Annotated in this window: 55 protein-coding genes, 2 tRNA genes and 2 pseudogenes (1 of these 59 running past the window's edge); 25 read left to right on the top strand and 34 right to left on the bottom strand. The window is 67.5% G+C overall.

Features of this window, described 5'->3' with window-relative positions:
* Positions 1–968, bottom strand: the 5' portion of a protein-coding gene (locus V3W46_RS19495) for an amidohydrolase family protein (protein ID WP_331784806.1). 262 nt of this gene lie to the left of the window's left edge; the window shows 968 of its 1,230 coding nt (coding positions 1–968); the start codon lies at positions 966–968; its stop codon lies off the left edge, out of view.
* Positions 969–1,162: 194 nt separating this feature from the next.
* Here V3W46_RS19495 and V3W46_RS19490 point away from each other — a divergent pair, with 194 nt between their 5' ends.
* Positions 1,163–1,921, top strand: a complete 759-nt coding sequence (locus V3W46_RS19490; RefSeq protein WP_331784805.1) for a glutamine amidotransferase — start codon at positions 1,163–1,165, stop codon at positions 1,919–1,921.
* Positions 1,918–2,658: a creatininase family protein gene (locus V3W46_RS19485; RefSeq protein WP_331784804.1), complete on the top strand. Its 741-nt coding sequence runs from the start codon at positions 1,918–1,920 to the stop codon at positions 2,656–2,658. Before V3W46_RS19490 ends, V3W46_RS19485 begins: the two co-directional genes overlap by 4 nt.
* 110 nt (positions 2,659–2,768) lie before the next feature.
* Here the strand turns inward: V3W46_RS19485 and V3W46_RS19480 are convergent, their stop codons facing one another.
* The 6 genes from V3W46_RS19480 to V3W46_RS19455 all read right to left on the bottom strand — a co-directional run bounded on the left by V3W46_RS19480 (position 2,769) and on the right by V3W46_RS19455 (position 9,922).
* Positions 2,769–4,142 (bottom strand): amidohydrolase, encoded by a 1,374-nt coding sequence (locus tag V3W46_RS19480; RefSeq protein ID WP_331784803.1) that lies wholly within the window; start codon positions 4,140–4,142, stop codon positions 2,769–2,771.
* Between the two features lie 114 nt (positions 4,143–4,256).
* Positions 4,257–5,432 (bottom strand): adenosine deaminase family protein, encoded by a 1,176-nt coding sequence (locus V3W46_RS19475; RefSeq protein WP_331784802.1) that lies wholly within the window; start codon positions 5,430–5,432, stop codon positions 4,257–4,259.
* The gene (deoD, locus tag V3W46_RS19470) at positions 5,429–6,127 is read right to left on the bottom strand and encodes a purine-nucleoside phosphorylase (RefSeq protein ID WP_331784801.1); all 699 of its coding nucleotides are present in this window, start codon (positions 6,125–6,127) and stop codon (positions 5,429–5,431) included. The genes V3W46_RS19475 and deoD overlap by 4 nt, the downstream gene beginning before the upstream one ends.
* Positions 6,128–6,238: 111 nt before the next feature.
* Positions 6,239–7,909, bottom strand: a complete 1,671-nt coding sequence (locus V3W46_RS19465; protein WP_331784800.1) for an ABC transporter permease — start codon at positions 7,907–7,909, stop codon at positions 6,239–6,241.
* 2 nt (positions 7,910–7,911) lie between these two features.
* Entirely contained in the window at positions 7,912–8,733 is an 822-nt protein-coding gene (locus V3W46_RS19460; protein ID WP_331784799.1) for an ABC transporter ATP-binding protein, read from the bottom strand.
* 127 nt (positions 8,734–8,860) lie between these two features.
* The gene (locus V3W46_RS19455) at positions 8,861–9,922 is read right to left on the bottom strand and encodes an ABC transporter substrate-binding protein (RefSeq protein WP_331784798.1); all 1,062 of its coding nucleotides are present in this window, start codon (positions 9,920–9,922) and stop codon (positions 8,861–8,863) included.
* Positions 9,923–10,121: 199 nt separating this feature from the next.
* Here V3W46_RS19455 and V3W46_RS19450 point away from each other — a divergent pair, with 199 nt between their 5' ends.
* Complete coding sequence (locus V3W46_RS19450) at positions 10,122–11,153, top strand: LacI family DNA-binding transcriptional regulator (protein WP_331784797.1); 1,032 nt, start codon at positions 10,122–10,124, stop codon at positions 11,151–11,153.
* Here V3W46_RS19450 and V3W46_RS19445 read toward each other — a convergent pair.
* The 4 genes from V3W46_RS19445 to V3W46_RS19430 form a co-directional block, all read right to left on the bottom strand.
* Positions 11,150–12,190, bottom strand: a complete 1,041-nt coding sequence (locus tag V3W46_RS19445; protein WP_331784796.1) for an alpha/beta hydrolase — start codon at positions 12,188–12,190, stop codon at positions 11,150–11,152. The genes V3W46_RS19450 and V3W46_RS19445 overlap by 4 nt on opposite strands.
* Positions 12,191–12,303: 113 nt before the next feature.
* On the bottom strand, positions 12,304–12,966 hold the full coding sequence (locus V3W46_RS19440) for a TMEM175 family protein (protein ID WP_331784795.1): 663 nt from the start codon (positions 12,964–12,966) through the stop codon (positions 12,304–12,306).
* Positions 12,967–13,009: 43 nt separating this feature from the next.
* Positions 13,010–13,708, bottom strand: a complete 699-nt coding sequence (locus V3W46_RS19435; RefSeq protein WP_331784794.1) for a haloacid dehalogenase type II — start codon at positions 13,706–13,708, stop codon at positions 13,010–13,012.
* 67 nt (positions 13,709–13,775) lie between these two features.
* The gene (locus V3W46_RS19430; RefSeq protein ID WP_331784793.1) at positions 13,776–14,672 is read right to left on the bottom strand and encodes an alpha/beta fold hydrolase; all 897 of its coding nucleotides are present in this window, start codon (positions 14,670–14,672) and stop codon (positions 13,776–13,778) included.
* 229 nt (positions 14,673–14,901) lie between these two features.
* Here V3W46_RS19430 and V3W46_RS19425 point away from each other — a divergent pair, with 229 nt between their 5' ends.
* Positions 14,902–15,402, top strand: coding sequence for a winged helix-turn-helix transcriptional regulator (locus tag V3W46_RS19425; RefSeq protein WP_331784792.1), 501 nt, complete (start codon positions 14,902–14,904; stop codon positions 15,400–15,402).
* 38 nt (positions 15,403–15,440) lie between these two features.
* On the opposite strand, the gene V3W46_RS19420 is transcribed toward V3W46_RS19425, so the two are convergent.
* Positions 15,441–16,364 (bottom strand): ketopantoate reductase family protein, encoded by a 924-nt coding sequence (locus tag V3W46_RS19420; RefSeq protein ID WP_331784791.1) that lies wholly within the window; start codon positions 16,362–16,364, stop codon positions 15,441–15,443.
* Between the two features lie 84 nt (positions 16,365–16,448).
* Between V3W46_RS19420 and V3W46_RS19415 the strand changes: the two genes are divergently transcribed.
* On the top strand, positions 16,449–16,994 hold the full coding sequence (locus tag V3W46_RS19415; protein ID WP_331784790.1) for a TetR/AcrR family transcriptional regulator: 546 nt from the start codon (positions 16,449–16,451) through the stop codon (positions 16,992–16,994).
* A gap of 54 nt (positions 16,995–17,048) precedes the next feature.
* Here the strand turns inward: V3W46_RS19415 and V3W46_RS19410 are convergent, their stop codons facing one another.
* Positions 17,049–17,726, bottom strand: a complete 678-nt coding sequence (locus V3W46_RS19410; RefSeq protein ID WP_331784789.1) for an endonuclease/exonuclease/phosphatase family protein — start codon at positions 17,724–17,726, stop codon at positions 17,049–17,051.
* 212 nt (positions 17,727–17,938) lie between these two features.
* On the bottom strand, positions 17,939–18,409 hold the full coding sequence (locus V3W46_RS19405; RefSeq protein ID WP_331784788.1) for a DUF3237 domain-containing protein: 471 nt from the start codon (positions 18,407–18,409) through the stop codon (positions 17,939–17,941).
* A gap of 179 nt (positions 18,410–18,588) precedes the next feature.
* On the opposite strand from V3W46_RS19405, the gene V3W46_RS19400 reads away from it, so the two are divergent.
* The 8 genes from V3W46_RS19400 to V3W46_RS19365 all read left to right on the top strand — a co-directional run bounded on the left by V3W46_RS19400 (position 18,589) and on the right by V3W46_RS19365 (position 28,251).
* The gene (locus V3W46_RS19400; RefSeq protein ID WP_331784787.1) at positions 18,589–20,352 is read left to right on the top strand and encodes a CocE/NonD family hydrolase; all 1,764 of its coding nucleotides are present in this window, start codon (positions 18,589–18,591) and stop codon (positions 20,350–20,352) included.
* Positions 20,353–20,362: 10 nt separating this feature from the next.
* Positions 20,363–21,922 carry an ABC transporter substrate-binding protein gene (locus V3W46_RS19395; protein WP_331784786.1) on the top strand — a complete coding sequence of 520 codons (1,560 nt, stop codon included), beginning with the start codon at positions 20,363–20,365 and terminating at the stop codon, positions 21,920–21,922.
* An 85-nt stretch (positions 21,923–22,007) separates the two neighbouring features.
* Positions 22,008–22,946, top strand: a complete 939-nt coding sequence (locus V3W46_RS19390; protein ID WP_331784785.1) for an ABC transporter permease — start codon at positions 22,008–22,010, stop codon at positions 22,944–22,946.
* Positions 22,946–24,679 (top strand): dipeptide/oligopeptide/nickel ABC transporter permease/ATP-binding protein, encoded by a 1,734-nt coding sequence (locus V3W46_RS19385; RefSeq protein ID WP_331784784.1) that lies wholly within the window; start codon positions 22,946–22,948, stop codon positions 24,677–24,679. Before V3W46_RS19390 ends, V3W46_RS19385 begins: the two co-directional genes overlap by 1 nt.
* Positions 24,676–25,536: an ATP-binding cassette domain-containing protein gene (locus tag V3W46_RS19380; protein ID WP_331784783.1), complete on the top strand. Its 861-nt coding sequence runs from the start codon at positions 24,676–24,678 to the stop codon at positions 25,534–25,536. The genes V3W46_RS19385 and V3W46_RS19380 overlap by 4 nt, the downstream gene beginning before the upstream one ends.
* A gap of 41 nt (positions 25,537–25,577) precedes the next feature.
* The gene (locus V3W46_RS19375; RefSeq protein WP_331784782.1) at positions 25,578–26,492 is read left to right on the top strand and encodes a LysR family transcriptional regulator; all 915 of its coding nucleotides are present in this window, start codon (positions 25,578–25,580) and stop codon (positions 26,490–26,492) included.
* Positions 26,493–26,571: 79 nt separating this feature from the next.
* Positions 26,572–27,078: a GNAT family N-acetyltransferase gene (locus V3W46_RS19370; protein ID WP_331784781.1), complete on the top strand. Its 507-nt coding sequence runs from the start codon at positions 26,572–26,574 to the stop codon at positions 27,076–27,078.
* 597 nt (positions 27,079–27,675) lie between these two features.
* Positions 27,676–28,251, top strand: coding sequence for a hypothetical protein (locus tag V3W46_RS19365; RefSeq protein WP_331784780.1), 576 nt, complete (start codon positions 27,676–27,678; stop codon positions 28,249–28,251).
* Between the two features lie 148 nt (positions 28,252–28,399).
* On the opposite strand, the gene V3W46_RS19360 is transcribed toward V3W46_RS19365, so the two are convergent.
* A tRNA-Glu gene (locus V3W46_RS19360) sits at positions 28,400–28,472 on the bottom strand.
* Positions 28,473–28,568: 96 nt separating this feature from the next.
* Between V3W46_RS19360 and V3W46_RS19355 the strand changes: the two genes are divergently transcribed.
* Positions 28,569–29,066: a hypothetical protein gene (locus V3W46_RS19355; protein WP_331784779.1), complete on the top strand. Its 498-nt coding sequence runs from the start codon at positions 28,569–28,571 to the stop codon at positions 29,064–29,066.
* A 265-nt stretch (positions 29,067–29,331) separates the two neighbouring features.
* Here the strand turns inward: V3W46_RS19355 and V3W46_RS19350 are convergent, their stop codons facing one another.
* A complete protein-coding gene (locus V3W46_RS19350; protein WP_331784778.1) occupies positions 29,332–29,832 on the bottom strand; it encodes a VOC family protein in 501 nt (166 codons plus the stop codon).
* A gap of 86 nt (positions 29,833–29,918) precedes the next feature.
* Positions 29,919–30,530 carry an NADPH-dependent F420 reductase gene (locus tag V3W46_RS19345; protein ID WP_331784777.1) on the bottom strand — a complete coding sequence of 204 codons (612 nt, stop codon included), beginning with the start codon at positions 30,528–30,530 and terminating at the stop codon, positions 29,919–29,921.
* 171 nt (positions 30,531–30,701) lie between these two features.
* On the opposite strand from V3W46_RS19345, the gene V3W46_RS19340 reads away from it, so the two are divergent.
* Positions 30,702–31,301, top strand: a complete 600-nt coding sequence (locus V3W46_RS19340) for a TetR/AcrR family transcriptional regulator (protein WP_331784776.1) — start codon at positions 30,702–30,704, stop codon at positions 31,299–31,301.
* Positions 31,302–31,379: 78 nt separating this feature from the next.
* Here V3W46_RS19340 and V3W46_RS19335 read toward each other — a convergent pair.
* Positions 31,380–32,267, bottom strand: a pseudogene (locus V3W46_RS19335) (DMT family transporter); the annotation flags it as partial.
* Between the two features lie 39 nt (positions 32,268–32,306).
* Between V3W46_RS19335 and V3W46_RS19330 the strand changes: the two are divergent.
* On the top strand, positions 32,307–32,849 hold the full coding sequence (locus tag V3W46_RS19330; protein ID WP_331784775.1) for a MarR family winged helix-turn-helix transcriptional regulator: 543 nt from the start codon (positions 32,307–32,309) through the stop codon (positions 32,847–32,849).
* Positions 32,850–32,980: 131 nt separating this feature from the next.
* Here V3W46_RS19330 and V3W46_RS19325 read toward each other — a convergent pair whose 3' ends face one another.
* Positions 32,981–34,372, bottom strand: a complete 1,392-nt coding sequence (locus V3W46_RS19325) for an MFS transporter (protein ID WP_331784774.1) — start codon at positions 34,370–34,372, stop codon at positions 32,981–32,983.
* Between the two features lie 150 nt (positions 34,373–34,522).
* On the bottom strand, positions 34,523–35,809 hold the full coding sequence (locus tag V3W46_RS19320) for a diacylglycerol kinase family protein (protein WP_331784773.1): 1,287 nt from the start codon (positions 35,807–35,809) through the stop codon (positions 34,523–34,525).
* An 86-nt stretch (positions 35,810–35,895) separates the two neighbouring features.
* Here V3W46_RS19320 and V3W46_RS19315 point away from each other — a divergent pair, with 86 nt between their 5' ends.
* From V3W46_RS19315 to V3W46_RS19300, 4 genes are all read left to right on the top strand, one after another.
* The gene (locus V3W46_RS19315; RefSeq protein WP_331784772.1) at positions 35,896–36,546 is read left to right on the top strand and encodes an MBL fold metallo-hydrolase; all 651 of its coding nucleotides are present in this window, start codon (positions 35,896–35,898) and stop codon (positions 36,544–36,546) included.
* Positions 36,543–36,875, top strand: coding sequence for a hypothetical protein (locus V3W46_RS19310; protein ID WP_331784771.1), 333 nt, complete (start codon positions 36,543–36,545; stop codon positions 36,873–36,875). Before V3W46_RS19315 ends, V3W46_RS19310 begins: the two co-directional genes overlap by 4 nt.
* 161 nt (positions 36,876–37,036) lie before the next feature.
* A complete protein-coding gene (locus V3W46_RS19305) occupies positions 37,037–37,798 on the top strand; it encodes an META domain-containing protein (protein WP_331784770.1) in 762 nt (253 codons plus the stop codon).
* Between the two features lie 142 nt (positions 37,799–37,940).
* Entirely contained in the window at positions 37,941–38,618 is a 678-nt protein-coding gene (locus tag V3W46_RS19300; protein ID WP_331784769.1) for a lytic transglycosylase domain-containing protein, read from the top strand.
* 118 nt (positions 38,619–38,736) lie between these two features.
* On the opposite strand, the gene V3W46_RS19295 is transcribed toward V3W46_RS19300, so the two are convergent.
* The 4 genes from V3W46_RS19295 to V3W46_RS19280 form a co-directional block, all read right to left on the bottom strand.
* Positions 38,737–39,765 (bottom strand): methionine synthase, encoded by a 1,029-nt coding sequence (locus V3W46_RS19295; protein ID WP_331784768.1) that lies wholly within the window; start codon positions 39,763–39,765, stop codon positions 38,737–38,739.
* Positions 39,762–40,838 carry a putative oxygenase MesX gene (locus V3W46_RS19290; RefSeq protein ID WP_331784767.1) on the bottom strand — a complete coding sequence of 359 codons (1,077 nt, stop codon included), beginning with the start codon at positions 40,836–40,838 and terminating at the stop codon, positions 39,762–39,764. The genes V3W46_RS19295 and V3W46_RS19290 overlap by 4 nt, the downstream gene beginning before the upstream one ends.
* Before the next feature lie 715 nt (positions 40,839–41,553).
* Positions 41,554–41,625, bottom strand: a tRNA-Gln gene (locus tag V3W46_RS19285).
* A gap of 141 nt (positions 41,626–41,766) precedes the next feature.
* Entirely contained in the window at positions 41,767–42,189 is a 423-nt protein-coding gene (locus V3W46_RS19280; RefSeq protein ID WP_331784766.1) for a VOC family protein, read from the bottom strand.
* Positions 42,190–42,387: 198 nt separating this feature from the next.
* Between V3W46_RS19280 and V3W46_RS19275 the strand changes: the two genes are divergently transcribed.
* Complete coding sequence (locus tag V3W46_RS19275; RefSeq protein WP_331784765.1) at positions 42,388–43,341, top strand: NADP-dependent oxidoreductase; 954 nt, start codon at positions 42,388–42,390, stop codon at positions 43,339–43,341.
* Between the two features lie 24 nt (positions 43,342–43,365).
* Here the strand turns inward: V3W46_RS19275 and V3W46_RS19270 are convergent, their stop codons facing one another.
* The 3 genes from V3W46_RS19270 to V3W46_RS19260 all read right to left on the bottom strand — a co-directional run bounded on the left by V3W46_RS19270 (position 43,366) and on the right by V3W46_RS19260 (position 46,820).
* Entirely contained in the window at positions 43,366–44,436 is a 1,071-nt protein-coding gene (locus V3W46_RS19270; protein WP_331784822.1) for an NAD(P)/FAD-dependent oxidoreductase, read from the bottom strand.
* Positions 44,437–44,498: 62 nt separating this feature from the next.
* Positions 44,499–46,067: a glutamate--tRNA ligase gene (gltX, locus tag V3W46_RS19265; protein ID WP_331784764.1), complete on the bottom strand. Its 1,569-nt coding sequence runs from the start codon at positions 46,065–46,067 to the stop codon at positions 44,499–44,501.
* A gap of 93 nt (positions 46,068–46,160) precedes the next feature.
* Positions 46,161–46,820: a TetR/AcrR family transcriptional regulator gene (locus tag V3W46_RS19260; protein WP_331784763.1), complete on the bottom strand. Its 660-nt coding sequence runs from the start codon at positions 46,818–46,820 to the stop codon at positions 46,161–46,163.
* A 107-nt stretch (positions 46,821–46,927) separates the two neighbouring features.
* Between V3W46_RS19260 and V3W46_RS19255 the strand changes: the two genes are divergently transcribed.
* On the top strand, positions 46,928–47,311 hold the full coding sequence (locus V3W46_RS19255; RefSeq protein WP_331784762.1) for a VOC family protein: 384 nt from the start codon (positions 46,928–46,930) through the stop codon (positions 47,309–47,311).
* A gap of 48 nt (positions 47,312–47,359) precedes the next feature.
* On the opposite strand, the pseudogene V3W46_RS19250 reads toward V3W46_RS19255, so the two are convergent.
* The 4 genes and pseudogenes from V3W46_RS19250 to V3W46_RS19235 all read right to left on the bottom strand — a co-directional run bounded on the left by V3W46_RS19250 (position 47,360) and on the right by V3W46_RS19235 (position 52,237).
* Positions 47,360–48,119 (bottom strand): annotated as a pseudogene (locus V3W46_RS19250) (fumarylacetoacetate hydrolase family protein).
* 202 nt (positions 48,120–48,321) lie between these two features.
* On the bottom strand, positions 48,322–49,434 hold the full coding sequence (locus V3W46_RS19245; protein WP_331784761.1) for a branched-chain amino acid aminotransferase: 1,113 nt from the start codon (positions 49,432–49,434) through the stop codon (positions 48,322–48,324).
* Positions 49,435–49,467: 33 nt separating this feature from the next.
* The gene (locus V3W46_RS19240) at positions 49,468–50,574 is read right to left on the bottom strand and encodes a 3-isopropylmalate dehydrogenase (RefSeq protein ID WP_331784760.1); all 1,107 of its coding nucleotides are present in this window, start codon (positions 50,572–50,574) and stop codon (positions 49,468–49,470) included.
* Between the two features lie 76 nt (positions 50,575–50,650).
* Entirely contained in the window at positions 50,651–52,237 is a 1,587-nt protein-coding gene (locus V3W46_RS19235; protein ID WP_331784759.1) for an MFS transporter, read from the bottom strand.
* Between the two features lie 109 nt (positions 52,238–52,346).
* Between V3W46_RS19235 and V3W46_RS19230 the strand changes: the two genes are divergently transcribed.
* Together V3W46_RS19230 and V3W46_RS19225 are read left to right on the top strand one after the other, a co-directional pair.
* Positions 52,347–52,907 (top strand): TetR/AcrR family transcriptional regulator, encoded by a 561-nt coding sequence (locus V3W46_RS19230; RefSeq protein ID WP_331784758.1) that lies wholly within the window; start codon positions 52,347–52,349, stop codon positions 52,905–52,907.
* Between the two features lie 39 nt (positions 52,908–52,946).
* Positions 52,947–53,543 carry a hypothetical protein gene (locus V3W46_RS19225; protein ID WP_331784757.1) on the top strand — a complete coding sequence of 199 codons (597 nt, stop codon included), beginning with the start codon at positions 52,947–52,949 and terminating at the stop codon, positions 53,541–53,543.
* A 115-nt stretch (positions 53,544–53,658) separates the two neighbouring features.
* Here V3W46_RS19225 and serA read toward each other — a convergent pair whose 3' ends face one another.
* The gene (gene serA / locus V3W46_RS19220) at positions 53,659–55,248 is read right to left on the bottom strand and encodes a phosphoglycerate dehydrogenase (protein WP_331784756.1); all 1,590 of its coding nucleotides are present in this window, start codon (positions 55,246–55,248) and stop codon (positions 53,659–53,661) included.
* Positions 55,249–55,336: 88 nt separating this feature from the next.
* Here serA and V3W46_RS19215 point away from each other — a divergent pair, with 88 nt between their 5' ends.
* Positions 55,337–55,735, top strand: a complete 399-nt coding sequence (locus tag V3W46_RS19215; RefSeq protein WP_331784755.1) for a DoxX family protein — start codon at positions 55,337–55,339, stop codon at positions 55,733–55,735.
* 78 nt (positions 55,736–55,813) lie between these two features.
* On the opposite strand, the gene V3W46_RS19210 is transcribed toward V3W46_RS19215, so the two are convergent.
* Both V3W46_RS19210 and V3W46_RS19205 read right to left on the bottom strand, forming a co-directional pair.
* Entirely contained in the window at positions 55,814–56,164 is a 351-nt protein-coding gene (locus V3W46_RS19210; RefSeq protein ID WP_331784754.1) for a hypothetical protein, read from the bottom strand.
* 5 nt (positions 56,165–56,169) lie between these two features.
* Positions 56,170–56,684 (bottom strand): hypothetical protein (locus V3W46_RS19205; RefSeq protein ID WP_331784753.1); only part of this gene is annotated, 515 nt, incomplete at its 5' end.

The following is a 56,684-nucleotide window of genomic DNA, read 5'->3' as shown; positions in this document are numbered from 1 at the left end:
AACTTCACGTGGTGGCCGTTGGCGTCGGTGCCGAGAACGAAGTCGACCCCGGCATCCGCCGCGACGCGCATCAGACGGTTGCGGTTCGCCACGAGCTCCTGCGCCTTCTCCGACTGGGCCGGAGAGACCCCGTTCTGACCGGCGGCGATGCGCTCGTTGATCAGCAGTGTTGGCGCAACGGTCAGGCCCTTCGCCGCGATCGCGGTGGCCTGGTGGGCGCTCATCAGTGTGCCGTGCTCGATGGAATCGATTCCCTCCTCGAGGGCGACCTGGATTCCCGCCTCGGTGTGCGCGTGCGCCGCGACCAGCATGCCGAAGGCGTGCGCTTCATCGACGATGGCAGCGATCTCGGCGCGGGTATAGTTGCGCCAGGCACTCTTGTCGCCCACCGACAGCACTCCCCCGCTCACCGGGATCTTGATGCCGTCGGTGCCCGAGCGCGCCCAGTGCCGCACGAGAGCGCGACAGGCGTCGGGGCCGTCGGCGACGGGTTTGCGAAGTGCGACGGCGGGCGGAATGAATAGGTCGCTGTGCCCGGCGGTCATGTTCACGACACCGTAGGCGAGCATCCGTGGGCCCGTCACGACCGCTGCGTCGATGGCTCGGCGCAGCGAGAACTGAATGTCGTCGGCGGCAAGGTCGCGCACTGTCGTCACCCCACCCTGCATCGCCTCGACCGCGTGGGCGAGGCCGTGCAGTGTCTGCTCCTCGGGCCGGGTGGTGAGGGGCCAGGTCAGAAAGTCGGCGGGTGTTGCGGCGGCGTTGCCGACGAGATGCACATGGGTGTCGATCAGGCCGGGAATGATGCTGTAGTCACCGGTTTCGCCGGGCATCCGGATGCCCGTGCCGGCGTCACCCGTGCGCACCGCGTCGATCTCGCCGTCGATGCCGTCGTCGTGCCAGTCGAGGGTGCTGAGGGCGCGGTAGTCGACGCCGTTCCACAGGGTTGCCGTGAGCGAGTGTTTCATGCGTCGAAGCTATCCCGCAAGACGCTTTGCATCGTTACACCTGTGTTTCGGATGCGATAAATCTGGGCTACATCGGGGCCGAATGCGCAGTCGCGTCGACGCGGCGTGCAAAACGTTTAGTACAGTTCTGAAGCCGGTACCTGCGTCGACAGCGACACGCTGCACGCTCGCCCGCCGGCAGGAAGGCTGGAGTCATGGCACGTGTGTTGCTTCTCGGCGAATCGTGGTTCGTCTACTCCGTTCACCAGAAGGGCTTCGACGCCTTCTACACCTCCGAGTTCACGCTGGGAGGTGCTGAATTCGTCGCGGCACTTCGCGCGGCCGGGCACGAGGTGACGCACGTTCCGGCGCACGAGATCACTCTTCGTGTGCCTTCGACGAGCGAGGAGCTCGCAGCCATCGCCGATGTCATCGTCATCTCTGACGTCGGCGCCAACACCTTCCAGGTACCGCCGGGCACGTTCGTGCACTCGACTCCCGAGCCCGACCGCAGCGAGGCCGTGCGCGGCTTCGTCGAGAACGGCGGCGGGCTGCTGATGGTGGGCGGCTACCTCACGTTCTCGGGCATCGACGCGAAGGCCCGCTGGGGTCGGTCGCCGCTCGCACCCGCGCTGGCGGTTACGGTGCTCGACCGGGATGACCGGGTGGAGCTGTCGGCCGGCGCCCACCCTCAGGCGACCGGCGTACACGAGATCACCGACGGTCTCGGCGGCGAGTGGCCCGCCCTTCTGGGGCTCAACGAGGTCGAGGCGAAGCCGTCGGCGAGCGTGCTCGCCGAGTGCGCCGGGCATCCGCTGCTCGTCATCGACTCGTACGGCGCGGGGCGAACCGGTGCGTTCACCTCAGACATCGCCCCGCACTGGGCTCCGCCCCCGTTCATGCAGTGGCAGGGGTTCGGCGTTCTCTTCGACCGCACGGTGCGGTGGCTGGCGGGCGAGGCGGTCGCCGGATGATCGAGGCCGCGTTCTCACCGTGGCCGGATGTCGCGGCGCACTTCGCCGCGGGCAACGGCCTTGCCATACTGCCGTTCGGCGCCCTCGAGCAGCACGGGCCGCACCTGCCCCTCAGCACCGACACGGCGACCGCCGCCGAGGTGGCGCGCCGGCTGGCGGAACGGCTGGATGCGCTTCTACTACCACCGGTGAACTATGGCGCGACCTGGAACAACGCGGGCTACCCGGGAACGGTCTCGCTGGCGCCCGAGACGGTCACTTCGATCGTTCTCGACATCGGCCGCGCCCTCGCGTCGGGCGGGGCGCGCGGACTCGTGATCGTCAACGGCGACTGGGGCAACCGGGTTCCGTTGTATGCGGCGGCTCGACGGCTGGCGGCAGACGGCGTGATCGCAACGATCGCGCTCGACTACCCCGGAATGGACGCCGCGGCTGCAGCAGTGCGCGAGAGTCGCGAGGCGGCGCCGGGCCTCCTACACGCCGAGGAGATCGAGACCTCGCTCATGCTCGCGATCGACCCGGGCTCCGTGCATCCGGAGCGGTACACGGCGGAGTACCCGACGTTTCCGTCAGACTTCGGCACGCGCCCCATGCAGTTGCACCATTTCTCGGCCTCGGGCGTCTTCGGCGACCCCGCCAGCGCGACCGCTGAGAAGGGCGAGACCATTCTGGCGGCCACCGTCGAGGGCTCGCTCGCCGTGCTCGCCGACTTCGTCGCCGCGCTGCCGACCCACTGACTGCCGACCCGCCGGCAGCCGACCTGCCAGCTGACTGCCACCCCGCCGACGCCGGCTCCGTCGCCGACCGCCGACCCACCCGCCACCGGCGCGCCGCGACCACCGGTCGATCAGGCGTCGTAGTCCTGGATGCTCGTTCCGTGACTCCGGTCGGTGAGGCGAGCCAGTCGCGGCGCCAGCTCGGCGATCACCGCCGGCACGTCGATCGTCAGAATCTTCTTGTGCCGCATCAGCACCCGCCCGTCGACGATGGTCGTGTCGACGTCGCTCGAGCGCGCCGAGTGCACGATGGTGTTCGCGTAGTCGTGCACGGGCTGCGAACGGGGGTCGCTCAGGTCGACGAGAATCAGGTCGGCCTTGCGGCCGGGCGCGATGCTGCCGATCGTGTCGCCGAGCTGAACCGCAGCGGCGCTCTTCGTGGTCGCGTGACCCAGAACCTGCCGGCTCGTCATGTACGTCTGGTCGTTCTCGCGCGCCTTCTGGGTGAGGTTCATGAACGTCATCGCCTCCCACACGTCGAGCGTGTTGTTGGAGGCGGCGCCGTCGGTGGCGAGCCCCACGGGTATGCCGAACGAGTCGATGAGGCGAACGGGCGTGGTGTCGAATCCGTTCTTCAGGTATCCCCGCGGCGCACTGCCGAACCCGATGCGCCCCGAGCCTGCGGCGAGAAGCGGCAGGTCTTCGGCGACGATGCCGATACCGTGTGCGATGAGCAGCCGGGTCTCGAGCATCCCGGCCCGCCTCAGCGTCTCGATCGGCGTGTGCCCGAACCGCTCACGGCTGTGTTTCATCTGGTGCCGGTCTTCGCTGGCGTGGATGTGCACGAGCAGGTCGTGCTCGAGGGCGGCAGCGCTGGTCGCGGCGAGATCGGCGTCGTTCACCGTGTAGGTGGCGTGCGGGGCCAGCGCCGTGGTGATGCGGCCTCCGGATGCCTCGCGGTACTCGAGGGCGAAGCCGAGCGACTGGGCGAGCCCCGCCGCGCCGTCTGACGAGAAGTACGTTGCGCCGAGAACCGCCCTCAGCCCGCTGCCGTCGACGACCTTGGCGATCGACGGCATGCTGAAGTAGTGATCGGCGAACGTCGTCACGCCGCTGCGGATCATCTCCGCCGTGGCCAGCCACGCGGCGATCTCGACGTCTTCGTCGGTGAGGTTCACCTCCATCGGCCAGATGAACTCGTTGAACCACCGCGATTCGGGCACGTCTTCTGCGGCGCCGCGGAACATCACCATGGGCGAGTGCGTGTGGCAGTTGATGAACCCGGGCATGGCCACCATGCCGGCGGCGTCGATGAGCGCACCGGCCGCCTCGCCCCCGGCCCGGATGGCCGCCTCGACGGCTGCGCGGGCATCCGGGCTGTCGGCGTCGTCGACCACCGTGAACACGCCGCCCGCGATGACGAGGGTCTTGCCGCTCACGAACTCGACCTCGCCGGCTGCGGTGTGCAGCAGAACGGTGGCGCCCGTGATCACGAGGTCACTCATCGACGTCGCCGTTCGCCCCGGAACGCACCGCCCACGAAGCCCGCACCGCCTGTGCCGCTCGCAGCGCCGACGCCACCGCCTGACCCGGATGCCTGCCGGTGCCGCACGCGCTGATCACGCCCCGAACGCCGCAATCGACTCGTCGAGCCGCACCCGCAACGCGTCACGGTCGGCGCGCGACAGGAAGGTCGCTTCGACGCCCGCCCGCTCGGCCTCTGTGAATTCGGGCACACCCCAGCCGAACTGGCTCTCGATGCGGCGAAACTCCTGGCTTATCGACGTCTTCGACATGCCCCGATTGTCGGGGTTGATCGTCACCGTGAAACCGAGCGAGCGCAGCAGGTCGATGGGGTGGTTGTCGATGCCGAGCACGACCCCGCCCTTCGAGTTCGAGGTCACGCACTGCTCGAGCGGAATGCGCCTGTCGACGACCCACTGCGCGGTCTTACCCAGCTCGAGTTCAGCACGGCCCGACTCGCGGGCGGCGGCCACCTCTTTCACGGCCGTGCGCACGTTCAGCGGGCGTCCGTTCAGCGTCACGTCTTCGATGACACGGGTGCCGTGCCCCAGGCGCAGGGCGTGCGCGAGATGTACCGTCTCCCACACGCTGTGCTCGCCGTCGGCCTCGCCGGTGTGGAGCGTGAACGGAACGCCCTCGCGCTGCAGCAGCTCTGTCGCATCCAGGTGATGCCTGACGGGAAAACCGTCTTCGGGCCCCGCGATGTCGAAGCCGGCGACGCTGTCACCCCACCGGCCGTATGTCGCAACCGTCAGGCGGGCGATCTCGAAGCTCAGGGTGGAGCTGCGCATGCCGCAGAGCAGCTGCCGGGCCCGGATGTGTCCGCCCGCCGCGGCGACGTCGGCCTCACCCTGCTGCAGCCCGGTCGCCACCGCCTCGACGGCCACCACGAGCGGCAGTCCGCCCAGAATGTGCTTCTCGGGTGCCCAGCGTGTCTCGCCGTAGATGACGCCGTCGGCGGCTGCCTCACGCACCCACTCTCGAGCAACCCGGGCGATGCTCTCTTCTGTCTGCATCACGCGCGTCGTGAGGCCGAACTTCTCATCCCAGTGGTTGATCTTCGGCTCGGTGATCTCGCCCGTGAACCACGAGGCCAGCTTCTCGGGGTCGTCGTAGGGCAGTTCGACGTCGTGTTCGGCGGCCAGTTCGATCAGGGTCTCGGGGCGCAGCGAACCGTCGAGGTGGTCGTGCAGCGTGACCTTGGGAAACGCCGCGTAGGGCTCGTTCGGCTGTGACCAGCGCGGGTAGCCGTCGAAGGCGGGAAGGTTCACTGGAAGGCCGCCAATCCGAACGAGACCATGTCGGCGAACGTCGTCTCGCGCTCGGCGGCCGACATCTCCTCGCCCGGCAGGTCGCTGATCGTGCCGATCATCAGCGCGGCGAACTTCTCCTTCAGGGCCACGGCGTACAGCCCTGCGGCCTCCATGTCGACGCCGAGTGTGCCGTACTCCTTCAAGGCGGGCACCACCGTGGTGTCGGGGTTGTAGAAGCTGTCGGTGGTGAACAGCGGGCCGACGTGGATGACCTTTCCGCTCGTCTCGCCATACTCGACGGCCTTGCGCAGCAGAGCGAAGTCGGGTGCGTGGCTGAAGGTCACACTCGGCACCCACCCCGACGTCATCGCGGAGTTCGTGTGCGCACTCGATGCCGCGATCACGTCACCGAGCGCGAGGTGCGGGGCCATCGCGCCGATGGTGCCCACCCGGATGATGCGCTGCACCCCGTAGTGCCGCGCCAGCTCGGTCGCGTAGATGGCGAGCGAGGGCATGCCCATGCCAGAGGCCAGCACGGAGACCGGCTTGCCGTTGAAGGTGCCGGTGTAGCCGAGGATGCCACGCACCTCGGTCACCAGCTTCGGGTTGTCGAAGAAGGTCTCGGCGATGAGTTTGGCCCGGCGCGGATCTCCGGGCATGAGCACGTCGGGTGCGAAGTCGCCGTTCTCGGCGGAGATGTGAGGTGTGGCCATGAGGCGGGTGTTCCTTTCGAGAGGGCGAGCGGCGGAGGGTACGAAACACGGGCGTTCGGCCGAGCGGGCTCTGCCGGGCATCCGGAACAGACGCCGGCGAGGGCGCGCGGGTCAGCTGGTGTACGAGGGGGCGTAGCGCGAGAGCACAGCTCGTTCTGCCCAGCTCACCAGGCTGTAGAAGATGAGCGAGACCGCCGTGAGAATGGCGGCCGCCGCCCACAGCCCGGTGTAGTCGGCGTGGGCCCGGGAGTTGACGATGATGTGGCCGAGACCGTCTCCGGTGGCGAGCCACTCGGCGAGCGTGGAGGCCAGCACCGCGGTGGGGGCGGCGATGCGGGCGGAGGCGAAGATGGAGGGCAGGGTGTACGGCAGCTGCAGCCGGAACAGCGTGCTCATGCGCGACGAGTCGTAGCTGCGCATCAACGTGAAGGCGTCGGAGGGCACGCGCTTGAGGCCGCCCTGCGTGTTCGCGAGGGTGGGAAAGAAGGTGACGATGGCCGCGATCGCGACGACGCCCCAGAGCCCGCGGCCGAGCGCCAGAATGAGCACAGGGGTCAAGACGATGATCGGCACCGAACGCAGCGCGACGGCCAGGGGTGTGAAGACGCGCTCAGACACGGGATAGAGCACGAAGACGACGGCCACCACCACACCGATGATCAGGCCGGCGAAGTATCCGACGCCCGAGTGCACCAGAGTGACCCCCAGCGCCTCGATGATGGCACTGCGTTTGGCCTCGGCCGTCGGCGAGGTGAACAGGTAGGCGAACACGTCGGTCGGCGATTTGCCGACGAACGGCGACAGGTGAAAGACGTAGAGGTAGGCGTACCAGGCGAGCAGAATGACCACGATCGACCCGACAGTCCAGGCAAAGGCCAGACCCGACCGAGTCGCGAGCGAACGCCGCGGGCCCTGGGGCGCGGGCGCCGCGCTCGAGATGCTCGCCGACCACGGCGTGAGCCAGCGCCGCAGCAGCCCGAAGAGGCCGTACGGAATCGCGGCCATGAGGGTGGCGAGAACGGCCACCGCCCAGACCCGGCCGAGGTCGAGCGACATCAGGCCGTTGATCAGCAGCACGCCGATTCCGGCCTTTGCCCCGATGAACTCGCCGAAGATCGCGCCGAGGGTCGCCGCCGCCGCGCCGATCTGCAACCCGGTCAGGATGGCCGGGATGCCCGACGGCAGTCGCACGAACCACAGCGAGTCGAGCGAACGCCCGCCCCACGCCTTCACCATCGTCATCGGGCTGCCGTCGGCTGACCGCAGCCCGAGCATCGTGCCCACGAGGGTCACGAAGAACACCGACATCGCGGCGAGAACGACCTTCGCCGTATCGGGATCGAAGGTCACCTGCAGCAGTGGGTTGACCGCAACCAGAGGCAGGCAGAACAGGGCGAGCGCGAGTCGCAGGAAGAGCGACTCGAACGCCTTGATCTGCACGAACACGAGGGCCGCGACGATGGCGGCGAGGTTGCCCCAGAACCAGCCGCGAATCGCCACCCAGGCTGTGGCCATCACCGCGTTCACATACAGGTCGGGGGTTGCGGCGAGGCTCTGCACGATGGCGCTCGGCGACGCCATCACGCCGAGGCGGGTCAGCGCCAGGTCGGCGGCGACCTCCCAGATGACGATGAGCAGAATGCTCACCAGGAGGGTGGTGACCCATCCGCTCATCCGTGATCGACGGGCCTGGCTGCGCGACTTGGTGCGTGCCGCGGCGATCAGGGATGCCTGGGCCGCAGCACGGGTCGGGTTCGGGGCATGCGGCGTGGCCGTCGTCATGCTCACGCCCCCGCCGCTGCCTGCGCCTCGACGAGCTCGCCGTCGCTGACGAGGTCGTCGGCCCCGCCGGAGTGCAACAACCCGCTGAGTTGATCGCACAGGGCGTGGAAGTCGGCGCTGGAGAGCAGCTCGCGGCGGCGCGGCCGCGGGAAGTCGACCGTGACATCTCCGACGATGCGGCCCGGGCGGGGCGACATGACGATTACCCGGTCGGCGAGAAAAGCGGCCTCGGCGATCGAGTGCGTCACGAGAAGCGCCGTGGCCGACGTGGCGCTCCAGAGCTTCTGCAGCTCTTCGTTCATGCGTTGCCGAGTGATCTCGTCGAGCGCGCCGAACGGCTCGTCGAGCAGCAGAATCTCGGGTTCGGCGACGATGGCTCGCGCGATCGCCACGCGCTGCCGCATTCCTCCCGAGAGCTGGGCTGGCCGGGCATCCGCGAACCCGTCGAGACCGACGAGGCCGATCAGGTCGTCGACACGCTTCTTCGAGATGGGGGTGCGCATGACCTGGCCGGGAAGGCGGATGTTGTCTCGCACCGAACGCCAGGGCAACAGCGACGGGTCTTGCAGAGCCAGCCCGAGGCGATGCGCCCTGCGGATGGTCGCCGGGCTCTCGCCGTGAATGGTGACGTCGCCGGCTGAGTAGTCTTCGAGATCGGCCAGGATTCGCAGGATGGTCGACTTTCCGCAGCCCGACGGCCCCAGGAGCGCGGTGAACGAGCCTTCGGGCACGGCGAGCGAGATGTCGTCGAGCGCGAGCACGTCACGTTTGTTCGAGGAGTAGACCTTCGTGAGGTTCGTGAGCGTGAATCCGGTGCCGTTCATGTGCTGCAGTCCATCCGTTCGTCTGGTGCAGCCGCGCCGGGCGGGTGGGCTCGGCGCGGCTGCGGGGAGTGCGGGCGTGAGGCCATGCGTCAGGTTCGGGATGCCCGGCGCACGGCCCCGCACCGCGCTAGCCGATCGTGTTCTTGCCTTGGTAGATGTCGGTGAGCAGCGACGTGTCGAACAACGACGCGGTCGCCGGAATGCCGAGGGCTGCCAGCGTCGTCAGGTTCTTCTGGATGCCCGCGTCAGAGATCGTCAGCAGACCGTTGGCCTTGGTCTCGTCGGTCACGAGCAGATCCATCTGCAGCTTGGCCTGCTTGGTCTGCTCGTCGATCGTCAGGCCGCCGTCTTTCGCGTAGTCGTTGACGGTCAGGTCGACGGCTTCGGTCGGGTCTGCGACGTAGTTCTGCCATCCCTCGATCTCGCCCTTCAGAAAGCCCTCGACCGCAGCCTTCTTCGTGGGGTCGGCCAGCGTCTCCTTCTTGACCGCATACACCTGCGCGTATACGTCGAGGCCGTAGTCGGCGGTGAGCATCGTGACGCCCGGCTTGCCTGCGGCCGCCTCGTAGGCGATCGGCTGCTCGCTGTAGAACACCCAGAGGCCGTCGACCTCACCACTGACCAGCGGAGCGACATCGAAGCCGACGGGCACGGAAGTGACCTGGCTCGCGTCGACGTTGTTCGCCTTGAGCACGGCATCCTGAGCCGCCTCGTCACCGGTGGGTACGCCGATCTTCTTACCGACCATGTCGGCCGGAGTGTTGATCGGCTTGTCAGACGTCGAGAGAATCGCGAGCGGGTTCTTCTGGAAACCCGCGGCCACGATCACCAGATCGGCTCCGTTCGCGTTGGCCTGGGCCACGGTGTCGGCGTTCCCCATCGCGATGTCGGCCTGGCCCGATTCGACGGCGGCCATCGAGTCGACGTCGGGGCCGCCGGGCAGAATCGTGACGTCGACCCCGTTCTTCGTGTAGTACCCCTCTTTCTCGGCGACGTAGCTGCCGCCGAACTGAACCAGAGGAATCCACGAAGTCTGCAAGGTGAGCGGCGTGGTGGCGGTGCCCGACGACGCGGTGGTCGCGCTGCCCGACGACGAACAGGCCGTGGCGACCGCGAGCACGGTGGCGATGCCGACGGCGGCGGCCGCTGCGCGCAACGAGCGCCGGCCGCGGAGGGAAGTGGTGTGCATGTGATCTCCAGGTGCGTTTCGAGTAGTACGGTCAGGAGCTGTGTAGGCGCAAAGCGTTTTGCAAATCGCGTTTCACTGAAGCTACGCGGCGACTGTTTCTGTTTGGTTTCGTAATGTGTCACGCGTGTAAAAGCCGCATGCAACACGCTTTGTACGGCAGCCGGCCGCGGTTGTCGCATTGTGGGCTACTGTGATCTTCGTGACAGAGCCGAGCACCAAGCCGTGGACCATGCAGCAGATCGCCGACGCAGCCGGTGTGAGCGTCACCACGGTGTCGCACACCATGTCAGGCAAGCGCCCCGTGAATCCACAGACCGCTTTGCGCATCAAACGACTCATCGACGAGTTCGGCTACGTGCCCGACGCCGGCGCGCGCCGGCTGCAGTCAGGGCGCAGTCGCATGATCGGGCTCGCCGTGCCCGACATCTCGAACTGGTACTTCGGGCGCATCGCCCGCGGCGCAGAAGAGATGGCCGACGAACTCGACTTCGGTCTCATCGTCTGCAGCACCTTCAACTCGGATCCGCGCCGGGAGAAGCGCTACTTCAACATGCTGCGCACTCGCATGATCGACGGGCTGGTCTACACGGCCGGCCGCGAGATGAACGAGATGAACGAGCTGGAGAAGGTGGCGCTCTCCTCCCCCGTCGTGCTGGCCGATGAGGGAATCAACCGCCTGTCGTCGATTCCGTGGGTCACGAGCGAGAACTACGAAGGCGGTCGGCTCCTGGGCGCACACGTGCGCGCGCTCGGACACACGAAGGCCGTGATCATCGGGGGCTTCGCCGGGCTGAATTCGACGGTCGAACGGGTCGCGGGCATCCGCCAATCGTTCCCCAACGCACTCGTGCTGAACGGAGACTTCGAGATGCAGGCAGGGTACGACCTCGTCGGCGACCTGCTGGCCAACGACGTGCGCTTCACCGCCCTCTTCGGTGGCAACGACCTCATGGCGATCGGCGCCATCAAGCGGCTGCACGAAGAGGGCCTGCGCGTGCCAGAAGACGTGACAGTGGTCGGCTTCGACGACGTCGAGATCGCCTCTGTCATCACGCCGCCGCTCACCACGGTGCGCCAGGATGTCGTGTCGATCGGCCGCAACTCGGCGCGGCTGCTGATCGAGGGGCTCGAGGCGGGCACGTTCGAAGACACAGCGTCAGTGGTTCTCCCCGTCGAGCTCGTGGTGCGCGGAACCAGCGGCCCCGTCGCGGCACCTCCCGGCGCCGTCTAGGGCTCAGCCACGTGACCGGTCACGCCACCGAGCCAGGTGATCGTCGACGCGAGCGCGGTGCGTGCGTCGGCATCGTTCAGGTGAAACTGGTACTCGTGCGGAAGGGCGGGCTGATGATCATCCGGGTAGAAGACCGGCTCGACCTCCACCCCGAGATCGTCGAGTCTGGCTGCGAGCGGTCTCGACTGGCCGGCAGTGAGCGGGTCGTCGTTGCCGCCAGAGATCCAGGTCGGCGGAAAAGAGCTCGTCACGTCATTCACGGTCGACATCTGCTGGCCGCCGGGCGTCGACAGCCAGTCGCGCTGACCGAGGTATGACCAGAGCGCGACCCGAAATCCCCAGCCGACGATTCCCGGCGCCTGCGGGATGCCCGACACGTCGTAGATGCCGCAATTCAGAATCACGCCGTTCAGTTGAAGAGCGCTGAGCGCCGGCCGAACACCCACGCGTTGCGCGTACTCAGGATTGGTGGCCAGCACGGCGAGCTGGCTGGCCAGGTTCGCCCCGGCGGAGTCGCCGGCCAGCACGATGTGATTCGGGTCGATGCGGTATTCGGCAGCGTGCGCCACGAGAAAGGCCAGGGCATCGTTGAGTTGGGTGAGGGCGGTCGGGTACACCTGTTCTGGCGAGACCCCGTAGTTCAGCGCGACCGCCGTATACCCCGCCGCGGCGAGCAGCCGCACGTACGGGCGCACCTGGCTCTTGTCTCCCGAGATCCAGGCACCGCCGTGAATCCACACCACCGTCGGCAGCGGCGTGGTACCCGCACTCGGGTTGAAGACGTCGAGGCTCGTGCTCGCGCCCGCACCGCCGTACTCGATGTCGAGCGTCTGGTCGACGCCCTCGGTCGGGTCGTACGGCTTCATGGTGGCGAGAGTCTCGCTCGCACCACGCTCGAACACGGCGCGGATGAGCAGCGCCGCCGGCCACGGACTCACCAGAGTCGCGACCACCACCGACGCGACCACCACCCCCGCCGCGAGCGGAATCACCCGCGACGGTCTGCGGAACCAGGGACGACGACCGCGAGTTGCCACGAATCGAACCCTACCCGAGGCGGCGGCGGCTGCGGGTGCGAACGGATGCCCGGCGAGCCCGCGAGGCACGGGGCGCCGCCCACGGCCATCCGTCGGCCGTCATCCGTCGGCGGTCATCCGTCAGCCGCCGTGTCGTCTGCCGTCTCGCCGTCAACGGTGTCGGGAGACGTACGCTCGTGGAGTCGCGCGAGAAGGAACGCGGCCGCGACGACAAGGTAGGAGACGAGCGCCGCGAGCGGTGAGAACACGGCCAGGCCCACGCTGATCACCGAGATGGTGAGGGTTCCCGTCGAGTACAGGGCGTGCCGGCGCATCCACACGGCGTCTTCTGGAGTATTGAGGAGCTCGGGGTGAGCAACGAGGTAAAGGTCGAGCGCGATCCAGGTGACGCTGATGATCACACCGACGCTGGCGAAGACGATCATGGCTGCGAACTGATCGGCGTAGTCACCCTCCTTCAGCGCCTCGGAGATGAGGGCGGTGGGCCACGGTACCAGCGACGAGCCGAGCAGCACTCCCAGGTTCAGCAACAGCACGACGGGAGTGGTTCGGTACACCCGCGACATCTGCTCGTTGTGGTTCAGCCAGGTGATGCCGATCGTGAGGAACGCAGCGAGGTAAGCGAGATAGCTCGGCCATTTGTCGAGCAGCTGGGCTGGAGACTGCGCACCGACGGGAAGCAGCTCGAGCACGAGCAGGGTGAGCACGATCGCGAGAACCGCGTCGCTGAAGGCTTCGAGCCGGCCGATGCCGTTGCGTTTCGTGCGCTTCTCCACGCACTGATCTTCGCACGGGGGTCAGGCGCATCGCGATGAGGTATTAGACCCTTTGTGCGAGTTCGAGGAGGTCGTCCACCGTCACGTCGACGACGTCTGTGGCTGCGGGTCGATCGGCCCTCGGGCGAGAGACGAATGCGGTGCGGAACCCCTGTTTCGCTGCCGCGCGGAGGTCCCAGGCGTGTGCTGCGACGAACAGCGTGCTCGTCGGATCGAGGTCTACGGCTTCGGCGACATACTGGTACGCGGCGTCGGCCGGCTTGAAGGTTCTGACGGCAGCCGTCGACAGTGCGACGTGCCAGGAGAGCTGGTTGCTCGACGCCAGCCAGGCCAGAGAACTGAGGTCTCCGTTGCTCAGTCCGACCATGAGATGGTCGGAGGCCAGCTGACGCATTCCGGCCGCCACATCCGGCCAGGCCCGGTACATCCGGTCGACGCCATTCAGAACCTGGGTGACCTCAGGCGTCAGTTTGCCGCCGAGGTTCTGCACTGCCTCCTGGCCAGCCGCCGAGACCAGGTGTCGGTGGGGCTGCCACGGCGACGTTGCCGTGACGACGTCGTTCATTCGCGCATCGAGCAGGCGAACCCACTCGGTGCAGAGCTGATCGGCGTCGGCGATGCCGCTGCGGGCAGCAACCTCGGCTGACGTGCTGGCGAAGGTCGCATCCTCGTCGACCAGGGTACCGATGACGTCGAAGACGATCGCTTCGATGTTCGACAGGGGAGCCAATTCGGAGTTCATGCATGTAGTACAGCCCAGAGTCTGCCTCAGGTCGAGGGCTTGTTCTGCGGCTCGTACCTCGCTGCCGTCAGGTGTCGGAATGCTCGCCGGTCACTGTGCTGGTGGCGAATGTGACCGCCAGTCTGCTGACGGTCGACGCGTCTTCGACCTGCGGGAAGTGCCCGAGGTCGGGCCAGCGGGTCACGTGAACCTGCGGGTCGAGGCTGATGATAGCCTCCAGCACGGGCTCGCCGGAGATGCGATCCTGCACTCCCCAGCCGACGGTGAGGCGGCCCGACCAGTCACGGATGGCGCCTTCCCACCGATGGGCGAATTCGACGCGTTCGCGGTTGAAGTAACTGAGCTTGTCGATGATCGTGTCGCCGCCGTTGTGGGAGAGCAGCGACCACTGGTCGTCGCCCTCCTCCTCGGTGAACGGGTGTGCGGTGGAGAAGGCTCCTGCGAGCTGCTTTCGGATGACCTTCTCCGAGATCAGTCGAGCGACGAGTGGGCCGAGGCGGCCGCGGAGGAGTTTCTGCGCGGCGGTCAGGTTCGCCTCCCCGATGATGACAGATCCGTTGGTGATCATCACCCCGTTCAGGGCGAACGTGAGGGCTCCGTCGATGTCGCGAGCCATCAGTTCGGTCGCGACGGAGTCGCCGAGGTCGTGGGCGATGATCAGTGCGGGCCGGCCGGCGATGAGCTGCTCGGCGATATCGGCCTGCATCTTCAGCGAGTAGACCACGTCGGTGGGTTTGTCGGAGAGTCCGAAGCCGAGAAAGTCGAACGCGAGAACCGATGCGCCTGTCGCTTCGAGGGCGGGCAGAACGCCTCGCCAGTCATAGCTGCTCGACGGGTAGCCGTGCAGCAGCACCACCAGGGGCCCATCGCCACCGCTGCGGCGAACGAAGATCTGATGTGCATCGACGGTCTCGTAGCCGCCGGTGGCCGCCCACGCAGCTACTCGGGTCGTCAGGCCGGTCATGCGAGGGTGCCGATGCCGTGGTCGGCGAGTCGGATGTCGTCGACCATCCGCCCTCGCTCGGCATCGCCCAGCGTTCCTTCGGTGGTGTTGAGTCGATAGCCGAGCATCGTGGTTCCTTCCGTCGAGTGAGTTGCATGAAGCAACTGGGTTAGACTGTAGAACAGTTGCATAAAGAAACGCAAGTCGCCGCACGGCTGAGCCCGGCGCCGACACCCCTCCGGAGGAATCCATGAAGCGCACTGATACGTCTGACTGGCCATGCACCATCGCCCGCGCCAGCGTCATCTTCGGCGACGCGTGGAATGTACTGATTCTTCGGGAGGCGTTCTACCGCAACCGCCGTTTCGATGGCATGCAGGAGGCGCTGGGCATCGGCCGTAACATCCTGACCGATCGGCTCAAGACACTCGTCGAAGAAGGTCTCCTCGAGCGGGCGCCGTACCAGAACCACCCCGCCCGATACGAGTATCTGCTCACCCAGAAGGGCAGAGACACCTATCCCGTGCTGCTCGCCATGGCGACCTGGGGTCGCGCGCACGCTCTCGGCCCCGACGAAGACCCGCTGATCTTCGAGCACGCCGCCTGCGGCCACGAGTTCGATGGCATGATCGCCTGCTCACAGTGCGGGGAGCAGGTTCGCCTCGAAGACATCCGTTTTCATCGAGGGCCGGGATACCCCGGCTACAACCCGGAGTCGCCCTCGACAGAACGTCTCAGCGTGTTCGGGTAGGCGAAGGCCGGGCAACTGCCGCAACGAGCCGCCCCGAGCTATCCCTCGAGGCGCGGGGCGGGGATGCCGAGCCGATGTGCCGCGCTCAGCGTGTCTTCGATGACCGCCGTGGCCTCTGCGGCGTGCGGGTCTGTGTGCGCCTCGAGGCTGCGTCGGGCGATCGGGATCAGCACGCTCGCCCATCCGAACAGCAGTGCGACGAGGCGGGGCCGCCGGTACGGCAGCATCGCGGTGGGGTGCCGGCGGAGGTCGACACCCCGGGCCCGGAGTATCGGCAGCAGCTCGCGAGAGGTCAGGAACGCGTCGCGGAGCGCTCGATGGTCTCCGATCATGTTCGCCAGCAATCCGCTCCGAATCGCTTGGGCGAACATGCCGGCGTCGGCGATGAAGTGCAGCCAGAGCCAGCCTCGCATGTCCTGCTCCTGCCGAACGACGAGGCCGGCGCGGCGGAACGCGGCGATCACGGCGTGCTCCCGCTCTGTCGGCGCGGCGGCTGTCGTGCCGATGATCACCGACGGCAGCAGCGCACCTGAAAGCACGCCGTCGTGCCCGAAACCGCCCCCCGCCTGAGGAAACCCGAATACGAGCTGATCGGCCGGGAGCGGCCAGGCCGCGGTGAGCGGCTCGTCCCAGAGGTTGCCGAACACCAGGATCGTCGCCGTGCCCACGCGGGGAGCGAGCAACTGGGCGGCCTCTGCGAGGCGATGGTGCCCGACGCTGAGCACGATCAGATCGAAGTCGTCGCCTGCGTCGATGGATTCTCGCAACGGAGTTCGGAACGACTCCCGAACCCGGCGCCCGAACGGCTTGCGGCGCCCGTCGATCCAGTCCAGCTGCGTCAGGTCTCCGTATTCGGCAGCGCGACCCGGTCGCACGTAGAACTCGACCTCGTGCCCAGCCGCGTGAAGCACACGGCCATAGATGGTCGCGATCACGCCTCGACCGAACATCAGAATGCGCACGACCGGCTCCGTCCGTAAGATGGAGTCTGTCTCCATCTACCAGGATATGGAGCCAATCTCCAGTTGTCAACGAAAGGTCTGCCCGTGGCCGTGCGAGCACAGCGAGCGGATGCGCGCCGTAACAGAGATGCGATCGTGGCCGCCGCCCGCACCGTGTTCGATCGGAACGAGCAGATACGATTCGACGACTTCGCGGCGCGGGCCGGCGTCGGAGTCGGAACGCTCTATCGGCACTTCCCCACCCGAGAGGCACTGGCCGCGGCAGTCTACGAAGGGGAGGTCACCGCGCTCTGCGATCGTGCCCGCGACCCGGCTCGGTCGGCCGGCGAGAACCTCGACGCCTTCCTGCGCGGCTTCGTGGACTATGTGATCGCGCACACCGGCCTCGCGCGCACTCTCGCGGCCGTCGTCGACCCGGCAGCGCAGGCCGAGGGTGGAATCGAACTCGAACGCACCGTCGCCGACCTCGTGACTCGGGCGGGCAGCGACGGCGCCATCCGAACCGACGCATCCGTCGGCGCGGTGATGATCGTGCTGCACGGCGTCGGATCTGCAACCGACCGGCCGCTCTGGGCGTCGGAATCGCGTGCCGCTGTCGAGCTGCTTCTCGCCGGCCTCAAGGCAGCCTGACTCGACCCGTCGAGGCTGCTGTCTGAACGGACGGCGCTGCGACCGGTTCGCCGGTCAGCGGGCGTACTCGAGGGTGAACAGTACGGGCCGGTGGTCTGATGCTCCCCGGGGTAGCACGTCGGCGCTGCTGACGTCGAGCCCCGAGATGGTGGCGAGGTCGAACTTACCCCGCACAAGGCTCCGGTTCTTGTGGAACGTGCTGGTGGCCGTGCGCGCTACCGTGAACCCGCGACGTTTGAGGTGGCGGCGGAGCATGCTGAGCAGAATGGGATGGTTGTAGTCGCCGGCCATCACCGTGGGCAGGCCCGGCCCCAGCCTGCGGAGCGCTTCGTGGGCATCGTCGACCTGAAGGCGCCTGAAGGCGTTCGAGTCGGTGAACGGTGTGCCGTGGAACGACCCCAGAACCAGGCGCCTGCCCGTCTGCGTGTCATTCACCCGAGCTGTGACCAGTCGATGGTCGGTTCCGCCGACGAGTCGGTCGTGGCGTGACACAGACAGCTTGACCTTCGCCGCCGCCTCGACAGTGAAACGATCGGAGCGTACGTACAGAGCCACGGCCAGACGGTTACCCGTCGTGCCAGACGCCAGAGTCATGCCGCCGAGCCGGGTCGGCAGGCTCGATGAGTACGCTTCCTGCACGCAGAGCACGTCGGGAGAGTGGGTCGTGATGAGCGACTCCAGTTCGCGTTGAGCGCGACCGTGCCACAGGTTGTAGCTGAGTACCTTCAGCACAGCGGATCTCCTGCCCATCCTCGCCCTGATGGCACGTCTCTGCGCTCGCGCCATCGTAGGGTGCTTCCGAGCGTACGATATGGCAGCGTTCCCAACGCGCCGACTCGACGCACGGAGTCCGGCAGCGCTGACTGATCGGGTGCTCGGAACACACGCCGGGTCGCAGACCCGTTCCGATGATCACCCGCCGGGGTACAGAGCGAGAGCCGAGCTCAATCCACGACGAAGATGTAGAGTCTCACGCTCTCGGGGCGACGCTCACCCCGCGCCACGAGAATGCGCGAGGCGAGCCAGGCCCATCTCGGTGCGGGCGACGACAGCCGAGGTGACGAACGGAAGTAGATCTTCGACGGATCGACCGTCTGACCGGCAACGATCCTGGTGATGTCTTCCTGGCTGCCAGATCGGAGCCCGAAGTTCTCGACGTAGATGCGATCGCCGTCAGAGGTCTCGACGGCGTAGCGAGCCTCGAGTTCTGTGAGTGTGCTCGATCGAAGAACCTGGAAATCGGCCCCGCCGGGCAGCACGACACCGTTCAGGTCGGGGCCAGAGACGGTACCCCCGAGGATCGGAACGATGCGCCGGTGGGGGCCATCGCCCGCGCCCAAATCGATCGGGGCGGCAACGCTCACCTCGATCCGGGCTAGGAAGGAGAGCGTCGGGGCGACGCCGAAGTCGGACACGACGCCGACTCTATCGAGGTCGAAGCGCCAATGAGAATGACGAAAATACCGGCATCTCACGCCGGTTTCCGTTCGTTGACACTGCGAGTTCGAGGCCCCGAAAATAGCGAACAGGCGCCGACGCCGGCTTTGTCTGCGGATGCGACCTTCCCCTTTCCGACACGACGAACGAGGTGGCGATGGTGCCCCAGACGAAGCGCGTCGCTCCCATCAGGCGCGAGGCAGACTGCCCGCTCCGTGATGGAACGAAGCTGCACACGGTGCTGCTGACGCCCGAGGGCGATGGCCCCTGGCCCGCACTTCTGACCCGGCATCCGTACGATGTCAGCGGCGACGAGTCGGCTGGCCGAGTCGATCTCGACCGGTTCGTGGCGGCCGGTTACCTGGTCGCGCTTCAGGATGTTCGTGGCCGCTTCGGCTCGCAGGGAGAGTTCGACGCCTCGGCGCAGGAGGTAGCCGACGGCGCCGACGCCGTGGCCTGGCTGGCATCGCTTGCCGAGTGCTCGGGTGTCGTCGGCATGTTCGGGGCCTCGTACGCCTCCGAGACCCAGTTCAGCGCCCTGGCCGGCGGCAGTCCCGCTCTTCGTGCGATCATTCCGGCTGTGACGCCGGTGGCTTCGGGCACGAACGGATTCCGGTTCCGCGGTGGTGTTCCCGAGGTCGGCAGCATGTTCGCCTGGTCGCACTTCGCGATCGCTCCCGGTCAGATCGCCCGGATCTCAGACCCTGATGAGCGCACAGAAGAGGAGCGCCGCTGGCTCGACGTCGACCGGCTGCTGCAGAGTGGAGAGCTGTTTCGGGCCGGCACCCTGCAGTCGAGCCTCGAAGCAGATGCGACTCTGCGCTGGATGCGTGAGCGACTGAGCGAGCCGCTCGACTCGCCCGCGCACTCGGTCGGCAAGGTCACTCGAATCGGCGAGGTCGACATTCCTGTCTTTCTCATCGGCGGATGGTTCGACGTGTTCCTCGGGTCGACATTGACGATGTATCGAGCCCTTCTCACGCGGGCCCGTACCCTCGCAGCGCCCGAGCCGTACCTGCTCATCGGCCCGTGGTCGCACACCAACATGACCGGTGTGATCGGCGATCTCGACTTCGGTGCCGAGGCATCGGATGCTCGGCTCGACGGCCTCGACATGACAGACCAGCACCTGCGGTTCTTCGACGCCGCGTTGCAGGGCTCGTCGTCACTCGACGGCGTGGCACCCGTGCGGGTCTTCGTGATGGGCGCGAACCGGTGGCTCGAGCTGCCGGAGTTCCCGCCGGCCCAGGCTCAGCAGCAGACGATGATGCTCGGCGCAGACGCGGGCCTTCGGTCGTCGGATGGCACAGACGGCGTCGTCACCTTCACCAGCGACCCCGGGCATCCGGTGCCGACCCGTGGCGGCGCCACACTGCTCTTCCCGCCGTACGAGCCGGGACCGTCAGATCAGCGCGAGATCGAGAACCGAAGCGACGTCGTCTCGTGGCGCACAGAGCCTCTCGACGACGATCTGGCGGTGGTCGGCGAGATTCGTGCGGTCATCCACCTGGCGGTCGACGGCACCGACGCCGACCTCGTCGTGAGACTCTGCGACGAACATCCCGATGGCAGCACCATCGTCATCGCCGACGGAATTCAACGCGGGTCGGCCCGCGCCGTCGATGCGACGACGGGCCAGGGCCCGGTCGCGCCTGTGCGACCTCACGTGTTCGAGGAGTACGACGTCGACCTGTGGGCCACTGCCCACGCGTTTCTGCGCGGGCACCGGGTGCGGGTGGACATCACCTCGAGTTCGTCGCCCCGGTGGGACGTCGGCAGCAACGCCTTTCCGCCCGCCGACCCCGGCACCACTGAACTCGCGGCCACCTACACGGTCGGCCTCGGCCCTGCTCACCCCAGCCGGCTTCTCCTCAGCGTTCTCCCCCGCACCGTCAGCTCCAGCAACTCCCCCACAGAATGAGGTCATCCGAATGAACCAGCGTCATCGCATCCTCGCCGCGAGCGCGACGCTCGCGGTCGCCGCGCTCTCCCTCACCGCCTGCACGGGCGGTTCTTCGACGTCGTCGTCGAGCGACCACAAGCTCGTCGTCGCCGTCGGCACGGCACCGGTGAGCCTCGACACTCTCAAGGCGGCGACCGGAGTTCCCGGCACCTGGTTCGAGACCCCCGCCTACGCGGCCGTGCTCACGAAAGACGCCTCCGGTGCGGTGCAGCCAGGTCTGGCGGAATCGTGGAAGTACGTCGGCGACGGCAACACCGATTTCGAGTTCACCCTCAGGGACGGGCTCACCTTCGCCGACGGCACACCGATGGATGCTGCGGCCGTCGCCGCGTCATTGACCTACTTCACGGCGACCACGACCGGCCCGAGCAAGGCGTACTTCGCGGCGATGACCTTCACCGCGGTCGACACGAAGACCGTGCACATCACCACGACGGTGCCGAACCCGATCATTCCCGACCTCCTCACGGTCGGGTATCTCGGAGCGGCTCCGATCAGCGCTGCGGGCATCGCCGACGAGTCGAGCCGCGCAGGCCAGACCTTCGGCGCCGGCCAATACGTCTTGGATGCGAAGCAGACCGTCTCGAACGACCACTACGTGTACGTGCCGAACACGAAATACTGGGACCAGAAGGCCATCGCCTACACCGAGATCGACGTTCGTGTGATTCCGAATCCCGACCAGCAGGTGCAAGCTCTGAAGTCGGGCCAGGTCGACGCCATCGTCGGCGACCCGTCGATCGGCGGCACCGTCTCGGGTGACGGCCTGCAGGAGATCAGCGAGCCGAGCACGGTCTACAACTTCTACCTGATGGACAGGGAGGGCAAAGTCGTTCCCGCACTCGCGTCAGAACAGGTGCGGCAGGCTCTGAACTACGCCGTCGACCGGGACTCGATCACCAAGGCCGCCCTGGGCAACTACGGCAGTGCCACAGATCAGACGGCGATCGACGCGGGTGCGGCATCCGGCTACGACAAATCACTGGAGTCGACCTACTCATACGATCCGGCAAAGGCCAAGTCACTGCTGGCGGCGGCGGGGTATGGCGGCGGGTTCTCGATGCCGTTCACCTACCTCGGCTACAGCCCCACCGATACGAAGATCGCTCAGGCCGTGGCATCCGAGCTCGCGGCGGTGGGCGTCACGATGAATCTCAAGTCTGAGCCCGACTTCGGTTCGTGGGTCAACGACCTCGTCTCGGGCCAGTACGCTGGTACCCTGCTGACCGGAGACGGCAGTCAGATGTACATCAACGCGCAGTTCGGCTTCACCCAGGGTGCCGTGATGAACCAGTACGGCGTCGTGAACGCTGACGTGAACTCCGCCTTCCAGAAGCTCGCCAGTTCGACGCCCGACCAGATCGGGCCGGCGGCCCAAGCCCTCAACTCGGTCATCGTCACGCAGGCGCTGGCGCTGCCCATCGCGAGCAGCGACTCGATCGTGATCTTCAACAGCAAGAAGGTAAAGCCCTACTTCTTGGGTACGACCGGAGAACTCGCACCCATCGAGTCGTGGTCGGTGAACTGACCGCCAGCGCCACAAGCCGCCTCACCGTCTCACTGCTGTCTCACCGCCTCACCGCCTCACCGCCTCACTGTCAACGGAAGGTCTTATGCTCCGCCTCGTCGCAAGACGTCTGCTGCTGTCGATTCCGCTCTTGATCGTCGTCACCGCGATCACGTTCTTCCTGCAGAGCCTGATACCGGGTGATCCGGCCCGCTCGCTGCTCGGACCGACCGCGAGCCCCCAGCAGTACGACGCCTTGCGACAGGCGCTGCACCTCGATCAGCCGATCCTCGTGCAGTACTGGGACTACATCGTGAATCTGCTGCACGGCGACCTCGGGCAGTCGATCTTCACCGGTGAGGATGTCGCGAGCACCCTCGCCACCCGATTGCCGGTCTCGTTGTCGCTGATCATCGGCGGCACCGTGGTCGCCTTGGTCGTCGGAATTCTGCTCGGCGTGCTGAGCGCCACCCGCGGACGCATCCTGGGCCGCTTCATCGACATCTTCTCGCTCGTCGGCGGGGCGCTGCCGAACTTCTGGGTGGGACTCGTGCTCGCGTCGATCTTCGCGGTGACGCTGAGTCTGCTGCCCGCGACCGGGTACGTCTCCTTCGACGACTCCCCCACCGAGTGGGCGCAGTCGCTCATCCTGCCCGTGATCGCACTGTCGCTGGCCGGCGTCGCGACGATCGCGAAAGTGGTGCGCGACGGCGTGTCGACCGCAATGGGGCAGGATTTCGTTCGAACCCTGCGAGCCGCCGGCGTGCCGCGCCGGGTGCTCATCTGGAAGCACGCCCTGCGCAACTCGAGCGTGTCTCTCGTCACTGTGGTCGGCGTCATCTTCGTGGCCTCGCTGTCGGGCACTGTTCTCGTCGAGACAGTATTCGTGCTGCCCGGCCTCGGATCGCTGGCGGTCACGGCAACGTCACGCCAAGACATTCCCGTCATTCAGGGCGTCGCCCTCACCTTCGCCGTCATCACGATCGTCGTGAACCTGCTCGTCGATGTGAGTTACGGCCTGCTCAACCCGAAAGTTCGTGCCTGATGACCGTCGCACCCCTGACCGACAGCCGAGTGCGCACCGGGCGCATCAAGACCAATGCGGTTGCCATCATGGCCCTCGCCTTCGTGGTCATCGTCGCCGTAGCAGTCGCCCTTGCGAACGAGATCGCCCCCTACGGGTACAACGACCAAGACCTGGCGCACTTTCTGGAGGGGCCGAGCGCGGCCCACGTTCTCGGTACCGACAGCCTCGGTCGCGACGTACTGAGCCGTCTGCTCTACGGCGGTCAGCCGACGCTGCTGGGTGTGCTCGTCGCGGTCGTCGTGTTCGTGATCGTCGGGGTTGTGCTCGGCGTACTGGCCGGGATGCTCGGCGGCTGGGTCGACTCGCTCATCAGCGGCATCGCAGACGTTCTGATGTCTCTGCCCGGCGTCGTGCTGCTACTCGGCATACTCGCCATCTTCAACCAAGACCTGTTGCCGGCGATGATCGCGCTCGGACTGCTCGGTGCCGGCAGCCTCATTCGCGTCGTTCGCGCCACCGTGTTGAGCGTGCGCGAAGAACTGTTTGTGTCTGCGGCGATCGTGTCGGGCTTGTCTCCCGTGCGGCTCATGGCACGGCATATTCTGCCCGCTGTCTTCGGCCCGGTCATCATCCAGGCATCGTTGTTCGCCGGGGCCGCGCTCGCGGTGCAGTCGGGTCTGGGATTCCTCAGTCTCGGCATCCATCCGCCCCAGCCGACCTGGGGCAGCATGGTCGGCGAAGCCGCCTCGAACCTCGCGAAGGCGCCATGGCTGCTCGTTGTCGCGGGTGGAACGATCACCCTGGTCGCGCTTGCTCTTGCGCTCATCGGCGACGGCTTGCGAGACGTCGATGCGGCCCGGCGTGGCTCCGAGAACGGCCGCTCGAAGACCACGAGAAGGGCCAGGGTGAAGACACAACTCAGCCGTGCCGCCGTGAGCTCGCCGAGCACCGGGGCCGACGGTTCGATCATCCTTGCTGTCGACGATCTCGAGATCTCGTTCGGCGACAGGCCGGTTGTGCGCGGAGTCAGCTTCGCCCTGCGGCGTGGCGAGATCGTGGGACTCGTCGGAGAGTCGGGCAGCGGCAAGACCGTCACGACTCTCGCCACGCTCGGGCTGTTGCCCTCTCAAGCCAGTATCACCGGAGGACGCATTGTGATCGGCGATGACGACGTGACGAACCTCGACGATAGAGGATTCGCGGGCATCCGGGGTCGGCGAACGGGCCTCATCTCGCAGGAACCGATGGTGGCGCTCGACCCTCTCTTCTCCGTGGGATCGCAGCTCATGGAGGCGATTCGCTATTCGACGTCGCCGACTCTGCCGGCCGGCCAACGCCGTGCGCGTGCCATCGACCTGCTCAGACGAGTCAGGCTCCCCGACCCCGAGGGCGTGCTCGCAAAGCTTCCGCACGAGCTCTCGGGTGGGATGGCGCAGCGCGTGGTCATCGCCATCGCCCTGGCCGGCGACCCTGACCTGCTCATCGCCGACGAGCCCACAACCGCTCTCGACGTGACCGTTCAGGCGGGCATCCTCGACTTGCTGCGGGATCTGCGCAGCGAGCGCGGCCTGGCCGTGCTTTTCGTCACGCACGACCTGGCGGTGGTCGCCGATATCTGCGATCGAATGATCGTCATGGAGAAGGGTGCCGTCGTCGAGACGGGCACCGTGAACGACGTGTACCGTTCACCTCAGGCCGCCTACACCCGCGAACTCATCGCCGGCACTCCCAGTCTGGTGAGGGCATCGTGAGCGTCGATCAGAACGGCGCCGTCGGCGATGTGCTGCGAGTCGAGAACCTCGAGGTCGCCTACCGCGTTCGAGGCTTCCGGTCGCAGCCGCGCACGGTGGTGCACGGGGTCGATCTGTCGATAGCGGCGGGCGAGACGGTGGCGCTTGTCGGCGAATCGGGGTCTGGCAAGTCGACCATCGGCAATGCGATTCTCGGGCTCGTGCCGGTGGCCGCGGGTACGATCACGCTCGACGGCGTCGACGTCACCTCCTTCTCCGGCCATCGGCGGCGTGCCCTGTCTCGAACAGTGCAGGCCGTGTTCCAGAACCCGTACGGTTCGCTCAATCCGTGGATAACCGTCGGTCAGACGCTCGCCGAACCGCTTCGCGTCGCCGGTCGGTCACGGGCCGAGATCGCCGATCGGCTGCACTGGCTGCTCGATCGGGTGAACCTGCCGGCCGACGCTCTCAACCGCTACCCCAGCGAATTCAGCGGTGGCCAGCGACAGCGCGTGGCGATTGCCCGGGCCATCGCACTCGAACCACGACTGGTGGTCTGTGACGAACCCACCAGCGCACTCGACGTGCTCACCCAGGCCGCGGTCTTACGACTGCTGCGAGAGCTTCAGGATGATCTGGGTATCTCCTACCTCTTCATCACGCATGACCTGGCGATCGTGCGAGGCTTCGCGAACCGCGTCGGCGTGCTCGACCAGGGCCGCATCGTGGAGTCGGGATCGGCCCGCCAGGTCTGCGACGACCCGCAGAACCCGTACACTCGCCAACTCGTCGCTGCGGCGCCCGTTCCCGACCCGATTCTGCAGCGTGAGCGCCGGGCCCACCGTCTGGCGCTCTCCGGGGATGACAGCGAGACTTAGACTGACGGAGTGACAGCGTTGTGGCCATCGAGCGGCATGGCATGAGCCGCATTTCGCTGCGCCAGCTCGAATACTTCCGTGCCATAGCCGTCACAGGCAGCCTCTCTGCCGCAGCCGAAGACCGCCACGTCTCCCGATCGACGATCGCCTCGGCTCTCGACGAGCTGGAACGAGCGCTCGGGGCGCAACTCTGCGTGCGCTACAAGTCGCACGGCATCGAGCTGACGGAGGTGGGCCGCAGCGTGCTCGACACGTCGATCACCATTCTCGGCGAGGTCGACGAACTCGAGAGCACGGGCAGCGCCGACCGACTGAGCGGAGAACTCGTCATCGGCTGTTTCTCCTCTCTGGCGCCCACCATTCTGCCCCGTCTGTTGCAGCGCTATGCCCAGGACCACCCGCACGTGCGCACGAGCATCGTCGTCGAGAGCGCCGATGTTCTCGACGAGAGGCTCCGTGCCGGCCAGCTCGATCTGATCATCTCGTACAACCCCCAGCTCGACCCGACGCTCGCCTTCGAGGCGCTCTACCACACGCGCATGCACGCGCTACTGGCGGCCGGTCACCGCCTGGCCCAGAACGACGTCGTCTCGATCAGCGATTTGGTCGACGAGCCCCTGGTGCTGCTCATGACTCCACCCAGCACCGAGCAGGTACTGGGCTACTTCGCCAGCATGGGGCTACGCCCGCGCGTCAGGTTTCGCATCACACACTTCGAGCTGGCGCGCTCGCTCGTGGCGGCTGGACTCGGTTACTCGCTGTTCATCCAGCGCCCCATCAACGACTCGAGCTACGACGGCCTCCCGCTGGCGACCCTACCGCTTCACCCCGACCCGCCCGACCAGCTTGTGGCGATCGCCTGGCCGCGCGCGCGGCGACTCAATGCCAAGTCTCGCGAGTTCGTGCGCAATGCAGTCACAGAGATCGAGAACATCTCTCCCCGCCCGCTGAGCTGAGCTGAGCTGAGCTGGCCGATCCGGCGGCCGCCCACGGCGCTTCTGTCGCACGCAATCTCTCGGGTACTACCATCACGGGATGGATGAGACGTTTCGGGCGCTGGAATCTGAAGACGTCGAGGCGCTTCAAGCGTTGCTCGAGTCGGCGCCACAGTACGCAGAGCAAGTGACCGGGTACCCGCCCGGGCCGTCCGACGCCGTGAGTTCGCTCATCGGTCGCCCGGAGGGTCTCACCGACGATCAGAAGTACGGCTTCGGGCTGTGGGTGAATGGCGAACTGGTGGCGTTCGCGGATGTGCTGAGGGGCTACCCCACACCAGACGCTGCCTACATCGGTTTGTTGATCGTGCGGGGCGACAGGCAGAGCTCTGGCTTCGGTAGCCGCTTGCACGCAGAGGTACTTCGTGAGGCCACGGGATGGCCGGGCATCCAGAAGCTGCGAACCGGAATCATCGAGACGAACGCAGCCTCTTCCGAGCGTTTCTGGGTCAGACGGGGCTACAGACCGACCGGCGAGGTACGGCCGTACCAGTACGACAAGCTCCGCAGCAGCGTTGCGCTCTGGGAGCTCCCCATCTCCCGCTGAGGGCCCGTCTAGTGGGAGGTCTACCGCCTGGACACGGACTCGCTGTCGGGGCGGTGCATCGGATCCGGACTACGCAGCTGAAGATACTCGGGGCTGAACATAGGGGGACCTTCACGCAGCGCTCCGTGATTTGATGTACGTATGAGCGAAGACTGGAGCTGGTTGATCTTCGCCGTTGCAGGAGTCGCGATCTACTTGTCGTCGGCTCTCGTCTATTTCCATGCCCATCCCCTGGGTTACTACTCGCTCCGCAGGAGACCCGAGAACGAACCTGGCCTGGCTCTCGCGCTGCGGCTTCTGGGCTCCGCCGGGATCTTTATCGGAGCGTTTACGCTCTCACGAATTCCAGGCGAATTGTGGGGCGCAGTCTTAGTAATTATTGGTGGATTCGCAATACCGTTCACAGCCGTGCTTCTGGGGAACAGAACCACCGCGCGGCGTCGCTGCAGGTCCATGCAAGACGCTGACCGAACCCCGTATAAGTGAGCAGGGTGTCGATACGGTGAATCTGCGGTCCTCCTAGCTTCTCCCCCCTAGAGACCCACCGTGCAGTGCGCCTCTAGGGCGCGAAAACGTTCGCGGAAGTAGCATGAACCTGTGAGGGAATCAGTGCAGAACCCGGCGCCGCAAGCAGGCAGCCGGCAAGAACCAACGAATGAGAAATCCAGCGGTGCCGAGCAACAGCGAACGCTTCAAGTAAGCAAGATCCGACCCTGGGCTATGACGGTGGCGTTTTGGATAGCGATCGCTTTGGCGGCAGCGACGATCGTGAACCTCGCGGTCCTGCTCCTCACCTTCAACTGGTCCGCGTTCGCCGACCCATCCAATCCGCGGACGTTTGTGAGCTACGGACGCACAATGACCTTGCCGTCAGACATTTCGATCGGGGTGACGATCGCGGGAAACGTTCTCGCGCTCGTCATCGTTGTTGTACTGGCCCGGCTCGCGTTTCGACTACGCCAAGGCAACAATCGCGCTCGGATCATTCTCACCATTGTCGGCGGACTGCCGGTGATCGGGTTCGTGTCGACCTCACGATTTGATGTCTTCTCGGTCGAGATACTTGCCGCTGCGGTCGTCCTCGTACTCGTTTGGCTCCCCCCGTCGAACGCTTTTATACGACGCGTGAAAAAATCGTGCTTGGTCCCTCGATCGACGCAGCTCGCTCCCTGACGCGAGGTCACCAGAACGTCGATCTTGCCCCGTGGGCAAGATGTGGGCAGATAGTCAAAATCGGGTGCCACCAGCCGCAAAATGAAAGTGCCCGGTTCCCTTTATCTGCAAGGGAACCGGGCTACTGACTCTTCAGCCAGCACTGTTGTGACCCCAACCGGATTCGAACCGGTGTTACCGCCGTGAGAGGGCGATGTCCTAGGCCGCTAAACGATGGGGCCGATTAGACAACTTAACGAGTATGCCATACGTTCAAGGTGTCGCGCCAATTGAGCGCGGCAACCGACGTCGAAGGCGATTGTTCGAGGGGCGAGAGCATGGGCATCCGTATTGCCAGGTTGAGCGTGGGGTTGGCAGTTGCGGTGCTGGCGGCCACGATGGTGACCGGATGCTCGGGGGTCGACGCCTGCTCAGAGGGGCGTGCGGGCAACCAGTGTGCGGCACCCGCGACGACCACAGCGAGCACGGCGCCGAGCAGCCCCGGCACCGCAACGGCAGGCACGGGAGGCACGGCGAGCACAGGAGGCACGGGCGTGATCGCACCGATCATCATCAACTTCTACGACGGCACGGCCCAGTTCGCCACGGTCGGCCTCGGCAATGTGGTGGTCATCAACACCAGCCCCGATGACGTGACGCTCTTCACGGGCGACGTGGGCCAGCCGGCGATTGCGAAGTTCGTTCCGGGTCACACCGACGGCAGTGCGACGTTCAACCCGGGCATCCAGCCGCTCGCCGTCGGGGCGACGACCGTCACGATCACCGACACCGCCACGAGCCGGTTCGTCACCCTCGATCTGACTGTCACGCCGTAGGCGCAGAGTCGACGTGGGCTGCGCTTCACCTCATGACTGAGATGGCTCGCCACGCGGTGAGGCGAAACCGCATCACGCTGGTCGTCGAGTCGGTCGTCGTCGTGCTCTGCGCCTGGGCGGGCGTTCATCTGGGGAGCGTTCTCGCCACAGACCCCGGCGATCGAACGACATGGTTCGCCCTGACGCTCGTCGCAATCGTGTTTGCGAGGAATGCCTGGTCGGTGTGGTTGCGTGTGCAGCGCGAGCTGCGCCAGCGCTCGGCGTCTCAGGTCGAAACACCCCGCTCCGCCGATGACCCGGCACCGTCGACGTCTGGGCTTGCGTCTGAGTCCGGCGCAGACTCACCACCATCCGACGCGGGCTCATCGCCGTCGACCGGGCGCGGCGACGTCAGCGCCACATAGTTGCCGCAGGTGTCATCGAGCACCGCCATATCGACGCCGCCGGCGGGGGTGGGCGACTGGATGAACGTGACGCCCTTGGCTCGCAGGTCAGCGTAGGCCGCGGCTAGGTCGGGCACCGCGAACGAGGTGAAGGCGATTCCGTCAGATCTCAGCGCCGCCTTGAACGCGGCGGCCGCAGGGTGCTGGTCGGGCTCGAGCAGCAGTTCGACGCCGTCGGGCTGCTCGGCCGAGACGACAGTCAGCCATCGGAAGTCGCCGAGGTCGATGTCGGTCTTCTTCACAAAGCCGAGCACATCGGTGTAGAAGGCGAGGGCTTTGGCCTGGTCGTCGACGAGGATGCTGGTGATGGTGATGGTGGGCATACACGGCACCATAGAGGCAGCCGGCGCACCCCGCAATGGCGCGGGCGGGGTGCGCCGGGTGCTGCCGTCGGTCGAGCGGCTGCGGCCTAGCGAACGACTCGGATGTTGAACATCGGGCCCTGGTTCGCCTGCATGATGGCGAAGAACAGCGGGAAGTAGCTCTCGGGGCCCGTCGCGGTGGCGATGCCGCCGAGGTCGATGACGTCGTCGGCCTTCCAGCCGAGGTCGGCGAGCAGCGAGCGCACGGTGTCTTTCGCGTCGTCGTGGTCGCCCGAGACGAAGAGGGTGCTTTCGCCGATGGCGTCGGGCGCAACGGCCACGTTCATGGCGAGCGTGTTCAACGACTTCACGACCTTGGCCTCGGGCAGGGCATCCTGCAGCTTCTGGGCGAGGCTCGAGCCGGGGTAGACGAGTTCGAGGTCGGGTGTCGCGGCGTTGGCGACGTCGAGCACGACCGTGCCGGCGAGGGCGTCGGCGCTGATGGCGGTGAACACGGCGAGCGACTCCGCCCCCGGTGTGGCGTTGACCACCACGTCTGCGCCGGTGACGGCGTCGGCAAAGGATGCGACCGGGTAGTCGAACTGGCCCGCTTTGGCCTGCGGGTCGCGCGAGCCGAGGGTCACGGTGTGGCCGGCCGTGGTCCAGGCCGCGGCGAGCAGGGAGGCGACGTGGCCGGTACCGAGGATGGAGATGTTCATGGTGTGCCTTTCGAGTGGTGCCGGTCGAATCGCGGGGATCGGCGGGGGTGCCAGTGCACCCGCGTGGGCAGAGGCAGGCGGACGATGTGTTCCGCATCGGGTTCAACGATCATCCGGACGAAATATTCCGCTTGTCGCGGCCGTCTTTTCGGGCGAGCCTAGGCTGGGAGGGTGAAGCCATTGCGCAGTGACGCCGCCGAGAACCGGGAGCGCGTGCTCGCTGCCGCGGTGACGGCCATTCTGCGCGAGGGCCAGAAGGTGCCGTTGGCGACGATCGCGGCCGAGGCGAATGTGGGGGTGGGTACGCTCTACCGGCGGTACCCGAACCGTGAGGCGCTGCTGGAGGCGCTGGTTCTGCGGGCGTACGACATCGTTCTGCAGTCGCTCACCGATATCGAGTCGCGGGGCGAGACGGGGCTGCGATCGATCGAACTCTTTCTCGAGCGCACCATCTTCACCCGGTCTGACCTGGTGCTGCCGTTGCACGGAGCGCCGGCGCCGGTCGACCCCGAAGCACTGGATGCCCAGCAGAGCATCGAGGGAATGGTGGGCGGTCTGCTCTCGCGAGGGGTCGCCGACGGTTCAGTCGTGCCCTGGGTGACGCCCCGCGACGTCATCGTGTTCGGAGCAATGATCGCGCAGCCCCTGCCGAACGTCGACGACTGGAGCGAGGTCGCGCGGGCGCAGGTGCGCGTCTTCCTGCGGGGCATCGGGGCGGGTGGTGGCGGGGCGGGCAGTGGCGCTGGCGTTGGCGGTGCGGGCAGTGGCTAGAGCGGGCGTTGCAGCAGGCTCGAAGGTCGGGGCGGCGAGAGGCGTGGGCCGGCGGCGGCGCTGGCCCACGATCACGCCGGCGAGAACGAGCACGGTACCGACGGCCTGGGCCGGGCCGAACGGTTCGGCGGCGAGGAGAGTACCGAGCAGCACGCCGGTGACGGGGTTGAGCAGGCCGACCAGGCCGACGGTGCCCGCGGGCAGGTGCCGCAGCCCGGTGAACCAGGCCACGAAGGCGAGCGCCGTGGCGATGACGGTCACGTAGGCGAAGCCGATCGCCGCGGGTGCATCGATCGGCGGCGGGGGGCCCTCGACCAGCACCGCGAACGGCAGTACGAGCACGGCGCCGGCGATGAGCTGCCACGAGGTGATGGCGAGCGTCTTCTGCCCGACGGCCCACTTCTTGGTGAGAATGAATCCGATCGATGACATGAACATGGCGGCGAGCGACGCGGCGACACCGAGCGGGTCGATCGTCGGTGCTGCGCCGGTGGCGCCCGCCGCCCCACCCACACCGCGGACACCGCCTCCCAGCAGCATCACCGCGACCCCCACGAAGCCGAGCACCGCCCCCACCACCGGCAGCACGGTCGGCCGGTCGCGCAGCAGCGGCCAGGCGAGCAGCATCAGCACGGCCGCCGACGTGGCCATCAGCGTCGACGCCACGCTCGAGGGCAACAGCTGCGACGCGACGTAGACGAGCACGAAGAACGCACCCACGTTGAGCGTGCCGAGCACGAGCGACTTCCACCACCACGACCCCCGCGGCCGCGAACGGGCGAGCGCGAGCAGCAGCAGTCCGGCGGGCAGCGCACGCAGCACGGCACCCCAGAGCGGATGATCGAGCGGCAGAAAGTGGCGGGTGACGAAGTAGTTCGATCCCCACGCGATGGGGGCGATCGCGGTGACGAGCACCCACGTCCACCGGCTGGGCGCGCGCCGGGCATCCGCACGATTAGCTTCCATGGAAGATAGTTTAGCTTCCCGAGAAGCTAAACTGCCAGCATGCCCGAAGACTACGACGCCGGTGCCGCGGATGCCGCGTCGAATGACCGCGTCGGCCGCATCCAGCAGGAGTGGCACCGCGAGCGCCCCGACCTCGACGTCTCACCCCAGGGTGTGATCGGCCGCCTGCACCGCCTCTCGGGCTACCTCACGGCCGAACTCACCCGCGTGTACGCCGAGCACGACCTCGCCGAGGGCGAGTTCGACGTGCTGGCCGCGCTGCGCCGGGCGGGAGCCCCCTTCGAGCGCGCTCCCGGCGAGCTGGCAGAGCACACCATGGTCACCACCGGAGCCATGACGAAGCGCCTCGATCGTCTGACCGCCGCCGGCCTCGTGCTGCGACGCCCGGCGGAGGGTGACGGGCGGCGCCGGGTGGTGGCGCTCACGCCGCGCGGCGTCGCGGTGATCGACGCAGCGTTCGCAGAGCACATGGCGAACGAGAAACGTCTCGTCGAGCAGTTGGCGCCGGATGATCGGGCGGCGCTCGAGCGCATTCTCACCCGCTGGCTGCAGCACCACGAGCCGCCCCTGCCGCCCGCCTGACAGCCTCACGGCTGCCCGAGCAGCGCAGCCCTGCCGCCCGGCTGAGACACTGGCGGCACTGCTCTCAAGCAGCGTCGCCCCTGCCGCCCGGCTGGGACACTCGCGGCACTGCTCCCGAGCAGACGCCTCCCCTACCGTGCGGGCGCGGCAGCCGACGACGGCCCCGCGGCTGGTTCGAGTGAGCGGGCCGCCGCGAGCATCCACGCCCCCGCCACCACGAGAATGCCCGTCATCACGAACAGCACCTCATCGATCGACCCCGCCGTGGGCTGCCCGTCGCCGAGCACCTTCACCGCGCCCGAGGCGATGACGATCGCGACGCCGCCGACCGCCACCAGCGTCATCAGCAGAAAGCTGTTCGCCTCGCCGACACGCGGTTTCGGCACGGCCGACTGAATGCCGATCTGCGTGGCCGAGTACGACATTCCCGTCGAGAGGCCCGCAAAGCCGAGCACCACCACATACACCCACAGGTCTGATGCGAGCGCCAGCGCGAACAGACTGACCGCGCCGACCAGCGTCGAGACGCCGAGCACCACCGGCACCGGAAACCGCGAACACAGCCACCCTGCGGCCGGCCCGGCGAGCGCCACACCGACCGAACCCAGCACGAACGTGAGACCGGCGGTCTGCGGCGACTCACCACGTACCACCTGCAGGTCGAGCGTGGCGAGAAAGATGAACACGTTCAGCCCGATGTTCGCGAACATGCCCACGAGCAGCAGGTACCGGTACGGCCGGATGCCCAGCAGAGAGGGCCGCACGAGCGGTGTCTCGGCGCGGTTCTCGAGCAGGGCGAACACCGTGAGGCAGGCGGCTCCGCCGAGCAGCAGCATGATCGTGAGCGGCGACCCCCACCCCGCCGCCGGCACCGCGTCGATGCCGAGGCTCAGCAGCGACAGGCCCGCGACGATGAAGATGAGGCCACGAACATCCATCGAGCGAACGCTTCTGGCGACGCTGGTGTCGCGCGAGTCGCTCACGCCGAATGTGCCGGCAAGGGCGATGAGGGCGAGGGGCACGTTGATGAAGAACACCCACTGCCAGCCGACGGTGGAGGCGAAGACCCCACCGACGACGGGGCCGAGGGCGGTGCCCACGCCGGCGATGCCGAGCAGGAATCCGATGGTCGTGGGGCGCGTCTTGTCATCGGTGGCGGCCGCGACGAGCGCGAAGACGTTCGGCATGACGAGGGCGGCGCCCGCACCCTGCGCCACGCGAAACCCGATGATCACGGCGGGGTCGGTGGCGGCGCCGCAGATGAGCGAGGCGAGGGCGAACACGGCGAGGCCGATGATGACGGTGGGGCGTCGCCCGATGATGTCGCCGAGCCGCCCCGCCGGAACCATCAGGGCGCCGAAGCTCAACAGATACCCGCTGACCAGCCACTGCAGGCTCGTGACGCTGACGCCGAGCCCGGCGGCGATGGTGGGCAGGGCCAGGGTGAGCGAGAAGAAGTCGAGCTGCACGCAGAGCAGCGCGAACCCGAGCGGGGCGAACCGCAGCAGGGTGCGGATGCTCATGCCGCTTCTCCCCCGTTCCCACGACGGCCTGCCCGCCTCCCGCGCTCGCTCTCAGTTTCGCGGATCATCTCCGCAGCTGCAATCGAGTTGCGCGTTCGGAACAGTGTTGGGTCGGCAGACCCACTCAAACCCGCGAATGGATTGCCGGTTTCAGGCCAGCACGCGGAGGGCGGCCGGTGCGACGGTGACGGTGACCGGCAGGGGGCCGACCCGCTCGCCGTCGGCGTAGGCGATGATACCGGGCGCATCCACTTCGACCGTGTGCACACGGATGAGCTCGACGATCGGCAGGCCCGCGTGGGTGCCTTTGAAGACGCGCGGAAACAGCCGCAGAAAAGTCAGCCGCGACACCGGCGCCACGACGAACAGGTCGAGGGCGCCGTCGTCGAGCAGGGCGCCGGGGGCGATGAGCATGCCGCCGCCGATCGAGCGGTTGTTCGCCACGGCGAGCAGCACCGACGCGACCTCGCGCCGCACCCCGTCGACGACGAGCGTGTAGGTGCGCGCCCGCAGCCTCAGCAGCTCGAGCAGCAGGGCGATCGTGTAGCGGCTGGCTCCGCGCGGGCGGCGCATGTGGTTCGCCCGCTCGTTGACGAGCGCGTCGAAGCCGGCCGAGAGCGCCGAGGCGAACCAGGCGTCGCCGCCGGCATGGCTGAGGCGCCCGAGGTCGATGGTGCGAACGGGGCTCGGGGCTTCGACTCCGGCCGCGGCTTCGGGGGCGGCTTCGTGGGCGGCTCCGGCTCCGGTGTCGGTTCCGGGGTCGGCTGCGGGCTCGGCTCCGGCTCCGAGGGCGGCTCCGAGCTCGGCCCCGTCCGTTGCCGCGGCCGCAGCGAGCGCGGCGAGCGCCGCCCGCAGGTGGGCGAGAGCCGCATCGAACTCGAGCGGAATGCCGAGCCCCAGCGCCGCGTCGTTACCGGTTCCGGTAGGCACGATGCCGAGCGGAGTCGCCGTCTCGGCCAGCAGGTTCACCCCGAGGCTCACCATTCCGTCGCCGCCGACCACGATGAACGCGTGCGGATGCTCGGCGAGCGCCACCCGAGCCTCGGCCTTCAGCGTGTCGAAGTCGGGTGCCAGCAGCTGCTCGACCGCATACCCGTCGAGTCGCAGCGCATCGACCACCCGCGCACCCATCCCCGAGGTGTGGCCGAACGATGCGGCGGGGTTGATCGCCACGACGAGCCGCAGGCGGCCGTCACCGTCTCCCCCTCCGACGCCGCCATCACCGGCGCTGCCACCAGCGGCGCGCCCGTCACCGCCACCCGCGGCGCGCCCGTCGCTGCTGCCGCCCCCGGCGCGCCCGCCGCCACCCGCGCGCCCGACTCCGTCGCCGCCACCCGCGCGCCCGCCACCGCCACCGGCGACGCCACCCGCGGGCGCAGCACTCGGGGCGTGCTCGGCGGCTCGCTCGGGCGCATCGTCGGGCTCGGTTGCAGGCACCCCCTGATTATGACGCACCCCCGGTGCCGCCGGGCCCGCACGGCGGCCGAGTTGCAGCGGCGGGCGCGCGGGTATTAGCTGAGGGCATGAGACTCACGAAGCTGGAACACGCCGCCCTCATCCTCGAGACCTCGGGCAAGACGCTGGTCGTCGACCCCGGATCGTTCACCACCCCGATCACCGGCGCCATCGGCGACCCGGCGAGCGTCGTCGCCGTCGTCGTCACGCACGAGCACGCCGACCACTGGACCCCCGAGCAGCTCACGCGCCTGCTCGACGCCGCCCCAGGCATCCCGATCTTCGCGCCCGAGGGAGTGGCCCAGGCCGCCGGCGACTTCGACATCACGGTGGTGCACGAGGGCGACGAGATCACGGTCGAGCCCTTCACCCTGCGGTTCTTCGGCGAGAAGCACGCGGTCATCCACTCCAGCATCCCGGTCGTCGACAACGTGGGCGTGCTCATCAACGACGTTCTCTACTACCCGGGCGACTCGTTCACCGTGCCTGAAGGCGTCGACGTCGATGTTCTCGCCGTGCCGGTCGGTGCGCCGTGGCTGAAGATCGGCGAGGCCCTCGACTTCGTGCTCGAGGTGAAGCCGAAGCGCAGCTTCGCGACGCACGAGATGGTGCTGTCTGACGCCGGCAAGAACATGGGCGGCGACCGCATCAAGTGGGCGACCGAGCAGAACGGCGGCGAGTTCTTCGCGCTGACGCCGGGCGATTCGCTCGATCTGTGAGCGAGGCCGCCGCGAGCATCGCGGTGTTCGTGCTCTGCCTGGTCATTCTGGTTCCGCTGGCGATGCTGGGCTACCGGCAGAGCAGGCGGGCGGCGGCGGTCAGCGATTCCGACGTGGGGGCCAACTTCCTCTCCGGGGTCGCGTTCGTGTTCGCCTTCCTGGCGTCGCCGCTCGGCATTCTGCTCGCCCACCTGTCGCTGCGGCAGATCACGCTGAGCGGCGCGTCGGGCTGGCGGCTCTCGACCGCCGCCCTCTGGATCGCATACGGCCTGACGGTCGTGCAGCTCGCGGCGCTACTGTGGGGCTCGCTCACCGGCTACTTCAGCTGAGGTCGCCCAACGGGCATCCCGCCCCTGTGCGAAGCGCATCGCGCAGCAGGCGCTCAGAGACCTCCGCGCGCACCCGCAAAGTCGCGACAAGTCAACCCGAGCGTTCTCGCAGCCGGGCATCGGTACCCTAGAGACGTAACGGTCTGGATTTGGAGAGTTCTGTGTCGACGCTGCGAGTACTCGCCCTGGCCGTGCTGGGTGCGCTCGCCCTGACGGTGACGGCCTGTTCCGCGCCGGCCGCACCGACTCCGGATGCCCCGCAGTTCACCCCCGCATCGACCTCGACGCTCGCCGGCAGGTGGATCGTCAGCGACACGTACAACTCCCCCGACCAGCCGTTCCTCGACTTCGAGCACGACGGCACCTGGACGGGATCTGACGGCTGCAACAACGCCGCCGGCACCTGGTCGATGGACTCCTCCGGCGCCCTCACCACAACCTCCGGCCCTCAGACACGCATCTACTGCGACGGCGCCCAGCTGCCCCTGAACCTCATCGACGCGGCCTCGGCGCGGTACGACGGCACAAACCTCACGCTCGTCGGCCACGACGGCAAGGAGATCGTCACCGTACACCACCCCACCTCGACCGAGACGCCCGTGCCGCAGGGCACCCAGGTGGTCACGGGCCTCTGGACAGGGGTCGAGAACGGCCGGCAGCGCCTGCTGCAGCTGCAGATGAACGAAGACGGCACCGTGAAGGGCAACGACGGCTGCAACGACTTCACGAGCACCTGGCGGTTCGCCGAAGACGGCTCGGTCTTGTTCTCGAAGCTGGCGATCACGAGCCGCACGTGCGACGGGGTCGTGACGTGGCTGAGCGGTGCGGCATCCGCGGTTCTCGACGGGCCGACCATGGTGATCCGCTCGCAGTACGGCGGGCAGCTGGGCATTCTGACCTACCACGGGCCGGCCGCTTCGTAGCCCGGGATACCCGATCGGCTCTCGATTTCTCAGGTTCGTGATGCATAATAGATGGTCACGTTTGTGTAACGGAGCGAGCCGCAGTGACGAGGCCGGGGCCCGCAGAAGTAGCACGTGAGACCAACGAGAAACGGATGACCGGATGGATTTGCTGAACGGAACTGTACGCCGACGCGTGGTTCAGGCCGCAGCCGTCGTCGCAGCCTTCGGGCTCGCCGGAACACTCGCACTGCCCATCGCGAATGCGGCCAGCGAGACGAGCGCAGCTCCCGTTCAGAACCCCATGGCCGCCGGGCAAGACTACGAGACGTTCGGCACCGGCGCGATTCTCGCCCAGCGCGACAGCTACACCGCCACCGACCCTGCCGTTCTCGCCGCGAAGAAGGCCGCCGAGCAGGCCGCCGCGGCCGCCGCCGCTGCTGCTGCGGCGGCCGCCAAGACCGCCGCGCAGTCGTCGTCGTCATCGTCGTCTTCGTCATCATCGGGCTACAGCGTGCCGGCCGCCGCGACACCGAACCCCGGCTCGGCGCAGGCGATCGCGCAGCAGATGCTCTCTGACCGCGGAATGGGCTCCGACCAGTTCTCGTGCCTCGTCTCGCTGTGGAACCGCGAGTCAGGATGGCGGGTGAACGCCTACAACGCGTCGTCGGGTGCCCAGGGCATCCCGCAGGCCCTGCCCGGCAACAAGATGGCCGCCTTCGGCTCGGACTGGGAGACCAACCCGGCCACCCAGATCGCCTGGGGCCTCAGCTACATCACGGGCCGCTACGGTACCCCGTGCGGCGCCTGGGCGCACAGCGAGTCGAGCGGCTGGTACTGACGACCGCTCGCAAGCAGGAGCGAGACCGTGGTGCCTCGGCGAGGGCCGCGACGCGAGCTGCATGCCGCGAGTTGCGAGCTGAGTTGCGTGCTGCGAGCTGCGAGCTGCGAGCTGAGTTCTAGGCCGAGAGTTCTCGCCGCACGATGTCTGCCCCGGCTCCCAATGCGGTGAGCTTGGCGCGGGCGACGCCCCGGGGCAGGGGTGCCATTCCGCAGTTGGTGGAGGGGTACAGCTTGTCGGCGTCGACGAACTGCAACGATCTGCGCAGGGTATCGGCGACCTGGTCAGCTGTCTCGACGGTGGTGGTTGCGACGTCGATCGCCCCGACCATCACCTTCTTGCCGCGGATGAGTTCGATCAGATCCATCGGTACGTGCGAGTTCTGGCATTCGAGCGAGATGATGTCGATGCCTGAGGCCTGGAGTTTCGGGAAGGTCTTCTCGTACTGGCGCCACTCCGCTCCGAGGGTCTGCTTCCAGTCGGTGTTGGCTTTGATGCCGTAGCCGTAGCAGATGTGCACGGCGGTCTCGCAGGTGAGCCCCTCGACAGCCCTCTCCAGGGCGGCGACACCCCAGTCGTTGGCTTCGTCGAAGAAGACGTTGAACGCGGGTTCGTCGAACTGGATGATGTCGACGCCGACAGCCTGCAACTCCCTGGCCTCCTGGTTGAGGATGGCGGCGAACTCCCATGCCAGCTTCTCGCGGCTGCGGTAGTGAGCGTCGTAGAGGGTGTCGATCATGGTCATCGGGCCGGGCAGGGCCCACTTGATGGGCTGGTCGGTGTGTTCTCGAAGAAACCGCGCATCGTCGACGAAGACCGCTCTTTCGCGGGTCACCTCACCGACCACCGTCGGCACGGAGGCGTCGTAGCGGTCGCGGATTCTGACGGTCTCCCGTTTCTCGAAATCCACTCCGCCCAGGTGCTCGATGAACGTGGTGACGAAATGCTGTCGGGTCTGCTCGCCGTCGCTGACGATGTCGATGCCGGCCTGCTGCTGATCTGCCAGCGACAGGCGCAGTGCATCGTGCTTACCCTCCGCCAACTGCTCGTCGTTCAGCCGCCAGGGCGACCAAAGAGTCTCGGGCTGCGCGAGCCACGAGGGCTTGGGCAGGCTGCCGGCGGTCGAGGTGGGTAACAGCGTGTTCACGATCGGTCTCCCTGCTGGACTCGGTGGTGTTCGTCGTGGTGCCGTTGGTCGTGGTGCTTTGCGTCGTGGTGCTGTTCGTCGTGGTTCTGCGCAGAGTACTGGGCAGACCACCGTCTCAGGGTGCTTCGGTGCGGGGCGATGAAGTGTTCTTCGGCGAACCTGCCCTGTTCGGTGGCCAGCCGGTTGCGCTCCTCCCGGTCATAGACGATCCCCGTCGTCGCGAAGTCGGGATTCGTGAGGCTCGGCTGGTACGACTCTCCCGCCGGGGTGTCGGCGTTGTAGATCTCGGGGCGGTAGATCTTCTGGAAGGTCTCCATCGTGCTGATCGTCGCGATCAGCTCGAGGTCGGTGTAGTCGCCCGCCAGATCACCGACGAAGTAGAACGCGAGAGGTGCGGCGCCGTTCGGGGGCATGAAGAATCGAACCTGCATCCCCATCTTGGCGAAGTAGTCGTCTGTCGGCGAGAACTCGTTCTGTCGATACTCGACGCCCAGGATGGGGTGCGTATTCTCCGTGCGGTAGTACGTCTTGCTGCTGGAGACGCTCAGACAGATGACGGGCGGCTTGGCGAAGCGCTGCACGTAGGCATCGGAGCGCACGAAGCTCTTGAACAGGTTTCCGTGCAGTTCCCCGAAGTCGTCGGGCAGCCCAGAGGCGAATCGGGTGCGGTACTCGGGCAACACAACGCTGAAGTCGTAGTCGCGCACATACGAGGAGAAGTTGTTCCCCACGATCCCCTCGATGCGCTCACCGCTCCGTCGGTCGACGATGGTCGTCTGCAGCACCTCGATCAGCGGCATGGCGTCGCAACTGCCTTCGCCCTCCACGGCGACGACGTCGTCGATACCGACGCTCACCGAGATGATGTCGAGGTCGACAGAGTACCGATCGCCCTGTTCGCTGTTCCACGAGACGAGTTCGTTGAATCGATTGTCGATCATCCGCAGCGCATTCCGCAGGTTCTGTTGCCGGTTCTCGCCCCGAGCGAGGTTGGCGAAGTTCGTCGTCATGCGCGAATCATTGTGAGGGCGATAACTCTCGTCGAAACGGGTGGTCTCGAGAGAGAACGCCAAGGTACACGGGGCGGTTGGAGACACGACGGGCCGATCTGTTCGGGCGAGCCGGAGCGGCCCGCTGAAGTGCTGTTCAGGGAGCCGCAGCGCGTGCCCAGGAGTGTTCACCCGGGCGCAAGGCTTCGCGTCGTGCTGCGATTACCCCGACTGTAGCCGTCTTCGAGGCGAGGTCGCCAGGGCACCGTAACATTGCGACCCACGACGGATGACTGATGTGCTCTGGGGTGCAGCGGGTCGCGCAGCTACATGTATCGCCTGCCGCTGTCTACGACAACCGGAAAGCAAACCGGTCGTCGGCCGGCTGCGACACCAGTGCGAGCCGGAGGTACGGGCCGGTGTCTGGCGGGCACAGCGCAAGACCCTGATCACGAGCAGCAGCGAAGACTTCCGGCATGTCGCCCCGGTGTTCAGCCCGAGCTCACCCACCCCGCGCGCGATGATGCAGATCTCCTCGCTGTCTCGCCGATCGAACGCCGCGTGGTCGAGCAGCGTCTCGGCATGTGCGTTGAGCCGGATGTGCCGTGAGCGCAGTTTCGTTCGGAGGTCGGCGCGGGTCGAATGCCCGACGTGAAGACGCAGCTCGCTCGTTTCGTGCCCCTCTCAGTGCCGCACAGATGCGCATCCACGACTCGGAGTCGACGGAGGTTGAGCGAGTCGCGTCTGGAACGACCGATTTACGAAACAAAAAAGCCCCGGAGGCCCGGGGCTTTGTGTGCTGGGGTACCTGGACTCGAACCAAGAACAAAAGAATCAGAATCTTCCGTGTTGCCAATTACACCATACCCCAATGGCCAGAACCGAAGCCCGGGCCAGCTAGTTACTTTAGCCTACGATGGCGCCGTACCCAAACCGAGGTGCACTCACCCGAGCGCATCCGTCTGCCCGACCGCGACAGCGGGGTCAGGGGCGCGACGGACCTCGGCTCCCGTCAGGCCGCCGGCTGCCCCGACACGTTCACGAGCCAGGCGATTCCGAACGAGTCGACGCACATGCCGAAGCTGTCGCCCCACGGCGCCGTGTTCAGCGGAACCGTGACCGTGCCGTCGCCCGACAGTCTGGCGTAGTAGCCGGCGAGCTCGTCGTAGTCGTCTTTCGGGCCGCTCAGCGACACCGAGATGTTGTTGCCCGGGTTGTACTCCATGCTGTTCGGGGTGTCGGCCGCCATGATGGTGAATCCGCTCGGCGTGGTGAGCTGCGAATGCATCACCTTGTCGGTCTCTGCGGGGTCTTCGCTCACACCGAACTCGCCGAACGTGCTGCGGGTGATCTCGCCGCCGAACACGGTCTGGTAGTAGTCGAGCGCCTGGCGGGCGGTGTCGCGAAAGTTGAGGTAGGGGTTGAGAATGGCCACGGGATACTCCTTCAGCGGCCTCGGGCTGCGACGCCGGGGCGCGGTGGTGACCATTATGTCGCGGTATCCGATTGTTAGGGAATGGCAACGACGCGGCCTGCGTTCTCCTTCAGCGGTGGGCGCGCCCACCCCATGATGCGATGTCGCGCCGTCGCAATCCCAGGAGATCCACGTCGATCTTTTGACACAAGGAGAATCATGAGCACTTCAGAGACGGCACGCGCCGTTCGATTCGACCGCTACGGTTCGGCCGACGAGCTGTACGTCACGAGCATCCCGATGCCTGAGCCCGGCGAGGGTGAGGTCGTCGTCGCGGTGAAGGCGGCGGGCATCAACCCGGGTGAGGCCGCCATCAGGCGCGGCGACCTCGACGCCCGCTTTCCGGCCACGTTCCCGTCGGGCGAAGGCAGCGACCTGGCCGGCGTCGTGACCGCCGTCGGGGCAGGCGTGACCGATTTCGCCGTGGGCGACGAGGTGCTCGGCTTCGCCTGGAACCGGGCGAGCCACGCGACGCACGTCGCCGTTCCGGTGACCCAGCTCATCGCCAAGCCCGCCGAGCTCTCGTGGGAGGTCGCCGGCGCGCTCTACGTCGTGGCCTGCACGGCCTACGCCGCGGTGCGGGCGGCCGCGGTGGCGCCCGGCGAGACCGTCGCCGTCTCTGCAGCCGCCGGCGGGGTCGGAACCCTCGTCGTGCAGCTGCTGGCCCTGCGCGGCGTGCGGATGCTCGGCATCGCCTCCCCCGCCAACGACGCCTGGCTCACCGAGCACGGCGCGGTACCGGTGCCGTACGGCGACGACCCGGCCGATCTCGGTGACCTCCAGGATCGCCTGAGGGCGGCGGCGCCCGAGGGCATCGACGCGTTCATCGACCTGTTCGGGCCGCAGTACGTGCAGCTCGCGGTCGACCTGGGCATTCCGCGCGACCGCATCGAGACCATCGCGGCGTTCGAGAAGGCGCGGGAGCTCGGCACCAAGGCCGAGGGCAGCACCGACGCCTCCACGCGCGAGGTGCTGGCCGAGATGGCGGGCCTCGTGGCGGGCGGGTCGATCAGCATCCCGATCGTGGCCGCCTATCCGCTCGACGAGGTCGCCGACGCGTTCCGCCGGCTCGAGCAGCGGCACACGCGCGGCAAGATCGTGCTCATCCCCTGAGCCGGGTCGACGCCCCCGTGGCCGCTAGAGGATGCCGATGAGGTGCCGGTTGATGGCCGACGCCACGCGGGCGCCGTTTCCGGCCGCCACGATGAGCTGCTGCGCGCCGGGGGGCGTCGAGTCGCCCGCCGCGAACACGCCCTCGCACGAGGTGCGGCCGTGCCCGTCGACCACGAGCAGGTTGTCGGGGTCGGTCTGCAGGCCGAGCATGGCCTTGTAGTCGAGCGCCGTCGTCCACACCGGGCGCACGAAGCCGCCGCTGCGCAGGATGACCGTTCCGTCGTCGAGCGACACCCCGGTCATGCCCTCCCGGTCGCCCTCGATGTCGGCGATCCGGCGCCGTTCGACGCCGATGCCGCGGGCGTCGAGGGCCGCCTCGTCGGCGTCTGACAGCGGGGCGACGCCGTTCGTGAACACGATCAGGTCGTTCGACCACTGCGAGATCAGCAGCGCACGTTCGGCGAGGTCGTCGGTCTCGCCGATGAGGGCCAGTGGGGCATCCGACTTCTCGTAGCCGTCGCATTCGGTGCAGCTGTGCAGGCTGGTGCCGTAGTAGGCACGGATGCTCGGCAGTGCTGGCAGCGTCTCGTGCAGCCCGGTGGCGATCAGCACGGTGCGGGCCGTGGCGACCCGGTCGCCTGAACCCCGGATGCCCTTCGACCGCACCACGAACAGCGACTCGGCGTGCGGGGCGGTCTGCCCGGCGTGGCCCGGTCGGCCTTCGTGCGCCGAGTGCCGGGCGTGACCCGCGCCGCCGTCGCTCGCGTCGCCGACGCTCGCGTCGTCGTCGCCGGCACCGCCCTCCCTACTCGGCCCCGCCGTACGGCCGACGGGCGGCACCCCGACGTGGTCGATCGACGACACGAGCGCCTGGTGGAAGCTGGCCTCGGGGTAGGCCTCGAACTCCTCGCGGCCGAGCTTGCGCAGCTCGAGCGGAGCGACCCCGTCGCGCGTCAGAAAGCCGTGCGACACCAGCGTGGCCGAGTGCCGCGGACGATTGCTGTCGAGCATCAGCACGCGCCGCCGCGCCCGCACGAGGTTCAGCCCGGCGCTGAGGCCCGCTGGCCCCGCGCCGATGATGACGACGTCGAACACCTCGTTCGGGTCGGCCGCCGGGGCCGGGTCGGCCTCCGGCCTTCGAATGACGACAGCCACGGCTATGACGCCGAGCCGGCGGGCGGCGTCGCGTGCGCGGCCGCCGTACCGACCTCGCTGTGCCACACGGCGAGGCGATCGAGCCGGGCGAGCGTCTCGGCCTTGCCGAGGATCTGCATCGACTCGAACAGCGGCGGCGAGATCTTGCGGCCCGAGAGGGCGACGCGCAAGGGCCCGTAGGCGTTGCGCGGCTTCAGCGCGAGCCCGTCGATCAGCGCGATGGCGAGGTCGTCTTTGATGCGGTCGTGGTTCCACTCGCTGAGCTCGATCAGCTCGAGCGCGCCCACCGCGGCGGCGAGGATCTCGCCCGTGCTGCCGGTGAGGGTGGCCAGGGCATCCGCTTCGTAGTCGAAGCCGTCGGTCGAGGCGAACAGCGGCCCGAGCAGCGCGGGCACTTCGCCGAGCAGCGCCACGCGCTCCTGCACGAGAGGTGCGGATGCCGCGAGCAGGGCCTGCTGGGCATCCGTCAGCGGTTCGGTCACGACGCCCGCGGCAACCAGGTACGGCACCGTGCGCGCAGCGAAATCGGCCGGCTCGAGCAGACGAATGTGGTCGCCGTTGATCGACTCGGCCTTCTTCTGGTCGAAGCGCGCCGGGTTGGGGTTCACGTTCACCACGTCGAAGGCGGCCACCATCTCGTCGATCGAGAACACGTCGCGATCGTGGGTGAGCGACCAGCCGAGCAGGGCGAGGTAGTTGACGAGCCCCTCGGGAATGAATCCGCGGTCGCGGTGCAGAAAGAGGTTCGCCTGCGGGTCGCGCTTGCTCAGCTTCTTGTTGCCCTCGCCCATGACGTAGGGCAGGTGCCCGAAGCGCGGGATGAACGTGGTCACGCCGATCTCGACGAGTGCGCTGTACAGCGCGATCTGCCGCGGGGTCGAGCTGAGCAGGTCTTCGCCGCGCAGTACGTGGGTGATGCCCATCAGCGCGTCGTCGACGGGGTTCACGAATGTGTAGAGGGGAATGCCGTTCGGGCGCACCACGACGAAGTCGACGAACGACCCGGCCGGGAAGGTGATCTCGCCGCGCACCAGGTCGTCGAAGCTGAGGTCGGCGTCGGGCACTCGCAGGCGCAGGGCCGGGCTGCGGCCCTCGGCGCGGAACGCCGCGCGCTGCTCGTCGGTGAGGTCGCGATCGAAGTTGTCGTAGCCGAGCTGCTTGGCACGGCCGTTGGCCTCGTTGCGGGCATCGATCTCGTCGGCGGTCGAATAGCTCTCGTAGAGGTGCCCGGATGCCTTCAGCTTCTCGATGAGGTCGAGGTAGATGGGCATGCGCTCTGACTGCCGGTAGGGGCCGTTCGGGCCGCCGACGTTCACGCCCTCGTCCCAGTCGATGCGCAGCCAGGTGAGCGCGTCGATCAGCTGCTCGTAGCTCTCCTCCGAGTCGCGGTTGGCGTCGGTGTCTTCGATGCGGAAGACCATCTTTCCGCCGGTGTGCCTCGCGTACGCCCAGTTGAAGAGAGCTGTGCGAATCAGCCCGACGTGCGGGGTGCCCGTGGGCGACGGGCAGAATCTGACGCGAACGTCGGCGCCGGTGGCCGTGGAGAAGGGAGGGAGTTCTGAGGTTGACATACTGTGGCTGATTCTACCGGTCAGGGATGGGCGGCCGGGGGCGGGATGCTCAGGGCCCGTCGGCCGGCAGACGGGGCAGCGGGGGCGGGATGCTCAGAGCCCTCGTTCGACCATGTCGAGAACGCGCGTGGTGACGGCGTCGACGGTGGCCGCGTCGAGCCCGCGTAACGGGCCGTCGATCACGAGCATCCCGAGGCCGTGCACGGCCGACCAGGCGAAGAGTTCGGCGTTCGCCCGGCGCTCCGGCGGAAGGATGCCTGCGGCGGCATATGCGTCGACCGCCGCCGAGAGGATCATAAAGGGGCTGCGGCCGGCGGCTCCGGCCTTGGCGGGGGCGGCGCTGTTCGCGAGGTGGTCGGGCACCGAGAAGGCGGCACGGAACAGGCCGGGTTCGTCGCGGGCGAAACCGAGGTAGCCGGTTCCGACCCCGCGCAGCATGCGGCGGGCGAAGTCGGGCGTGACAGGGTCAGCGTGAGACCCCGCGAGGGCCGACGCCACCTCGGCCTCCATACGGTCGGCGGCGAGACCCTGGGCAGCGTCAGAGACGGCCCGCAGCAGGGCCCCCCGGTCGGCGAAATGACGGTAGGCCGCATTGGGGGTGACCCCCGCCTGGCGGGTGGCCTCGCGCAACACGACCGCATCGGGCCCGCCGGCGCGCGCCATCTCGACGCCGGCCAGCAGCAGGGCGCCGCGCAGATCGCCGTGACGGTACGTGGTGCGCTGCAGGGGCGGGTGCGCCGGCTCGGCCGTCACTGCGCTCTCCCCTCGTCGCCACCGCTTCGCGGCCTAGACAAGACGGCCGCCGCGTGTGATTGTAGACATTGTACACATTTTGGAGCATCCACCGTCAGGAGACCGGTATGTTCACCAGCACCAAAGCCTTCAGCGGCTTCTCGGTCGACGACATCGCCGCAGCCAAGACCTTCTACGGCGAGACCCTCGGCCTCGCCGTCACCGAGAACGACATGGGCTTCATCGAGCTGCACCTCGACAGCGGGGCGACCGTTCTCGCCTACACCAAGCCGAACCACGAGCCCGCCTCGTTCACGATCATGAACTTTCCGGTCGACGATGTCGAGGCCGCCGTCGACGACCTGAACGCACGCGGTGTCGTTACCACGATCTACAACGACGACGGCTCGCTGCCTGTCGACAGCAAGGGAATCATGCGCGGCAACGGCCCCGACATCGCCTGGTTTCTCGACCCGGCAGGCAACGTGCTGTCGGTGCTGCAGGGCGACTGAGCCGCGGAGGGGCGACCGAGCCGCGGCCGGGCGACCGAGTCGGATGCCCTACCGGGCCGTGTTCGTGAGCGTACCGATGCCGGCCACCGTGATCTCCACCGTGTCGCCCGCCACCAGCGGCCCCACGCCCGACGGCGTACCAGTGAGGATGATGTCACCCGGCAGCAGCGTGAACACCCGCGACACGAAGGCCACGATCTCGGGCACGGCGAAGATCATGTCGGCGGTCGTGCCCAGCTGCTTCAGGTTGCCGTTCACGCGGGCCTCGACCCGGGCACCCGCCCAGTCGAACTCGGTCTCGATCACGGGGCCGATGGGGCAGAACGTGTCGTACGACTTGGCGCGCATCCACTGCCCGTCGAGCTTCTGGATGTCGCGCGCGGTCACGTCGTTCGCCACCGTGTAGCCGAACGCCACATCGGCGTAGTCTTCGGGCCGCACGTTCTTGGCGATGCTGCCGATCACGATCGCCAGCTCAGCCTCGTGCTCGACCTGGTGGCTGTCGGGCGGCAGCACGATGGCGTCGCCCGGACCGGTCACCGAGGTGTTCGGCTTCAGGAAGATGATGGGATGATCGGGAAGCGCCAGCCCCATCTCTGTGGCGTGCTGGCCGTAGTTCAGCCCGACCCCCCACGACCTTCGACCTCGGGATGACCGGAGCCAGCAGCTTCGCGCCCGACACCGGCACGCGCTCTTCGGTGGTCTCGAACCCGTTGAACATCGGGTCGCCGACGAGCACGACCAGGTCGTCGCCGTCGACAATGCCGTACCGCGGGTCGTCGCCCGTGCTGAATCGCGCAATTTTCACCCGCTCAGCCTACTCAACCTCCGCCGGTTGAGTAGCGCGCAGCGCGTATCGAAACCGCCCTCCGCACTGGGGAGGTCGTCGCGTGAGGGTTTCGATACGCCCCGCTCCGCGCGGCTACTCAACCAGCGCCGTCCTGATCGCGTATCGAAAGCGCTCCGCGCGGCTACTCAACCAGCGCCATCTGGAGCGCGTAGCGAAACCGTCAGGCCAGGCGGGTGAGCCAGCCGTGCTTGTCGGGCAGGCGGCCGTACTGGATGTCAGTGAGCTCCTGGCGCAGCGACATGGTCAGCTCGCCCGCGGGGGCGTTCAGTTCGCCGAGCGTGAAGTCGTCGGAGCGCAGCTGGGCGACCGGGGCGATGACCGCCGCCGTGCCGCACGCGAACACCTCGACGATGTCGCCCGACTCGGAGCCGGCCTTCCACTCGTCGATGGTGACCCTGCGAAGCTCGACGTTGTGGCCGCGGTCGCGCGCGAGCTGCATGATGCTGTCGCGGGTGATGCCCGACAGGATGCTGCTGCTCTCGGGGGTGACCAGGGTGCCGTCTTTGTAGACGAGAAACAGGTTCATGCCGCCGAGCTCTTCGAGGTACTTTCCCTCCTGCGAGTCGAGGAAGAGCACCTGGGCGCAGCCCTTCTCATAGGCGAGCTCCTGCGGCAGCAGCGATGAAGCGTAGTTGCCGCCGGTCTTCGCCGCCCCCATGCCGCCGCGGCCCGCGCGGTTGTACTCGGTCGAGAGCCAGATGTTCACCGGCGAGACTCCCCCGGCGAAGTAGGTGCCCGCCGGGGAGGCGATCACGTAGTAGCCGACCTTCTGCGCCGCGCGCACACCGAGAAAGCTCTCGGTGGCCATCATGAACGGCCGGATGTACAGGCTGGTCTCCGGCGCGTCGGGAACCCAGGCGCCGTCGACCGCGACCAGCTGGCGCAGCGACTCGACGAAGTCTTCGGTCGAGAGTTCGGGCAGCGCGAGCCGCACGGCCGAGCGTTGCAGGCGCTGGGCGTTCATCTCTGGCCGGAAGGTGTAGATCGACCCGTCGGCGTGCCGGTAGGCCTTCAGGCCCTCGAAGATCTCCTGCGCGTAGTGGAACACCGAGGCCGCGGGGTCGAGCGAGATCTTGCCGTAGGGCAGAACCTCGGCGTCGTGCCAGCCCTCGGCGAGGGTCCATTCGATCTGCACCATGTGGTCGGTGAAGTGCTTGCCGAAACCGGGGTCGCTGAGGATGGCCTCGCGTTCGGCGTCGGCACGGGCATCCGTCGACGGGGTGAGCGAGAAGGCGAGCGGAAACTGGGTGGGGGTCGGGGCGGTGGTTGTCATCGGAAATCCTCTGGGATGAGAAAAGAGTGAATGCTACGAGGCACTGACCGGGGTCTTCAGCGAGGCTGCGATCGCGTCGCCCACCTCGCTGGTTGTGCGGGGGGCCGACTCGGGGGTGCGTACGGCGAGGTCGGCGGTGACGGCCTCGCGGATGCGCGTGGCGGCGTCTGGCAGACCCTGCTGGTCGAGCAGCAGAGCCACCGACAGAATCGCGGCCGTGGGGTCGGCGATCTGCTTGCCGGCGATGTCGGGGGCCGACCCGTGCACGGGTTCGAACATGCTGGGGAAGAGGCCCGTCGGGTTGATGTTGCCCGAGGCAGCCAGGCCGATACCGCCGCTGATTGCGCCGGCCAGATCGGTCAGGATGTCGCCGAAGAGGTTGTCTGTGACGATTGTCTCGAATCTAGCAGGATTCGTGACGAAGAAGATGGTCGCGGCGTCGACGTGCAGGTAGTCGACGGTCACGCCGGGAAACTCGGCGGCGACGGCGTTGACTGTGCGCTGCCAGAGCGATCCGGCGAAGACGAGCACGTTCGTCTTGTGCACGAGGGTGAGCTTCTTGCGCGGGCGGCTCGCGGCGAGTTCGAACGCGAAGCGCACGACGCGCTCGACGCCGAACGCCGTGTTCACCGACACCTCATTGGCGATCTCGTGCGGCGTGCCGACACGCAGCGCCCCGCCGTTGCCGACGTAGGGGCCCTCGGTGCCCTCGCGCACGACGACGAAGTCGACGTCACCCGGTTCGCTGAGCGGGCTGGTGACCCCCGGGAAGATGGTGGTCGGCCGCAGATTGACATAGTGGTCGAGAGCGAAACGCAGCTTCAGCAGCAGGCCGCGTTCGATGTTCGCGTCTTTCAGGCGCGGGTCGCCGGGCACACCGCCGACCGCCCCGAGCAGAATCGCGTCGTGCGAGGCGATCGCGGCCAGGTCGTCGTCGGTCAGCACGTCGCCAGTTGCGAGAAAGCGGTCGGCGCCGAGCTTGAACTCGGTCTTCTCGAACACGACCTCGTCGGCTGCGCCCCCGGAGTCGGCGACGGCGGTCGGTGCCACCGCCGCGTCGAGCACCTTCACGGCCTCGGCGATGACCTCGGGGCCGATTCCGTCTCCGGGAATGACGGCAAGGCGAACGACACGAGACATGGATGCTCCAACACTTCTTCGAATGGGTACCTCTAGGGTACAGCCCGCTCGAAGACTGGCCGGTCGGCCGAGCCGGTCAGGCCCGGGCGCGGCGCAGGGTGATGAGCGCGACGGTGGTGGCCGCGACCATCAGCAGGGCACCGATCAGCGAGGTGGTGAACACCCCGCTGTCGAACGCCGCGCGTGACGAGTGCAGCAGCGTCTGGCCGAGGCTCCACGGAATCTCGTTCGCGACGCCGACCGCCCCGCCGAGCGTCTCAGACGCCGAGGTCGCCTGCCCCTCGGTGAGGCCGTACGGCAGCACCACGCTCGACCGATAGAAGGCGGTCAGGATGCTGCCGAGCACCGCCGTGCCGAGCACCGCTCCGAGCTCGTACGCGGTCTCTGACACGGCCGACGCCGCACCCGCCTTGTGCTCCGGCACGGCCGAGATGATCAGGTCGTTCGAGATCGTCTCGGCGGCGCCGATGCCGAGGGCGAGCACCGCGAACGCCAGGGCGAGGGTCAGCGCGGTGGCGTTCGCCCCGGTCAGCATGATGATCACGTAGGCGGTCGCCGAGAGCACGAGTCCGCCGGCGACGACGAAACTGGGCCTCACCAGCCGAACGAGCGGAACGACGGCGAGACCGGCCACGACCATGACGACCAGGCCCGGCACCAGGGCGAGGGCGGCATCCATCGGTCGCAGGCCGAGCACCAGCTGCAGGTGCTGCGAGACGTAGAACAAGAAACCGACCAGCGCGACGACGCTCAGCAGGTTGACGATGACGGCACCGCTGAACGCGCCGACCCGAAAGAGCCGCATGTCGAGCATCGGATTCTCGCGCCCGAGCTGGCGCCTCACGAAGGCGGCGCCGGCCACGATGCCCAGCGCGAACAGGCCGACGGATGCCCAGCTGACCCCCTCGGTGGCGATCTGCTTGATGGCGAAGACCACGGGAACGAGCATCACCATCGAGAGCGCGATGCTGACGAAGTCGAGCGTGCCCGGATTGGGGTCTTTCGACTCCGCGATGAGCAGCGGCGCCAGAATGACCAGCGGAATCAGCACGGGCACGGCGATGAGAAAGACCGAGCCCCACCAGAAGTGCTCGAGCAGCACGCCGCCCACGATCGGGCCGAGCGCGGCGCCCGCCGCGAAACCTGCGGCCCAGATAGCGATGGCGAGACGACGCTGCTGGCGGTCGGCGAAGATGCTGCGCAGCAGGCTCAGCGTGGACGGCATGAGCATGGCACCGAAGAACGCGAGCGCGCCGCGGGTGGCGATGAGCAGCTCGGCGGTCGGCGCGAACGCGGCGACGATCGAAAGAGCGCCGAAGCCGACGGCGCCGATCAGCAGCAGTTTGCGGCGGCCGATGCGGTCGCCGACATTGCCCATGGCCACGAGCAGGCCGGCGAGCACCAGCGGGTAGGTGTCGATCATCCAGAGCTGTGCCGCGGCGCTCGGATGCAGCGACTCGGAGATCACGGGCAACGCGAAGCTGAGCACGGTGTTGTCGACCGAGATGAGCAGCACAGGCAGCATGAGCACGGCGAGCGCGAACCAGCCGCGGGCGCCGACGCGCAGCGATCGGATGGGGTGTGCGTCGGAGGAGGGGGTCTGCGGGCGGATGAGCGGGGCGTGCACCTGCGCGATGGGGCGGGTGGCGGTGGAGCTGGACATGATGCGATTCCTGTGCTGAAGGGGTGAAACTCGAGTATACCGTCTAGTCGGTACAGTGGACAACGCGGGTCGTAGCCGGACTATTCCCACGGCTCGGTAGCATGGGTGCATGCCCCAAGCGCCGACTGCTCGCGATCGCGTTCTCGACGCATTCGAGAACATCCTCATCTCGCAGGGTGAGCGCTCGGCCACGCTCGACGCGGTCGCAGCCGAGGCTGGAGTGAGCAAGGGCGGGCTGCTCTACCACTTCGGCTCGAAGGAAGCCCTGGTCGACGGGTTGGTCGAGCGGCTCAGCGACCTCGTTGCCGAAGACGTCGTGAACATCAGAACCGCTCCGCGGGGTGTCGTCGACTACTTCGTGCGCAGCTCGGTCAACACCGAGAGTGAACTCGACCGGGCCATCATCGCGGCGACCCGGCTCGCCCAGGGGTCGCAGCCGAAGGCGCAGGAAGCCCTGAAGTCGATGCAGCGGGCCTGGTTCGACGTGCTCGCCGAGGCCGTCGGCGATGAGGCGGTGGCTCGCACGATCATGTTGATCAGCGACGGTCTCTACTACAACTCGGCGCTGCTGCCGACGGCCCTCACCGAGACGTCGAACCGCGCCACGCAGAACATGGACGAGCTCGTCGGCATCGTGCAAGAACTGGTGCGCACGACAAAGACGCCCTGAATTGGTATCGTCGTGTCTAATTCGACCGGGGGGCCTGCAGTGAGAACACCAGAAGAGTCAGACACGCCATCGGGTGCAGTCTCGCGGCGCAGCGTGGTGACGGCTGCCGCATGGTCGGTTCCGGTCGTCGCGCTGGCGGTGGCGGCGCCTGCGGCGGCGGCCAGCGACGGCGACATCACCATCAGCTTCGTCGTCGCGGGTCTGATACTGCGGCACTCCGACACCCTCAGCGTGCTGCTGGCCATCACGAACAACGGCGCCGACGACGTGACCGACGACGCGCAGATCATGCTGACGGGCATTCCGGGCGCCGAGGTCGACCTGGACTTCGATCCCGACGCTGACACTGTTCCCGGCGACTCGAATCAGACGGTGATGAACTCGTCGTTCGTGCTGGCCGCCCCGAACGATGTCAGCGACCCCAACGCGACCTACACGCTCACGGGAAACCTCACCGTTCCGGCGCGGTCGACGTTGTACATCTTCTTCACCCTGACGTGGCATGCAGACAACCACCACGACGCGGCGTTCGTCATCGCGGGAACGTTCACGTTTGGAGACGCGACTCCGCCCGAGAGCGACATCACCATCGAACGCGTCGACGACACCCCGCCACCGCCAGACCCCACGCCGTAGCGCCTGGCTCGGTCAGGGGCGCCTGGCTCGGTGGCGCCTGGCTCGGTCAGGGGCGCCCGACACGGGCACGGGCATCCGACTCACGCGGTGGCGCTACGTCACGGCAACGCGCGGGCTACTCGGTGATGTCGATCTCGGTCAGCACGTCGGCTTCGATCGCGACGCGAACGCGCTCGAGCAGCTCGTCGGGCGCCGGTGAGTCGATGGTGAGAACGCTCAGTGCCTTGCCGCCGGCGTTCGTGCGGGCGATCTGCATGCCGGCGATGTTGATCGACGCATCGCCGAACTCCCTGCCGTAGATCGCCACGATGCCGGGGCGGTCGTCGTAGACCATCACCAGCAGGTGCTCGGCGAGCGACACTTCGACGTCGTAACCGTTGATCTCGACGATCTTCTCGATCTGCTTCGTGCCCATCAGGGTGCCGGACACCGAGACCTGCGAGCCGTCGCTCAGGGCGCCGGTGAGGGTGAGCACGTTGCGGTACTCGGGCGACTCGGGGTCGGTCAGCAGACGCACGGTCACCCCGCGCTGGTCGGCGAGCAGCGGAGCGTTGACATACGACACCGACTCGCTCACGACGTTCGTGAAGATGCCCTTCAGTGCCGCCAGCTTCAGCACGCTGACGTCGAACTCTGCGATCTCGCCGCGCACCACCACATCGACGCTGGTCAGCGGGCTCTGGGCCAGGCCTGCGAACACCTGGCCGAGCTTCTCGATGAGCGGGATGCCGGGGCGCACCGACTCGTCGATCACACCGCCGGCCACGTTGACCGCGTCGGGAACGAGCTCGCCCGAGAGCGCGAGTCGCACCGAGCGGGCGACCGAGACGCCGGCCTTCTCCTGCGCCTCGTCGGTGGATGCCCCGAGGTGCGGGGTGACGATGACGTTGTCGAGCGCCAGCAGGTCGGTGTTCGTCGGCGGCTCGCTCACGAACACGTCGAGCCCCGCTCCGGCGATGATGTTCGTGGTGAGCGCACGGTAGAGCGCCTCTTCGTCGATCAGGCCACCGCGGGCGACGTTCACGATGAACGCCGTCGGCTTCATGAGGGCCAGCTGGGCATCCGAGATCATGCCCGTGGTCTCGGGCGTCTTCGGCATGTGGATGGTCACGAAGTCAGACTGAGCGAGCAGCTCGTCGAGGGTCAGCAGCGTGACCCCGAGCTGCTGGGCGCGGGTCGAGGTCACGTAGGGGTCGTACGCCACGACCTTCACGCCGAACGCCTGCAGCCGGGCCGTGATGAGTGCCCCGATGCGGCCGAGGCCGATGATGCCGAGGGTCTTCTCGTAGAGTTCGACGCCGGTGTACTTCGACCGCTTCCACTGCCCCTGGGCCAGCGCGGCGTGCGCGGCGGGAATATGACGGGCGAGGCTCAGGATGTGGCCGACGGTCAGCTCGGCGGCCGAGATGATGTTCGAGGTGGGGGCGTTGACCACCATGACGCCGGCCTGGGTGGCCGCCTTGATGTCGACGTTGTCGAGGCCGACACCGGCGCGGGCGATGACCTTCAGCTTCGGGGCGGCCGCGATGGCCTCTTCATCGACCTTGGTGGCCGAGCGCACCAGAATCGCGTCTGCCGTGGCGAGGGCCGCGAGTAGCGCGGGCCGGTCGGTTCCGTCGACGTTCACCACATCGAAGTCGGGGCCGAGCGCGTCGACGGTAGCGGGCGAAAGTTCTTCTGCGATCAGTACGACCGGTTTCGACACGAAAGATCAATTCCTTAGCGGCTCGGGCGTCGGCGGCGGGCTCGCGCGCGACGTGGCCCCTCAACTTTAGTGCCTGCAGAATGGGAGCATGGAACCGCAGACCTTTGACGTCATCCAGCTCGTGATCGCGGTCGTTCTGGGCGCGGTGTTCGTGCTGATGGGCATCAACCACTTCGTACCGGCGTCGCGGCGAACAATGGCGGCGATGATTCCGCCCGCGATGCGCTTCGGCGGGGCGCTCTCGCCCGTGAACCTCGTGCTCTTCACGGGTGTGTGCGAGATCGCGGGCGGCGTGGGCCTGTTCATTCCGGTTCTGCGGCCCATCGCTGCGGTGACGCTGGCCGTGTTCCTCGTGGCGGTGTTTCCGGCGAACGCCTACGCCGCGGCGCACAGAGACCGGTTCGGGATGCTCGCGATACCGCTCGTGCCCCGCGCGATCGGGCAGATCGTGCTGATCGCCCTGCTGCTCGTGGTGGCGTTCGGCTGACCGCCCGGCTGCTCGTGGTGGCGTTCGGCTGACCGGCCCGGCTGCTCGTGGTGGTGTTCGGCTGACCGCCCGCAGCGGCTAGAGCACCTGCTGGAACAGGTTCTGCAGGTCGAGGGTCAGCACGGCCACCGCCGCGAGCCCGGCGATGAAGACGAGCGCCGCCTTGAGCGTGCTTGTACGCCGCGTGCCCCACAGGATGATCACGAAGACCAGCACCGGAACGACCACCAGCCCGACCAACGCCGCGACCGCCGCGGCCGAGAGTTCGGCGTCGACGAGGGCGAACGACTGAAGCAGGCCGATGAGGTTCGACAGCCCCTCGAAGGCGACGAAGGCGTAGAGCAGGGCGAAGATCAGCGCCGCCACCCAGCCGGCCGTGCCTCGACGGGGTCTGGATGCGCGCGGCGACCCGAGATCTGTTGCGGTCATGCGCGCTACCTCCCGCTCACGAAGGGCCAGGGAATCAGAACGACCACTCCGACCAGCAGCCAGGCGATGCGCACGCTGACGCGGCGCCGATAGGCGACGAAGAGGGTGACCGCGAACCACAGCACGGGGGCGGCGATGGCCAGCACGGTGAGCACGATCTGTACGATGCCGGCAAGGCTCGTGCTGTCGGGCACCGAGCGGAGCAGAGACACGAACCAGCCGATCGTGTAGAGGAAGAACACCCCGCCGATGAGCCCGAACAGAATGAGCGCCGGCGAGCTGAGCTGCTGCTCGGCCGCCTCGGCCGCGGCGAGCTCGTCATCAGCCGACACATCGTCGGCGGTGGCGCGGGCGGCGGCGGCGGTGGCGCGGGCGGCGGCGGCGACGCTCGGTGGTACGGCTGCGGCGGCGCGCGGGGTGGTCTGGGCTGCTGCCGTGTCGGGCGTCGGCGCGGCGACCGAGGAGCGCGAGGTGTCGAGCGCGTCATGGTCGAGATCATCGTCGTCGAGATCGTCGTCGT

This window comes from Subtercola sp. YIM 133946 (assembly GCF_036553535.1).
GTDB lineage: Bacteria > Actinomycetota > Actinomycetes > Actinomycetales > Microbacteriaceae > Subtercola.
Note: the sequence above shows the minus strand (reverse complement) of the source record. Positions and strands in the feature narration are given on the sequence as shown.

Bases quoted from the DNA above. Each gene is read 5' to 3' on its own strand.
- V3W46_RS19490 (WP_331784805.1), top strand. From the start codon at position 1,163: ATGGCACGTGTGTTGCTTCTCGGCGAATCGTGGTTCGTCTACTCCGTT.
- V3W46_RS19485 (WP_331784804.1), top strand. From the start codon at position 1,918: ATGATCGAGGCCGCGTTCTCACCGTGGCCGGATGTCGCGGCGCACTTC.
- V3W46_RS19480 (WP_331784803.1), bottom strand. From the start codon at position 4,142: ATGAGTGACCTCGTGATCACGGGCGCCACCGTTCTGCTGCACACCGCA.
- deoD (WP_331784801.1), bottom strand. From the start codon at position 6,127: ATGGCCACACCTCACATCTCCGCCGAGAACGGCGACTTCGCACCCGAC.
- V3W46_RS19465 (WP_331784800.1), bottom strand. From the start codon at position 7,909: ATGACGACGGCCACGCCGCATGCCCCGAACCCGACCCGTGCTGCGGCC.
- V3W46_RS19460 (WP_331784799.1), bottom strand. From the start codon at position 8,733: ATGAACGGCACCGGATTCACGCTCACGAACCTCACGAAGGTCTACTCC.
- V3W46_RS19455 (WP_331784798.1), bottom strand. From the start codon at position 9,922: ATGCACACCACTTCCCTCCGCGGCCGGCGCTCGTTGCGCGCAGCGGCC.
- V3W46_RS19435 (WP_331784794.1), bottom strand. From the start codon at position 13,708: ATGAACTCCGAATTGGCTCCCCTGTCGAACATCGAAGCGATCGTCTTC.
- V3W46_RS19430 (WP_331784793.1), bottom strand. From the start codon at position 14,672: ATGACCGGCCTGACGACCCGAGTAGCTGCGTGGGCGGCCACCGGCGGC.
- V3W46_RS19425 (WP_331784792.1), top strand. From the start codon at position 14,902: ATGAAGCGCACTGATACGTCTGACTGGCCATGCACCATCGCCCGCGCC.
- V3W46_RS19400 (WP_331784787.1), top strand. From the start codon at position 18,589: ATGGTGCCCCAGACGAAGCGCGTCGCTCCCATCAGGCGCGAGGCAGAC.
- V3W46_RS19395 (WP_331784786.1), top strand. From the start codon at position 20,363: ATGAACCAGCGTCATCGCATCCTCGCCGCGAGCGCGACGCTCGCGGTC.
- V3W46_RS19390 (WP_331784785.1), top strand. From the start codon at position 22,008: ATGCTCCGCCTCGTCGCAAGACGTCTGCTGCTGTCGATTCCGCTCTTG.
- V3W46_RS19385 (WP_331784784.1), top strand. From the start codon at position 22,946: ATGACCGTCGCACCCCTGACCGACAGCCGAGTGCGCACCGGGCGCATC.
- V3W46_RS19375 (WP_331784782.1), top strand. From the start codon at position 25,578: ATGAGCCGCATTTCGCTGCGCCAGCTCGAATACTTCCGTGCCATAGCC.
- V3W46_RS19370 (WP_331784781.1), top strand. From the start codon at position 26,572: ATGGATGAGACGTTTCGGGCGCTGGAATCTGAAGACGTCGAGGCGCTT.
- V3W46_RS19355 (WP_331784779.1), top strand. From the start codon at position 28,569: ATGGGCATCCGTATTGCCAGGTTGAGCGTGGGGTTGGCAGTTGCGGTG.
- V3W46_RS19350 (WP_331784778.1), bottom strand. From the start codon at position 29,832: ATGCCCACCATCACCATCACCAGCATCCTCGTCGACGACCAGGCCAAA.
- V3W46_RS19345 (WP_331784777.1), bottom strand. From the start codon at position 30,530: ATGAACATCTCCATCCTCGGTACCGGCCACGTCGCCTCCCTGCTCGCC.
- V3W46_RS19330 (WP_331784775.1), top strand. From the start codon at position 32,307: ATGCCCGAAGACTACGACGCCGGTGCCGCGGATGCCGCGTCGAATGAC.
- V3W46_RS19325 (WP_331784774.1), bottom strand. From the start codon at position 34,372: ATGAGCATCCGCACCCTGCTGCGGTTCGCCCCGCTCGGGTTCGCGCTG.
- V3W46_RS19315 (WP_331784772.1), top strand. From the start codon at position 35,896: ATGAGACTCACGAAGCTGGAACACGCCGCCCTCATCCTCGAGACCTCG.
- V3W46_RS19300 (WP_331784769.1), top strand. From the start codon at position 37,941: ATGGATTTGCTGAACGGAACTGTACGCCGACGCGTGGTTCAGGCCGCA.
- V3W46_RS19275 (WP_331784765.1), top strand. From the start codon at position 42,388: ATGAGCACTTCAGAGACGGCACGCGCCGTTCGATTCGACCGCTACGGT.
- gltX (WP_331784764.1), bottom strand. From the start codon at position 46,067: ATGTCAACCTCAGAACTCCCTCCCTTCTCCACGGCCACCGGCGCCGAC.
- V3W46_RS19255 (WP_331784762.1), top strand. From the start codon at position 46,928: ATGTTCACCAGCACCAAAGCCTTCAGCGGCTTCTCGGTCGACGACATC.
- V3W46_RS19245 (WP_331784761.1), bottom strand. From the start codon at position 49,434: ATGACAACCACCGCCCCGACCCCCACCCAGTTTCCGCTCGCCTTCTCG.
- V3W46_RS19240 (WP_331784760.1), bottom strand. From the start codon at position 50,574: ATGTCTCGTGTCGTTCGCCTTGCCGTCATTCCCGGAGACGGAATCGGC.
- V3W46_RS19235 (WP_331784759.1), bottom strand. From the start codon at position 52,237: ATGTCCAGCTCCACCGCCACCCGCCCCATCGCGCAGGTGCACGCCCCG.
- V3W46_RS19230 (WP_331784758.1), top strand. From the start codon at position 52,347: ATGCCCCAAGCGCCGACTGCTCGCGATCGCGTTCTCGACGCATTCGAG.
- V3W46_RS19215 (WP_331784755.1), top strand. From the start codon at position 55,337: ATGGAACCGCAGACCTTTGACGTCATCCAGCTCGTGATCGCGGTCGTT.
- V3W46_RS19210 (WP_331784754.1), bottom strand. From the start codon at position 56,164: ATGACCGCAACAGATCTCGGGTCGCCGCGCGCATCCAGACCCCGTCGA.